Annotated in this window: 25 protein-coding genes (1 of these 25 only partly in view); 12 read left to right on the top strand and 13 right to left on the bottom strand. The window is 38.3% G+C overall.

Annotation, left to right across the window (positions count from 1 at the left end; translation table 11 throughout):
- The first annotated feature begins 376 nt into the window (after positions 1-376).
- Positions 377-1165: a hypothetical protein gene (locus tag GM920_RS21185; protein ID WP_182961244.1), complete on the top strand. Its 789-nt coding sequence runs from the start codon at positions 377-379 to the stop codon at positions 1163-1165.
- Between the two features lie 150 nt (positions 1166-1315).
- Here GM920_RS21185 and GM920_RS21180 read toward each other — a convergent pair whose 3' ends face one another.
- Positions 1316-2413 (bottom strand): linear amide C-N hydrolase, encoded by a 1098-nt coding sequence (locus GM920_RS21180; RefSeq protein ID WP_182961242.1) that lies wholly within the window; start codon positions 2411-2413, stop codon positions 1316-1318.
- A 394-nt stretch (positions 2414-2807) separates the two neighbouring features.
- Positions 2808-3329 carry a protease gene (locus GM920_RS21175; RefSeq protein WP_182961240.1) on the bottom strand — a complete coding sequence of 174 codons (522 nt, stop codon included), beginning with the start codon at positions 3327-3329 and terminating at the stop codon, positions 2808-2810.
- 178 nt (positions 3330-3507) lie between these two features.
- Here GM920_RS21175 and GM920_RS21170 point away from each other — a divergent pair, with 178 nt between their 5' ends.
- Both GM920_RS21170 and GM920_RS23770 read left to right on the top strand, forming a co-directional pair.
- A complete protein-coding gene (locus tag GM920_RS21170) occupies positions 3508-4131 on the top strand; it encodes a class I SAM-dependent methyltransferase (RefSeq protein WP_182961238.1) in 624 nt (207 codons plus the stop codon).
- A gap of 241 nt (positions 4132-4372) precedes the next feature.
- On the top strand, positions 4373-4861 hold the full coding sequence (locus GM920_RS23770) for a sterol desaturase family protein (RefSeq protein ID WP_262891085.1): 489 nt from the start codon (positions 4373-4375) through the stop codon (positions 4859-4861).
- 76 nt (positions 4862-4937) lie between these two features.
- Here the strand turns inward: GM920_RS23770 and GM920_RS21160 are convergent, their stop codons facing one another.
- Positions 4938-5837 carry a winged helix-turn-helix domain-containing protein gene (locus tag GM920_RS21160; protein ID WP_182961236.1) on the bottom strand — a complete coding sequence of 300 codons (900 nt, stop codon included), beginning with the start codon at positions 5835-5837 and terminating at the stop codon, positions 4938-4940.
- A 122-nt stretch (positions 5838-5959) separates the two neighbouring features.
- Between GM920_RS21160 and GM920_RS21155 the strand changes: the two genes are divergently transcribed.
- The gene (locus GM920_RS21155; RefSeq protein WP_182961234.1) at positions 5960-7006 is read left to right on the top strand and encodes a ligand-binding sensor domain-containing protein; all 1047 of its coding nucleotides are present in this window, start codon (positions 5960-5962) and stop codon (positions 7004-7006) included.
- Between the two features lie 78 nt (positions 7007-7084).
- Here the strand turns inward: GM920_RS21155 and GM920_RS21150 are convergent, their stop codons facing one another.
- From GM920_RS21150 to GM920_RS21140, 3 genes are read right to left on the bottom strand one after another with little or no spacing between them, the layout of a single operon-like run.
- A complete protein-coding gene (locus GM920_RS21150) occupies positions 7085-8695 on the bottom strand; it encodes a DUF6850 family outer membrane beta-barrel protein (protein ID WP_182961232.1) in 1611 nt (536 codons plus the stop codon).
- A 6-nt stretch (positions 8696-8701) separates the two neighbouring features.
- A complete protein-coding gene (locus tag GM920_RS21145; RefSeq protein ID WP_182961230.1) occupies positions 8702-10006 on the bottom strand; it encodes a DUF4876 domain-containing protein in 1305 nt (434 codons plus the stop codon).
- Between the two features lie 19 nt (positions 10007-10025).
- Positions 10026-13055, bottom strand: a complete 3030-nt coding sequence (locus GM920_RS21140) for a TonB-dependent receptor (RefSeq protein ID WP_202986159.1) — start codon at positions 13053-13055, stop codon at positions 10026-10028.
- A gap of 188 nt (positions 13056-13243) precedes the next feature.
- Here GM920_RS21140 and GM920_RS21135 point away from each other — a divergent pair, with 188 nt between their 5' ends.
- A complete protein-coding gene (locus GM920_RS21135; RefSeq protein WP_182961228.1) occupies positions 13244-13834 on the top strand; it encodes a TlpA family protein disulfide reductase in 591 nt (196 codons plus the stop codon).
- Positions 13835-13945: 111 nt separating this feature from the next.
- Entirely contained in the window at positions 13946-16108 is a 2163-nt protein-coding gene (locus tag GM920_RS21130) for a response regulator (RefSeq protein ID WP_182961226.1), read from the top strand.
- Positions 16109-16140: 32 nt separating this feature from the next.
- Here GM920_RS21130 and GM920_RS21125 read toward each other — a convergent pair whose 3' ends face one another.
- The gene (locus tag GM920_RS21125; RefSeq protein ID WP_182961224.1) at positions 16141-17178 is read right to left on the bottom strand and encodes a PDDEXK nuclease domain-containing protein; all 1038 of its coding nucleotides are present in this window, start codon (positions 17176-17178) and stop codon (positions 16141-16143) included.
- Positions 17179-17432: 254 nt separating this feature from the next.
- Positions 17433-21518 carry a hybrid sensor histidine kinase/response regulator transcription factor gene (locus GM920_RS21120; RefSeq protein ID WP_182961222.1) on the bottom strand — a complete coding sequence of 1362 codons (4086 nt, stop codon included), beginning with the start codon at positions 21516-21518 and terminating at the stop codon, positions 17433-17435.
- A 353-nt stretch (positions 21519-21871) separates the two neighbouring features.
- On the opposite strand from GM920_RS21120, the gene GM920_RS21115 reads away from it, so the two are divergent.
- The 5 genes from GM920_RS21115 (at position 21872) to GM920_RS21095 (ending at position 31511) form a co-directional block, all read left to right on the top strand.
- A complete protein-coding gene (locus tag GM920_RS21115; protein ID WP_182961220.1) occupies positions 21872-25189 on the top strand; it encodes a SusC/RagA family TonB-linked outer membrane protein in 3318 nt (1105 codons plus the stop codon).
- Positions 25190-25207: 18 nt separating this feature from the next.
- Positions 25208-26968: a RagB/SusD family nutrient uptake outer membrane protein gene (locus GM920_RS21110; protein WP_182961218.1), complete on the top strand. Its 1761-nt coding sequence runs from the start codon at positions 25208-25210 to the stop codon at positions 26966-26968.
- Positions 26969-27040: 72 nt separating this feature from the next.
- Entirely contained in the window at positions 27041-28993 is a 1953-nt protein-coding gene (locus GM920_RS21105; RefSeq protein WP_182961216.1) for a heparinase II/III domain-containing protein, read from the top strand.
- Between the two features lie 80 nt (positions 28994-29073).
- Entirely contained in the window at positions 29074-30264 is a 1191-nt protein-coding gene (locus GM920_RS21100; RefSeq protein WP_182961214.1) for a glycoside hydrolase family 88 protein, read from the top strand.
- 20 nt (positions 30265-30284) lie between these two features.
- Positions 30285-31511: a DUF2264 domain-containing protein gene (locus tag GM920_RS21095; RefSeq protein ID WP_182961212.1), complete on the top strand. Its 1227-nt coding sequence runs from the start codon at positions 30285-30287 to the stop codon at positions 31509-31511.
- A 104-nt stretch (positions 31512-31615) separates the two neighbouring features.
- Here the strand turns inward: GM920_RS21095 and GM920_RS21090 are convergent, their stop codons facing one another.
- Positions 31616-32320 (bottom strand): DUF5694 domain-containing protein, encoded by a 705-nt coding sequence (locus GM920_RS21090; protein ID WP_182961210.1) that lies wholly within the window; start codon positions 32318-32320, stop codon positions 31616-31618.
- Positions 32321-32652: 332 nt separating this feature from the next.
- Here GM920_RS21090 and GM920_RS21085 point away from each other — a divergent pair, with 332 nt between their 5' ends.
- A complete protein-coding gene (locus GM920_RS21085) occupies positions 32653-33375 on the top strand; it encodes a hypothetical protein (RefSeq protein ID WP_182961209.1) in 723 nt (240 codons plus the stop codon).
- 50 nt (positions 33376-33425) lie between these two features.
- Here the strand turns inward: GM920_RS21085 and GM920_RS21080 are convergent, their stop codons facing one another.
- The 4 genes from GM920_RS21080 to GM920_RS21065 all read right to left on the bottom strand — a co-directional run.
- Positions 33426-33620 (bottom strand): KOW motif-containing protein, encoded by a 195-nt coding sequence (locus GM920_RS21080; RefSeq protein WP_182961207.1) that lies wholly within the window; start codon positions 33618-33620, stop codon positions 33426-33428.
- A 224-nt stretch (positions 33621-33844) separates the two neighbouring features.
- Positions 33845-35806, bottom strand: coding sequence for an OmpA family protein (locus tag GM920_RS21075; protein WP_182961206.1), 1962 nt, complete (start codon positions 35804-35806; stop codon positions 33845-33847).
- Between the two features lie 29 nt (positions 35807-35835).
- Entirely contained in the window at positions 35836-36807 is a 972-nt protein-coding gene (locus tag GM920_RS21070; protein WP_182961204.1) for a PorP/SprF family type IX secretion system membrane protein, read from the bottom strand.
- A 71-nt stretch (positions 36808-36878) separates the two neighbouring features.
- Positions 36879-43296, bottom strand: partial view of a DUF7507 domain-containing protein gene (locus GM920_RS21065; RefSeq protein ID WP_182961202.1) — the 3' portion only. It continues 5333 nt past the right edge of the window; the window shows 6418 of its 11751 coding nt (coding positions 5334-11751); its start codon lies beyond the right edge, outside the window; its stop codon occupies positions 36879-36881.

Here is a 43296-nt window from a genome sequence, read left to right as displayed (position 1 = left end):
CTCCTTTGAATTCAAAATTCTCTAGTATAAAATCTGGCAGAAATAATTTCAGTAATGATGCAGTACTTGATGGCATAAATATTAAACTGGATAAAAATACAAAGCTATATTTTTATCACCTCCTCCACAAGTTTTGGGATTGATCCTAAATCATCTTGTAGATGAAAAAAATATTTGTAATACTTTCCTTCCTGTACTTTTCTAGCTCTGTACTGGTAAATGCCCAGGAAAAGCATGCACTTAATGCTGTTTTATTCTTTAGACATTTTTATCGGTACTATTAGTGGTTTAGGTATGGTTTTTGTCGGAGCGCTTAAAGATATTTAGTTATATTTCATTATCATTGGCAAGCAATGAATCACTTTAGTTAATCCTTATGAAAACAGTCCTCTTTTTATTTATTTTTTTTATTTTTTCGGGTCATGTTTATTCACAAACAATTAAGCTTGATCTTTCTGGAAGCGATAAAAACCATGTTTTTATCGTTCAAAAGGAAGGCTTGAATGTACGATTAGATTCAAAAGGTAGGCTGCAAAATAAAGATGTTTCTACTTTTAACAGCATTGGCGATAAACCCGTGAAATATGACGTGAACGGCCAATTGGATAATATTGACGGTTTAGTAATTGATTATGACATCAATGGCCGCGTTCGTCAAATCGGAGATAAACGAATAGACTATGATATTAATAATCGTGTTCGTCAAATAGGAGATGATCGAATTGATTATGACATCAATGGCCGTGTTCGTCAAATCGGAGATAAACGAATAGACTATGATATTAATAATCGTGTTCGCCAAATAGGAGATGATCGAATTGACTATGATATCAATGACCGTGTTCGTCAAATTGGGGACAAACGAATAGATTATGATATTAATAACCGAGTTCGCCAAATAGGAGATGATCGAGTTGACTATGATATCAATGACCGTGTTCGTCAAATTGGGGACAAACGAATAGATTATGATATTAATAACCGAGTTCGCCAAATAGGAGATGATCGAGTTGATTATGATATCAATGGCCGGATTCGCCAAATAGGAGATAAACGAATTGATTATGACATCAATGGTCAGATTCGAGAAGTAGGCGATTTAGGTGATAACCTCTTACTGCTTTACAAAACAATTCAAAGTTTTAATAATAAAAATGCTCATTAGTTTTAATATTTGAGCAACTTGTTTCTTTCTTTTGTTGTGCAGCTTAGGTGGTTTGGCTACAAGTCTGAATAGGAGGCCCACTGCTGAAAAAGCCGTTTTTCTGAAAAAGAAGAACGGCTTTTTTCGTTTTTAGGATTTTTTTTGTTTTATCTATAGCACCAGATCAGCCACATTTTTATGATCAGCCATGTTGATAATGGTAGGCCTTTGATTGATACTCATCTTTACGATTTTATTTTTATTCTCGTTAAAATCCCAGTTGGCAAGATCTACCATTCGGATGGTTCTGTCGTTTACGGTATGGAAATAAAACTTTTTGCTTTTCAAATCGCTGGCCACTGTCCATTGGGTATATTCCGGACCTTCTTGAGAGTCCCGTATAGTTCCATGAGGTATATCAAACGCATCAAGTATATGAAATGCCTGGAGTACGGCTTCTTCATGTTCAATCACTGGTATAACAAACTGCGAATAGAATACGGCACGAATAAAACGGGAAGGAGGTGTGTAATCGCCCGGTAGTCCGAGTAAGCCTGTCCCCTGTCCGAAAGCCGTTATCGGAGGCAATGTGGCTACTGAATCTGTCATGTTTTTCAGAGATAGTTCTGCTACATTATTGGGCGTTAGATTTACATAATTACTGAGATTAGTATAGTGCCACTGGTAATCCGGAGAATTGGTTAAAACACCAATCGGGTTATCATGCATATGTAATTCGCCATGCATATACTCAACCACCAGAACATTTCCTTCAGCATCGTGTATGTTGTAGTGTAGGGCAACAGCAGTTTGATTACGAGCGATTTCATTCTTTATTAATGGATTTTTTGCTGCAGTGTGAGCCCCTTTATTAACTTTAATTTCTAATAAGGCTTTTTTTACTTCGTCGACCGTTGTGCAGGTAGACAATAAGTACGTTGGTAAATCTGTAGAGCACATTGATTTGTCTGCTTCGTCCGGTCGTACATTCATATAGCCTGCATAATTAGTAAAGTAGAACCCACCAACAGACAGTCCTTCTGAATTGATACCATCGATAATCAGATCCATTCCCATGACATTGAGACCGGTGATGTCGTACTGGGAAGTCCAAAGGAGGCCACTTGTACTAGGGTCTGGTCCTGCCCCGACAAAGCTGGTTCCCTTGGGGATGACCAGTACTTCTGATCTTAAATTTGTTGCAAATTCCATAGTACGACCGTAGATCGGCGCACCGCTTTTTGTTTTAACCTGAATACCTGTACACATAAGGATGATTTTTTGTTTATAGGTTGTTTGAAAATACGCAGCAGTTTTTTCTTTAGAACAACCACGATATAACAATATAAATAATATTTTCGTGAAAGTTATTTGGTTGAGTATTTTTAGCAAAAATGATACAATGCGTTGATACACAGTGTAGTTGTTGTGTTTTTCTATAGTTTCATTAATATCCAGTTCAAACGGTTTTGGTTAGATAAAACAAGATAGTTTAGACGTTAACGTTGCTGTTCTAGATACATTGAGTTGCATTTACCTAATCCTGCAAAATGGATCAGGCATTACACACCATACAGAATGCTGAAGCGAGCTTTTTGGAAAGACAAAGAGGAATCCATGATATGCTTATCCGAAAGCCATAATAAGAAAAAATATATTTTTACTATTTCTCGTAAACGAATGAAATACTGTCTTTAACAATCAGTCCACTCATATTTTGGCCCACATAAGTAATGGTGTACTTACCAGGTTTGCTGAGGTCATATCCTTTTAAGAGATCTACTTTGGTAGAAACACTGTCTTTAGAATTTACAGTGATATAACTGCTAGCCGGTGGTGGCATCATTCGTTTGGCCATTGCACCTTTGTAGTTGATCTCTTCACCAGAAGCTAATTTTACATCCAGGTATTTGCTGATGAATGGCTCAAAAGGAGTGTGCCACTTACAAAAACGTTGTGCAGTGTCGCCATTGTTGTACACTGTGAATTTCAATTCCACCAATTCGCCAGCCTTAACGGTGTCTTTCAGCGACATCTTTGCAAATAAACCCTTTTCAGCTGTGCTGTCTTGGGCTATAGGAGCCGGGACTACCTCATTGCTGTTTTTTGCAGCATTGTTGTTCATCCCACAAGATGAAAGTGTCAAAATAGCGGCGGTAGATATTAAGATGCTTAGGTTTTTCATAATGTAAAAATATCCTTTTTACCTGGCTTCTACATTATCTTTAAGTTTAATCATTAAATGCTGTGTGTACACAAAGTCATTTCTATGTGGCTCCCTGGGAAAAGAAAATTATTAAGATAAATTTGTTTACTGGAACGGCACAAACCTACATGATTCCAGCAGCGATTAATTTTATGATATGAACGAAATCTGGTTACAAAAATGGGAAGAACGTTATAAACAGGACGAATTTGCCTACGGTATCAATCCAAATAATTATTTAAAATCTCAGTTGGAAAAATTGCAGTTAGGTGAAATCCTTTTTGCCGCTGAAGGAGAGGGGCGTAATGCTGTATTTGCCGCCAGTCAGGGTTGGAAGGTTTCTGCTTTTGACATCAGTACCGAGGGAAAAAGAAAAGCAATGTTGCTTGCCGAGGCAAATCAGGTAGAGATCGATTACCAGATCGGGTTTTTACCAGAGCTGGGGTATAATGATGAAAGCTTCGATGCCATTGCACTGATTTATGCCCATTTCCCTGCTGATATAAAATCTGACTATCACCACATCCTAAGCAGGCATTTGCGAAAGGGTGGCCATGTTATTTTTGAAGCTTTTAGTAAAAATCACCTAAACTATCTCGCGAAAAATAAGGACGTAGGAGGGCCAACTGATCCTGGTATGTTGTTTTCAATTGAAGAGATTAAAGAGGACTTCGCTGATTTTGAGATTCTTGAGTTAGCTGAAGTGGAGATTCAACTTAATGAGGGACTTTATCATAATGGTACAGGTTCTGTAATTAGGTTCTTAGGGCGAAAAAAATAGCATCAAATCTTCATAAATCACCTGCGTTTTGAGTTTTCTGTCATTTTTTGAAAATCTATCTTGGTTGGAATGGATTATTTTCAGTTTGATATCCAACGCATTTTTGTATTTGTTTTCGATTGGATTTTATCTTTTTATTGATAAAAAATGTTCGAAGAATAAGATTCAAACGACTGATCATCCTTTTCTAAAATCTGATTTGTATGTAAGTTTTCTAACTTTATTTCTCAATATCGTTGTGATGTTGATAGGTGTTCGTTTATGGAAAACAGGATGGATTACATTAAACGAATCTAAAACCATCCTGACCCTTCTTATTGAAATTGTAACCATTATCTTGGTGATGGACCTAATGATGTATGTTTTTCATTACTTAGCGCATCATCCTTTTATTTATAAAATTTTACACCGGAAACATCATGAACATAAGAGCACTAATTTCTTGAGCCTATTTGTGTTGCATCCCTTGGAAACCTTAGGTTTCGGATTGATGATGATCTTTGTTTTTATGTGGTATGATTTTTCTATTTTTTCCATTATGATTTACCTGCTCATTAATTTGATTTGGGGAACTATCGGTCATCTAAACCGAGAATTCTTCCCAAAATGGACGGAACAATTATTTTTAGGAACTACAAAATTTCATAACCAACATCATTTAAACGAACAAAGAAACTTTGGTTTTTATACTTCTATTTGGGACCGAATGTTTGGAACGTATAAAGCTTAATTATTTCAGTGAAACTTCTTAAATGGACTGAAAAACTTGATTTTACCAGTTCTATCTCAGATGGATGATTTTCTAATTATACCGATTGAGTCGTAATTTCAAGCTTATATCCTTTTCCCCTTATCACAACAATGTTGATATTCGGATCAAATTCCAGCTTTTTTCTAAGTTTTGATATGAACATATCCAGACTGCGCCCCACAATCACACCTTCATCTTCCCAGATCTCTTTTTGCAATCTGCTTCTTTCTATGGTCTCGTTGGGTGACTTTGCGAAAATGAGTAGCAAACGGGTTTCTGTTCCGGTCAGGTCTATGGTCTTTCCATTCATAATCAGCTTCCGATTCTTCGCATCGAACAATACTTTACCTAAAGTGAACATATCAGTATGCTGTTCCTCAGGTATAATTTTTCGAGGCTTAACTGATCTCAGAAAAATAAATCCAACAAATGCTAAAAACGGCAGACTGCCCAGCAGATATCCATTCTTTGCTGTATTTATTCCTGTCGCCTTGAATCTAATGTTGATCAAATAACATGCTTTGGGCTGCGCTCTTCCTATACAGGCTACAATATCATCTTTTTTATTTTTGGATATAGCGTATCCATAGGCGATACTAGAGTTGCCGCAGTTCAGAACGTTAACAACATAATCCTCTGCTAGTGGGGCATTGGCTAACAAACGCTGGGTAGTATTCACCAGGGAGTCCGTTTGAAAAGTAAGCTCATGCTCAAAGCTGATTTGATATTCATTTTCTGCGATCTTTTTTACCGGGAGCACTCTTGATCTCATGTCGCCTGACTGTAGGAGGAGTTCATGTCCGATTTTGCGGAGCAAAACTTCCCTTCTGGCGAAGTCAAAGTTGTCGCTGCCGGTCATACTGAAAGCCGCGCAGATCACAGAGATAAACGAAAGTAATATCAACCCAAATAGGTATTTGGACTTTCCAGATCGGAGGTTTCGACTATCAAACATGCTGTTTACTATTTATTTACAAAGGTTACATTTTTATTTACAATCCAAATCTCTCCAGCCGAAAAATATCAAAGTAGATTCGTTGAATCAAATAATTGTAAGGTAATAAAAAAGAAAAAATTATGAAATACGCACACGTATATGCTTTGTTCCTGATGTTTGTTTTTAGCACTTCCTGTGCTGGACAAGACAAAACAAGCCGCTCAAAAGAAAATGTTAAGTCTGAAACCAAAGACTCGGTCATGTCTTCCGGACCTAACCGAATCACTCGTAATCTCATACAAGATAAAAAGGGTAACATTTGGGTTGCTGCATTTGATGGTATATTTAAATACGATGGAAAATCGTTTACTAATATGACAAGTAAAGTAAGTTCGGCCCGTTTTTTTTCAGTTTTAGAAGATAGAAAGGGGAATTTTTGGTTCGCTTCTGTTGGCTCAGGTGTTTACTATTACGATGGGACATCCTTTCGTCATTTAACAACCAAAGATGGGCTTGCCAATGATCGGGTTACCAATATTTATGAAGATAAAACTGGTAATATTTGGTTCGGAACTGAAAGCGGAGCAAGTCTTTACGATGGGAAATCTTTTCGGAATTTTAAAATGACAGAAAGCCCTTCTGCTACTCAGACTGATTCTGTTCAGGTATCAGTCTACCAACAAGAGCTTCAAGAGGCTCATTGGATGCAAAATGATGTTAATTCTGTTATTGAAGACAAAACAGGGAAGTTTTGGTTTGGTACAAGGGGATATGCCCGCGTTTATGATGGAAAGACATTTACCAGGATAACCAATAAGGACGGAAAACCTTTTACGAATGTGCGTTCGATAATCAAAGATAAAAAAGGCAACATTTGGCTCGGTGGCAATGACGGCCTTTGGCGCTATGATGGCAATACATTTACCAATTTTACGCAAGATTTTATTGGTTATATCTACGAAGATAAAAAAGGAAACATTTGGACCAGTTCTAAAAGTGCTCATGTCAAGGATTGGGTACTTTCCCGCTATGATGAAAAGTCATTATCCAATGTAAAACCAACGGTAACCGAAATAGCAAATAAACCTTTGATTTTCGGGATTCTAGAAGATGGAAAAGAGAATGTTTTGTTTGGATCTATGAACGGCGTGTATCGCTATAATGGAAGTACCATTGCCAGGCTTTAACGGTAAAAAGGGATAGACCATGGGCCGGTAATCATACACCATCTTAATGATGGGGCATAGAACCGGTCCAATTGGACCTTAAAAATTACAACCTATACTGATATTGGTGGTGTTAAAATGCTTTCCGAGAAAGGTAACATCCCCCGAATATATATGAGAATAATCTAACTTTAAATAGGCTCCTAAATTATCTTTTAGGGCTTTTGTATATTTAAGCATCAGGTTCCCCTTGATGCGGGATGCAGTAAGAAACTCATATTCTTCCTGGAGGAACTGTGGCATCGTAGTTGGAGCGGGGTTGCCTTCAGCTGGAGTAGCCAGGGTTCCATCTTTGGCCATTGCTCCAGTTCCAGCTCCATAACCAATACCTAAACCGATATCAAAAGTGTTTTTTTGTTGATGGTATGACCTGGTAACCTGCCCGGAAAATTGATAGCTATTTATTTTCTGATCTCTGTAATATGGATAAAGACCCGTACTCTGATCTCTGCTCATATAATCCGCAGTAAAATTGACAGCCCATGTAGGATGGTTGTTTTTTACACCCATAAACAGGTCGTAGGTTAACCCTGCATTTAAGGTCTCAGCCGAAAATACTTTTCTGTCGCCATAATAAACAATCCTGTTAAGTTCTCCAATGGTAGTTTCCCTTCTGTAGATCGTCTCCCTATTCTCGAGGAAATTATAATCTGCTTTTAAACCGATCTGATGTTCAATTTCAGCAGCTTTAATGGATAGTCGCCCATTGTAGGCAAAATCAGAGCCATGATGCCTGGTTAAAAGTATGGATGAGGTACCCTCTTCTCCATAGAAACCGTTTCTATCGGCATAGCTGAACTCATTAAATAAGGTTACATTCTTATCGAAGCTAATATTTAGCTGTAATGAAGCACCCTGCCTGATATCTTTTAATGGATTTGTAGTGCCACCTGCGGTATAGCCATATTGATCGAATAGTTCTGTGCGACCGTAAAATGAACCAAAACTGATCAAAGAAAGATACTGTCTGTCTTTATTACCGGCAACTTTAAAGCTGAGGCTTTCGATGCGACGACTGTAGTTATAATTCGCTCCAATTTCTACTGCATCGCTGACCTGGTAAAGTGCACCAGCACTTAAATCCATAACCAACAATTTGTTGATATGACGTAGATCTCGTCTTTTAGCGTAATTACCTGCCTGGTAATCCAATTTAGCCCCAATACTTAGTTTTGAGCTTACCTGTGCACCTACAGCACCATTTAAGCGGTAAAGTTCAAGCTCTTTGGTTCCTTTATTGGCTGCATCAAGTTCTACAATATCGAAAGGAGTCTGGTAAGGATCTATAAAGGCAGATCCGCTCATGTTTTTACCCTTAAAATTTTTATAACCAAAACCTCCGGAAAATACGACATTCTTGTTTAAACGTGAATAGGAGTCGGCCTGTAAACCATATTCCTGGCTATCATCAGATTGAAAGTAGTTCCGGAAACCTCCGTCTTTTTTCTGAAAATTAAGCACAGCATTGGTCACATTTACTGTATTGTAATGCGTTAGTCCAGCAGCATTTTTAGAACTGAGCCATGCGTTGCTTTTGCGAATATAATCGATATCAGCATCGATACCCGCTGTCTCCTGCGCCAATAGCTGACCGCTGGTAAATACTCCAGCCAAAAGAACGTATATAAAATATTTTGATGTAGACTTCATTGGGCTTTAATAGTTACTTAAGGATGCTTTTAAACGTAAGTGGTTATCGTTACTGGAATTGTTTGAGTCTTTATAAATAATGCGTGCTCCATTTTTAATAGACGCTTCTGCATTGATATCAGATGGATCTGTACTTCCGCCTATATCAACCGTTCCTAAATTATAACCATACACGATTTTACCTGCATTTTCGGGGATAGCCAAGGTCGCTTCTTTATCTACATTCCTATAGATAGAGTACCCCATCTTATTCATGTGATAAACATAACCGCCATCTACCGTTGGTAAGAAACGTTTTTTGCTATTCTGATTATTTAATAGATAAGATTCGATACCATCTAGAACCCACTCTACCTTGATTTTCTTATTGGAACTAAGAACAGTATAGCCCGCATCAGAACCTAGTGCTGCCGGAGTAATTCCTTCCGGTTCAAAAATAAATACACCAGGACTCAATATTCCAGGTGTCCAGGCATTTCCTGTACTGTAACTCACCGCCTTTAAATAATGATTGGTAGGTATTAATGCAGAGGGAGATTTATAATAAGTTGTATTCTTATAAGTACTCGCCATATCGTACATCGCATAGTAGTTTGCATTTGCCAGATTGATTGATTTACTGTGCGTTTGTGTATTGTCTACAGCCTGGTACAAGGCCACTACTGCTTGTTCTCCGGGCTGAAGGGTTAAAGGCTGTGTGAAATACCAGAAACCACCTGAGGCAGGTATATAGCCTTCATTCTCATAAATTAATTTGCCATCTATACCGTAGAATGTATTGGTGGCATGGGCATTTGCAGGTCCAATCGCTGCAATACATAAATTATTTGTAGTGCTGGGGAAATCAGAGTTGTTATATATAATGATGTAACTGTCATAATTAAACGTACTTGAACCATTATCAAAAGGTGTTCCGCCAACAAAAACCTCTTTTATGACCAGTTGTGAAGACTTAGATTCCTGTAACTTCATCGTAATCACATCTCCATCCTTCCAATTATTAACAATAACCTGATTGGTATTTAAAGCATTGTAATTATAGACATTTGAACCGCTTTTACGGGTTTCTGATGATGCAATGTCATAAACATCCGAAGGAACGGTAAGGCTAACCTTACCCTGGGCATCAGTTTTACCTTCAAAAACACTTCCTTTCCCTGTAAATTTCACCTTAACGCCTTCAACGGCGGTAAGTGTACTACCTTGAGGATACTCCAGTTGTACGGTTACTTGATGTAAATCAAAGGACTTTTCCTTTTTACAGGAAATGCTAAGCACCACAATTGCTACGAGCAGGATGATCTTCTTCATTATTTTCTCGATCTATGAATTAAAATTTTAACCTCAATGTTGTACCATAATTAAACGCCGGGATATAAGAGCTGCCGAATAAAGAAGACTCAGCACCCGACCAGGTAGATCTCACCTTTGCCATATTGTTGAAAAAGTTATTGGCAAAAAATGATAGAGAGGCATATTTGCCTATTTCCTTGGTTACAGCAAGATTGGCAGAATAATAACTGGAAATTTTGTTCTCATTAAAATAGTAGTTCGTGTTACTCTTGACGACCATTTTGGCCAGTTCATTATACAGTGCCACATCATTGTCTTTCGCCCATGTAAATTTCTCTAGAAAGGGTATTTTATGATTCAAATCCCCAAAGTCTACATAATAGTCTGGATAGACGGCTACAAAACGATTGCCACCATAAATATCTTGCTGAGTAGCAGAAGGAAGATAACTCTCTTTACTATCAATAACATAGGCTCTTGTGCCCAGGTCGCTTTCAGATAGGTTCTTTGAAAATCTGTAAAACGATCCTTCTAACCTGGCGGAAACAACTAACCTGATCGCCGGGATGTGTGTCGTTACCGTAAAATTCATGTTCAGCGATTTATTGATCGAACCATTGGCCGCAGTTCCGCCGCCAATAAAGTAGCCAATGTATTTGTAAGGACGTCCATCGGCCATGTTCTGGGTTGAATTGGGCATATAAGCAGATATCGTTTTTTCCAGACCTTTATAGAAATAGTAGTTACCGTCTACGGTAATGGAAGTCTTTAAGGCTTCTATACGTTTAAAATCTATAATCCAGTTGATGTTTTTACGGGATACCGGCGAACCATTTTCATACTTGCCATTACCATTGAAACCATACATATCGGTATAACTCAGCTGCTCCACAGGAAGTACGCCTGTTTTATCAGTTACGGTCACGATACCACTATTTTTGTCTATGTTGTAAATTCTGTTTGCACTAGGAATTGCTGAGCCCTGAAGATCAGTCTGGCTGGTGAATTTGTAGAAGTAAGCCGAATAATCCTCATTGTACTGATATGGATTTCTTGTATAGTCATCAGATAATGAAATGTACACCCTGGTGCCCTTTAGATTAAAGTTAACTGCAATTTCTTTTTGCTCATTGCTTTGCCACTTTAGATCCGGATTAAAAATTCTATTTTTTTGCTGAGTGTAGTAAGCATAATAGGTTTCCCCATTGGCATTGGTACCTGGGGAAAATGCTAAAATATCCCGATAGCCTGGCGTAATGTAAAGTGCATCAAAACCGGGTAGCTTTACGGTTTTTCCCCAGGATGCCTTTATACTGAAATCACTGAACAATTGATTCTTTCCGGTCCAGAATGAATACTTTGCATTAAATCGGGGAGACCAGTTGCTGATGGAGCCATATTCGGATCCTTTAATATCGGTAATCTCAGAACGAATTCCGGCTACCATTTGCAGCGTGTTTTCTCCCAGGGGAACCGTCAGTGCATCTTCAGCAAAAAATGCATAATTGTTTACGAAAGATTCATCTTTATAAGGATAAGGCCTCCAGGTAGGGGCATAACGTAAATCGTCATAATAAAGGCCCTGGCCATTGTTCCCACTTACGCTATAGTCGGCACCCAGCATAAAGTTGTTGTGCGACAAACCTATTTTTTTAGCCAAATTTGCTTTTAAACGGCCATTGTAATTGATGAATTTATTATCGTTGAATTCACTTTCATACCAGATTCCCTTTGGTATCAATATAATTGCAGCATTTGGGTTGTTATCGTATAATTCCCCTACATGATACCCTTGTTCTTTTGTGCGGATAGAGGCCTGGGAAGCTGTGGTCGACTGTAAAGTTCTGACCTCAGTTAACTTATTGTTGTAATTTAAAGTTCCGCTTGCATCCAAACTGGTAATCCATGGTAACTTCAATAACCATTTTGCCGAAAAATTTGCCCTGAGCGCATTGTCATTTTGTTTGGTATAGGTGTCAGCGTTGAGATCAGGATCTGTTTTTGAATCATAGCCACCAAGATTACCTGTTACACCGAAATTGAGCGTAAGTGGACGGTTGTTATTTTTATTGAATGTATTGTTATAGTTCAATGAAAGGCTATTTCTATCATACGAAGTGTAAGGAGAAGCCAGATCTGATATAGATTTTGTATGCTCCACATTGAAATTTAAAACCCCGGCTTCTTTTCCCAGGCTCAATCCTTTACTCAAAGCAACCAGCTTGGAGTTTGGACGTGTTGACATTTCAATCAGGTAAGGCGAAACTCCTTTTCTGCTATTAATTTTGACCATTCCATTGGTCATATCTCCATACTCAACGGAAGGTAAACCAGTGATGACCTCTACTGATTCAATATTTGTGGTAGAGATGTTTTTTAGATCCGGGCCTTCTGGACCGACGTTTGGGCTTTTGGTCGGATCCTTAAAGGAGTTATTGGTGATGCGTACTCCATCAACCTCTATTCCAACACCAAAAGTAGCATTCCCTAATTCCGAACTCGTGCCATTGAGGCTAATCCGCTGCGGCGCGGTGGTCGCTAAATGTAGACTGGTATTCGTTTTTCTTCCCGGCAACAAACTAGCGATGTCGGTAACCTGGAGCATCTGCAAGTGATCGAGCGCCTTTCTGTCCATAGTATAGGAGGTGGCCAGATCAGTACCTTTTTTTGCATTTATTTCTACTAAATCCAGGGTTAAGTTGTCCTCATCCATTAATAGTTGCACATCAAGATTTTTATTTAGCAGGTATTGATACTCCATCTTTACAAAACCTAAATATTGGACAGCCAATTTCACCTCACCTGCAGGCACATTTTTAAGCACAAACTTGCCATTTGCGTCGGCCATAGTCCAGATGCCGCTTAAAGGGATAGAAACTGTAGCAAATTCTACTGGTTTTCGATCTTTTCGGTTCAAAACCTTTCCGCTAATGGTAAACTGGGCAAGGGCTGAAGTTGCTGATGTTAAAATAAAAGCAATGATTATAAATGCCTTTATGTTAAAGCAAGAAACTGAACTGTTTAAGTCGCTGTTTTTAAAAATAACTGAACGAAATAGTTGTAACACTTTTAATATTGATTAAGAATTCGCCGCAAATATATGTTTATTTAGACTGATTCATAATAAGAGTCGGCAATTGTTGCTTTATATTCTTTGTAGAATTTTTCGATATGTTTTAGATTTCCTTCTGTTTTTTATATTAAATGACGTTATTGGTGTTACAAACACAACTTACCATTATTTTGTATTTCAATATGAAAAAAGCGCTCGTGTTTTTTTGGCTAATATTGTTGTTTTCTGCCATTGGATATCTGTTTTGGTACAACGACATCATTTACCAATTGCCAACTCCAATTCCTAAAGACTATAAATCACCGGAGACAGGGCATTTGATCGTTAATGAAGCTTTAAACAATAACCATAGTAAACCTATTTTTCTCCATTTTTTTAATCCAGACTGCCCTTGTTCACGATTTAACATGAAGCATTTTAAATCACTGGTTAAAGAATATGGCGATCGTATTGATTTTAAAGTAGTGGTATTGAGTTCAAAATCTTTTACTCCAGAAACCATCCAAAATAAATTTGGTCTCCAAATCCCTATTCTATTTGATAAAGCTCTTGCCCTAGCTTGTGGTGTATATTCTACTCCTCAGGCAGTTTTATTAGATCAGGCGCAACATTTATATTATAGGGGTAACTATAACACCACTCGCTATTGTACAGATGAAAAAACCAGCTTCGCAAAAATAGCACTGAATGGTTTGTTGAAAAAAGAAACTGATCTGGTTTTCAGTGAGGCAGCACTAAAATCCTATGGTTGTACTTTGCCGGACTGTAAATAATAATTAATTTTTGAACTGATTTAAGCAATGATTTCGAATCCTCATATCACTAATTCTGATCACCAAAACCGCCTGATTTTCTTGGGTGTTAAGGAAAGAACAGATCATCTAATGAATTACTTTTTATGGGGTTACTTCATTGTAGGGCTTATCTTTGCGCAATTTTATGATACCTGGTTAATTGCATTTGGAGTAGGTGGTCTTTGCTTGCTGGCTTATTATTCCGTGAAGCATTTTTTACCATCATCCGATCTTTATCAATACGTTTTAAGTGCAGTGCTGGGTGTTTTTATGGCACAGTTTATTTACCAGATGCATGGATTATTCGAAATGCATTTCTTTGCCTTTATAGGCAGCACTTTGTTAATTTCCTATGAGAAATGGAAATTACAAATACCGATGCTAATTGTGGTGATGGTTCACCATGCGTTATTTGGCTATTTGCAAAATAGTGGGGTAACTGGAATCTATTTTACACAGTTGGATAATTTTGATTTGCAGACTTTTATAGTTCATATATTGCTGTCTGCCATGATTTTTTTTATCTGTGGGTTATGGGCCTACTTACTAAGGAAATCTAGTGAAAAGCAGGTAGCCCAGACCTTAGCCATGGCCGAACTACAAAAAGAAGCTCAACTCTCATCGATTCGGAAACAGAATGAAGCGATCTTGGAAAGCGCCAATGAGAAGCTTAAGCTATCTAATTTAGAATTGGAAAAAGCCAGAGCTGAGGCTGATCGGGCCAATCAGGCCAAAAGTATCTTTCTGGCTAACATGAGTCATGAGATCCGCAGTCCGATGAATGGGGTAATGGGGATGGCGATGCTATTAAAGGAAACTGACTTGAATAAAGAACAATATCTGTTTGCAGATGTAATTGCGAATTGCGGAGAATCATTGATTAATGTGATCAACGATATACTGGACTTTTCTAAAATAGAATCTGGCAACATGGAATTAGAGTCAGAAGATTTTAATTTGCGTAAATGCATTGAAGATGTCCTGGATATATTTGCAGTTAAATCTGCTGAACTTCATTTGGATTTACTGTATTATATAGAAGAAGATGTTCCTGCTCAAATTGTTGGTGATCAGCTACGACTAAGACAGGTATTGATAAATTTGGTTGGAAATTCTATGAAATTTACCGAGCAAGGTGAGGTTTTCGTAGCAGTTTCTGTAGGAAATGTTTTACAAAATGGACAGTTCGAATTGAAATTTGCAGTACGTGATACAGGTATTGGAATAGCGGCTGATAAATTGGATAATTTGTTTAATTCTTTTTCGCAGGTTGATTCTTCTACAACCCGTAAGTATGGTGGTACTGGCTTGGGACTGGCAATTTCAGGACAGCTGGTCAAACTGATGGGTGGCGAGATTAGTGTGGTGAGTCAGCTGGATCAGGGATCGACCTTCTCATTTATGATGCTTACGCAAATTGGAACGAAGTTACTGTTGCCATACGCCAACTCTAGCCTGACTGAACATGCTGGTAAAAAGGTAATGGTTGTTGATGATAATGAGACAAGCCTGACCATTTTAATTAAGCAGCTTAGCTATTGGAACTTACAACCTATATCCGCCAGTTCGGCTAAAGAGGCATTGTCTGTGCTGTCTATTGATCCGGCAATTGACTTAGTGATTACCGATATGCAAATGCCTGGAATGGATGGTGTAATGCTGGCCAAGTTGATGAAGCTACGCTATCCATTTATTCCGGTGCTTTTGATCAGTTCTATTGGGGAAGAATTTGAAGAGCGTCAACGTGGTCTGTTTTATTCGGTCATGACAAAGCCTATCCGCCAACATGTTCTGAGTAAACAACTCTCAAATGCATTGCAAATAAGAAGGTATTCAACAGTAGAAGAACAGGTATTTCACAACAAATTGTCTCCTGATTTCTCCACAAATTATCCTTGCGAATTGCTGGTAGCAGAAGATAAATTAACAAACCAATTGGTAATCGTTAATATTCTTAAGCGATTGGGTTATAAACCCGATGTGGTGAGAAATGGAGAAGAGGCCATTGAGGCAGTTCATAAAAAAGATTATGATATTATCTTAATGGACATGCAAATGCCGATAATGGACGGTTTAGAGGCAACTCAACTGATCAGAAAAAAGGAATTGAAACAGCCGGTTATTATTGCCTTAACAGCCAATGCACTAAAAGGGGATGAACAAGATTGTTTAGATGCTGGGATGGACGATTATATTAGTAAACCTATTCGCCTGGAAGATTTGATGGATAAACTTGAAAAATGGTGCAAATAGATAGATGGGGGCCAAACTTCTGGTTGTAACTGTTAATGATTCATTTCATTTCGGATGAATGATTCTAAGGTCTCCTTGCTAGGTAGCTGAACCAGATATTTGGAGACAAAGACTTCATTGGGTAAGCCAGTTGTGGTGTATTCAACTAAGGCATCATTCTTATCGGCACATAAAATAATACCTACAGGAGGATTATCCCCTGCACTCATTTCATGCTTGCGATAATAATTCAGGTAGAGGTTCATTTGACCAGCATCAGCATGGTCGTAGGGACCTAATTTTAAATCCAGAAGGATATGAGATTTTAAAATACGATGGTAAAATACCAGGTCTATGCGATAATGGACATTGTCAAAAGTAATGCGTTTTTGTCTCGCCTCAAAGCAAAATCCCCTGCCCATTTCTGTTAAGAAATTCTGGAGGTGCCCAATAATGGCCGATTCCAAATCGTGTTCTGTGTATTCAGGCTTTTCCTCTAATCCTAAAAACTCCAGCAGATATGGATTTTTGATCATATCTGCCATTTCAATCTTTTGATTGTTTTTGACCTTTGCAATGACAACGTCCTTATTGACTGATAAACCTGTTCGTTCGAATAATAAGGTATCAATGGCACGGGCAAGATCTCGTACTTTCCAGGCATTTTTAATAGCTTCCACTTCATAGAAATTTCGTTTTAAAGCGTCTTGTACTCGGATTAGTTCAATGAAATGTGAGAAATTAAGCTGGGTCAGTAATTCCTGAGGGTTAAGAGCGGATTTCGAATCTTCTTTACGAATCAATTGGTCAGACAGTGTCTGACCAATTTCAGGATAGACTTGATAAAACTGTCTGAACAACTTTAAGTTTGTCATTGACATTCCTTTGATATGGAGAAGTTTTCCTGCCAGATTCTTTAATACCGCATTTCCATAGGTAGCACGGTCTTCTCCATGTTGTTCAAATTCTACAATAAAATAACCGATTAACCAGTTGCGTAGGGTGTTATAATAATTGACCTGGCTAATAGCCTTACTGTTAAGCTTGGTATGAGTTTGTTTAATTTTGGTTATTAAATTTTCGAAATTCATATTTTTATTTTAGTGTAGTGAAATTACTGATTTTATTTGTTTTATGGTAATTTCCTGTTTTGATTCCTTTCAATTCTCTGTATTATAGTTTTATGTACTGTCTTGTATGTATAGGGGCAAAGCGATTTATTCCGGCATGTCCAGAGTAAACAAGTCTCAAATGCATGGTAAATAAGAAGGCATAGTAAACCTATTCGCCTGGAAGACTTGATGGATAAACTTGAAAAATGGTGCAAATAGATAGGGGGTGTAGGTCAGGATCCCTCTTTTTCAGTGGTTTCTAAATTCCCGTTGTGATTATGCCGATCTTGCTGCATAAACTCACTAGGACTCATTCCGAATTGCTTTTTAAATTCAAGACTGAAATATTTACGATCATTATAACCCACACTGTAAGCAATTTCAGATATGTTTCCAATTTTTTGCAATAGGAGCTGGGCTGCTTTTTTTAAGCGAATAGATTTTATAAAATCATTGACAGATAAGTCGGTGACCGCCCTGATTTTTTTATACAAAACCGACTGGCTCATTCCAATTTCGGACGCTAAAACCGGAACTCCAAAATCAGGGTCAGCCATGTTTTCTTCTATAACCTGTATTACCTTTGTCAAAAAATCCTGCTCAGTTTTGTTGATGACCAAATCTTTTGGCTCAAGCTTAATTACCTGTGCATATTTCTTTTTAAACGTCTCTCTCAGATTAAGTAAATTCTGGATATTCAATAATAAAATTTTAAGATTGAATGGTTTCATGATGTAAGCATCTGCTCCGCTTTCAAGACCATTAATCTGATGGATATATGCCGATCGGGCTGTTAATAGCACAACTGGAATATGGCTCGTTCTGATATCTGTTTTTAGTTTTCGACACAGTTCAAGGCCATCCATTTCTGGCATCATTACGTCGCTTAAAATTAGATCTGGAATCAGTTCTATTGCGATTTCCCATCCTTGTTGGCCATTTTCACATTCCTGTATATTGTAGAAATCTAAGAGAGAATTTTTGATGAAACCTCTAATTTCAGCATTATCCTCAATGATTAAAACCGTAAACTGTTTTCCTGCTTTCGGCTTAGCTGCAGGCTCAATGTTTTCAGGAATATATGTTGTGATTTGTTCCTGTTTGTAATTGGCGGCGTCATCGTAGTAAATATAATCCGGAATAAAATCTTCTGTTTTAAAATGTGCTTTTCCCTTTTTCAGGCTAACGATAAAGCATGCCCATCCCGGTCTAATATTGGACGCTAATTCGCTATCCACTTGAATGTAACCATGATGAAGTTCGCAAATGCTTTTTGAAAGTGATAAGCCTAAACCAGTTCCTATATTGGTACTTGTCTCAGCCTGGTAAAAGTCTTGAAAAAGATTCTCCTGTACTTCTTTTGGAATTCCTTTTCCGTCATCACGGATTTTAATATGTACCTGGTTTTTATCTTCAGTAATTCTAAAACCTATTTTTCCGTTTTCAGGACAAAATTTATAAGCGTTGGAGAGTAAGTTGAACATTACCTTTTCCATTTGAACCTTATCAAAATAGACTTCGATTTCATCTTGTTCAGATTCAAAGGTATAAGTGATGTTTTTTGCTAATATCACATTCTCGAATGCCAGAAAAATTTCTTGGCAAAACTTTACGATATTACCCGGACTCACTTTTAATTCCATTTTTCCACTTTCAGCCTTCCTGAAATCTAAAAGTTCTGTTACTAAGGTCATTAAACGATTTGCATTGTGCTTAATTGGTTGCAATTCAGTGTTTAACTGTGGGTCATCCTTTGTTTTATCTATTAATTTTTCAAGAGGACCAATAATTAATGTTAATGGTGTACGGATTTCATGAGAAATATTAGTGAAAAATTGAAGCTTGTGCTCGTTTATTTCCTTTTCTTTAGTCAAAACGGCTTTGATTAGTAAATACCTGACGATTACAAACAGCATTGCGGCAATAAAACATAAATATATCAAATACGCCCACCAGGTTTTGTAAAATGGCGGTAGTACTTTGATTTTCAGTTCTGTTGGATTTTTTGTCCACAACCCATCATTATTACTGCCCTTTACTAATAATGTATAACTTCCGGGAGATAAGTTGGTGTAGTTTGCAGTAGGTATACTTACATAGTTCCAGGTTTTTTCGAAGCCGACTAGTTTATAAGCATAGAGGTTTTTGTCCGATTTTATGAAATTGAGTACTGTAAAATCAATAGAGAAGACATTTTGATTGGATTTAAATGTAATCGATTTGGTTAGGCTGATGTTACTATCCAGCAGTTTTTCGTCCTGATCTATCTTAACAACATTATTAAATAGCTTTAAATCGGTAAATAGTGCTTTAGGGATGCTTTTATTTTCTTTGATCTCATTGGGAAAGAAGCTAATCATACCGCTTAAGCTACCGAAGAAAAATTCGCCTTTGCTATCTTTAAGTAACGATTTATAATTAAACTCATTCCCTGGTAAACCGTCTTTGATATTATATATATGATACAATTGTTTTATTGGATGGTATGCACACAATCCTTTATCAGTACTTATCCATAAATTGTTCTGGTCGTCTTCCAAAATGCCTACAATATTATTGCTTGGTAAACCGTTTGCTTCTTTGATCTGAAGATAGCTGTGCTTTTTGGTATCCAACTTGAACAAGCCATTGCGAAAGGTTCCCAGCCAGATAAAGCCGCTTTTATCTTCTCTTATACAGCTGACATCATTGTACGGTAATTTGGCAGGATCATCTGCTTTACGGGATGTAAAAGATTCAGCGCCGTTTTTTAATTGATATAATCCCGAATTTGTAGCCACCCAAATGTTGTATTTCGAATCTTCAAAAATGAAGAAAATGGCATCAGAAAGTCCGTTAATCCTTTTACGGATAAATTTGCCTGTCGACGTATTAAAGCTATTTAGCCCGTTATTTGTTCCAACCCAAAATCTACCCTTACTATCTTCAAAAATCGAAGTGATTTCATCATTACTAATAGAGGAGGTGTCATTTTTTTTACTGGTATATCTGGTAAATGTTTTTGTTGCTGGATCGAAAAGATTAAGCCCACCAAGGTGGGTGCCTATCCAGATCCTGTTTTGCTTATCTTTTATAATGGATTTGACAATGTTAGAACTCAGGCTTTTTGGGTTCTTAGGATTATATCTGTAATGTATGTAGGTGTTGTTTTTTCGATCGAAATAATTAAGTCCTTCTCCTTCAGTGCCTATCCATAGGTTGTGGTCGGTGTCTTCTGTGATTGAACTGACCACACTACTGCTTAATCCGGTGCTGGTTTTAGAACTGTTGTATATTTTGAAAGGAGTATAGTCAGGATAAACCATGTTAATACCACCATAATATGTCCCAATCCAAATGATACCTTGTTTATCCTGAAAAATATCATAAACCGAGTTTTGGCTCAAGCTGGCATTATTTCCGGGTTCATTCACGATGATCTTAAAAGTTTTAGCTCTGGGATCATAAACGGTTATCCCATGTAGCGTTCCAATCCATAACTTGCCTTTTAAATCCACAGTTATATTTCTGATGTTGTTGCTGCTGATGGTCGTTGCATTGGGGCTGTTAGCAGTATAGTTTGTGATGTTTCCGGTTTTAAGGTCGAATTTATTTAAACCGGTCTGTTTAGTACCAATCCACAGGTTGTTTTCACCGTCTTCTGCAAAACAGGTAATGTGGTTATCAATAGCTTTGTTAATTTGATCGCTAAAACTTTTAAAGTATTTAATTTTAGCATGACCTTGTTTAATGGTCATGCTCATCAAGCCCTTGCTTGTGCTCAGCCAGATTGTTCCCTTGCTGTCTTCTAAAATAGCATAGACCTGCTGTGACTGGTTTTTATCGTATAAGAAGCGCTTAAAATAATAATCGGTTTTTGAGGTTAAAAGATTAAGGCCGTTTGTGGTACCAACCCATAAACGGCCTTTTTTATCCTGGTAGATGCAGTTTATCCTCGAGTTACTTAAGCTTCTTTCGTCATTTTCTTTATGAAGAATATGGTCAAAATTATCTTTTGCCTCATTGTATTTATTTAAGCCATATGGTGTTCCAATCCATAAAGTCCCATCATGAGCAGAAAAAATTGTCGAAATATATTCTGAGTGGCTCAGGCTTTTCTCGTTGAGTTCTTTCTTGTAAATTTTAAAATTTCGGGAATCATATTTATTAAGCCCGAAACGGGTTCCGAACCACAGGAAGCCTTTTGAATCTTGTGCAATGGCCAAAACTGAACTTTGCGAAAGCCCGTCTTCTACATTAAGGTGTTTAAAATTGATATTGTCCTGAGCGCGACCAACAAAAAAGCAGAATAACAATAATAATGTTTGATGAAATTTCATGCCAGATGCTACAGTAATGGTCCCCTATTAGCGAATAAAAATACAACTATGTTTCTGTCCGCAAAATAAATCCCTCAAATAAAGTCTCAATTTTTAAAGCCCAAGTCCCAGATTCGTATGTGATTAAAAACAAGGAGAAGAGAATTTTACCCCTATTTAAAGAAGATTGTACCCCTTCCAAAACCTAACTATGATCCAATTTTGAGATAACCAACTATTGAAACTAACCGAACGATCTAGCCGCCACCTATTCTCTATAAACCAAACCAAATATAACTGCTGTTCCGGAAAAAGGTTCTGTTTTAAATTTTTGCGATTAAGAATTCAACCAATATTAATCAACTAAACAAAAAATGGGGAAACTTTACAAAAATCTCAAATTCGGCCTGGTAAAACCAAGCCATTATTATCGCGGAGTAAAAACATTCGCTTTAATTATGCTGATGTGCTTAACAGCATTCACTTCTTTTGCGCAATCAATTAAGGTTACCGGTACGGTAAAAGATTCAAAAGGCGAAGCAATGCCCGGCGTAAGCGTAAAAGTGAAAGACACCAAAACTGCTACCGTAACGACCGCTGACGGTAAATTTTCGTTAGCTGTTCCTTCGGAGCAAAGTGTCTTGGTGCTGAGCTTTATTGGTTATGACACAAAGGAAGTAACGGTAGGCGCTTCAAGAAATCTGAATGTAACGCTTCAAGAGCAGAATAACAATTTAAACGATGTTGTTGTGGTTGGCTATGGTGTTCAAAAGAAAGTGAATGTAATTGGTTCGGTATCAACAATTGACGCTAAGTCACTTGAAAATCGTCCCGTAACCAATATCTCATCTGCTTTAGCTGGTCTAAGCTCAGGTGTTTTTGTAAAGCAGGGCTCAGGTAAACCAGGTTCGGATGGGGCTACCATCCGAATTCGTGGTACGGGAACAATCAATAACAATAACGCGCTTGTGGTGGTGGATGGTATCGTGGGAAGCATGGACGCCGTTAATCCGAATGATGTAGAAAGTATCTCTATCCTAAAGGATGCTGCTGCATCCTCTATCTATGGATCTCTTGCTGCAAATGGGGTAATTTTAATTACCACTAAAAAAGGAACTAAAGGCAAAACAACGGTGACTTATAGTGGTCTTGCTTCAATTGCAAAGCCTGCTAATTTACCAACATTCGTTACCGACTACATTACACACATGAATTTGGTTAACGAAGGTTATCGTAATTTAGGGCAAACACCGGTTTATACTGATGCAACCATTGCACTTTGGGCAGCTGCAAACGCAAACCCAGGTGGTTTTACAGCACAAGGTATCCCTAATAACGTGGCTTTCCCAAATACGAATTGGGGTAAAACTATATTCGAAAATAATTTAGTTCAACAACACAATATCAGTTTAAATGGAGGTACTGAAAAAACACAATATTTACTATCAGGCCTATTTTTAAATAATCCGGGTGTAATGGCAAATACAGGTTCAGATAAATACAGTCTTCGTATTAACCTGCAATCAAAAATTACCGATTTTTTAACCGTTGGAACGCAGACTTTTGGTTCCTACCAAAACTATGGTTTGGCAAGCACAGACAATGCTTTTAACTTTTTACGTCAAACAACCCCAGGGGTTTACCCAATGTACGATGGGAAATTTGGATTCCCGGCAGCAGCAGAAGAATCTGCAACAGCAAATAATATTTCAGCTTATTTGTATGGTACCGGTGGGGAAGACAATGAAAGTCGCCTAAATACCACTGTTTTTGCAAAATTTGACATCTTAAAAGGATTGAGTTTTGAAACCCGTTTTAATTATCAAACCCGTCAGGAAGAGTTTAACAATCACTCCATTACGAATGAACGTTGGAATTTTGCTACCAATACTTTAAAAACAGCAGCCACCACACCTGATCAGTTGAGTACAAGCTACGGTTTTAACAAAAACAAGTCTTACACAATTGATAATGTGCTGAATTATAAAACTACAATCGCTAAAGATCATGATATAGCTGCTTTGGTAGGTTATAACCAGAATTATTATAAATATTACAATTTTGGTGCAAGTAAAAAAGGTTTAATTGATGAGACGATAACCACATTAAGTTCTGCTACAAATTTAGTCTCTGCCACGGGTAGTGCGTATGATTATGCGCTTCGTTCTTATTTCGGGCGTTTAAACTATGCCTACAAAAACAGATACCTGGTAGAGGGTGTATTTAGGTATGATGGTTCATCAAAGTTTTCTTCGGAAAATCGCTGGGGTTTCTTTCCTGCATTCTCCGCAGGTTGGAGGATCTCTGAAGAGTCATTTATGTCAGGTTTAAATGAGTATGTGGGTAACTTGAAACTTAGAGCATCTTGGGGTAAAACAGGTAATAACGTCATGAATACCGACCCTTCTTTAGGTAATTACGATTATCAAGCGTTATATGGTCCTACCAATTATTCATTTAATGGAGCTGCATCTACAGGTTTAATATCTACAAAGTTTGCCAATCGGAATTTAGTTTGGGAATCGACAACTACAACGAACATTGGTTTAGATGGAAATTTATTAAAAGGAGCTTTAACTTTTGAAATTGATTTGTATAAGAAATATACTGATGGAATTTTATTTCCACCAACCATTCCTTTAACAACAGGTACAGCTACGGCAGCAACTGAAAACATAGCTCAAATGTCAAATAAAGGAGTAGAAATTTCTTTAGGATACCATGGAAAAGCTGGTGATTTTAAATACGGTGTGTCAGGAAATTTTGCTTACAATTTTAACCGTATTAAGAAATTTAAAGGTCCACTTCAAGCAGGTTACACAACTGATGCTGCGGGTAATACCGTTTACACCTCAAACTTAGGAAATATTTCGAGCGGGGGAACCAATAGAGTACTTGATGGCCACGAATACAACGAGTATTACCTTCAAACTGTTTACAAAGGTTCGGGTAACTATTTTACCGATGGAAAAGTGAATGTAGGCGGCGGGCCAAAAGATGGTATGATCCGTACAACTGATGATATGGCTTGGTTAAATGCAATGATGGCTGCCGGTTATACTTTTCAGCCTACTGCAGGTGTAAGTAAAACTAAAATTTATTACGGCGATTTAATCTATGCAGATAACAATGGTGATGGGTTTTATGGAAACTCTTTTGATGGTCAGTTTATGAATAAATCATCAACACCAAGATATAATTACGGTGCAGGCATCAACTTATCTTACAAAAATATAGATATGTCTATGATATGGGCGGGTAGTGCAGGTATGTGGTACTACTGGAATGCAACAGGTTATAATAATTCAATTGTATCATTAGGTAATGCAGTGAGTACACTAATTGCTAATGACCATTATTACTATAATGATGCCAATCCGAGCGATCCTGCAAATAATATCACAGCTCATTATCCACGATTAAAAAATACCACTGATGCTCAGAATGCAGCTGTGGCAAGTGATTTCTATTTGTACAATGCATCTTATCTTAAACTGAAAAACTTGCAGATAGGTTATACTATCCCTGAAAAAATCTCTCAAAAGGCTTCGATCAGCAGAGCGAGGATTTATTTTTCAGGAGAAAACCTGTGGACCATAACCAAGTATCCAGGCTTGGATCCTGAAATCGGTGCAAATGTTGGATATCCGACTATGCGTCAGTATTCTGTAGGATTAAATGTTACTTTTTAAAGAATTAGAAGGAAAGAAATGAAAAAGATATTCACTATAATATTTACAATTGCTGTGCTTGCAGGTTGTAAGAAAGATTTGTTAAATACGGCCCCATATTCACAAGTTGCATCCGAAACGATGTGGACCAGTGATAACTTAACTGATCAGGGAATAACCGGTATTTATGCGTTATTAAGGTATGGAAATGCCTCAGGTGGGGCTTCCGGTTTAGAGCTTTATCAAATGGATTGCTTGGGATTAACTGGGCAGACTTCAGGTGCAGAGGCGATAATGACAGGTACAGTCACCTCCGGTAACGGGTATTTCAGTGCACACTGGCAAAACCTTTACGAAGGTATTCAGAGAGCAAATGATGCAATAAAAAATATTCCTATAAAATCACCTTCAACACCTGAAAAGAAAGGTAGGCTTGTTGCCGAAGCAAAGTTTTTAAGAGCATATTTTTATTTAAGACTTAATCAATTGTACAAAGGTGTTCCTATTTACCTGGAGCCTTTTACGGCTGCTGAAGCAACAAAAGGACGCTCAACAGAAGCTGAAGTTTGGGCACAGGTTATAGCTGATCTTACGGCTGTAATTGCTGAGCCAAACTTACCTAACAAATATACCAGCGGTGATGGACTATACGGTCATGTTACAAAGGGTGCTGCTTATGCTTTGCGAGGTAAAGCTTATTTGTATACTGAGAAATGGGATTTGGCTGCTGCAGATTTTTCTAAAGTTAAAGATGCAGGTTATGGCCTGTTTGCAAACTATTCTAATTTGTTTAAAACAGCCAATGAGCAATCTAATGAGATGATTTTCTCTATCCAAAATATTGGTGTTTCAGGTTTTGGTTCCACAACTCAATTTTATTGCGGTACACGTTCATCTTTTGGTTCTTGCTGGAACACGTATCATGTATCACCTAATTTGGTCGATTTGTATGAAAATGCGGATGGATCTAAATTTAATTGGGATGCTATAATACCAGGCTATGCCAGTTTATCAGTGGCGGAAAGAGAAGTTTATTTTCTTAGAAATAATTTAACAACGGCAGAAATCGCAGCGGCAACAACCAGAGGTGCAAAAATGAGTTTGTATTTGCCAACAGGCAATGAAGCAAGAATTCTTCAGGCTTACGCCAATCGTGATCCTAGATTAGCGGCAAACGTAATTACACCATATTCCACTTATGTAGGTGTATTTAGTGGCGCAAATGCAGTAGTTACTTCAAGATGGCCTTACCGTTCAGAAGCAGCAACAAACGGAGATTTACGCACGGATACACAAAGTCTGTTCTATTATTTATACAGGAAATATGTTTATGAAGGAACAACGGAAACACCGGGAAGAGATTTTGGCCCGACAGATTTTGTCTTAATCAGATATGCAGATGTATTGTTAATGTGGGCTGAAGCACTCAATGAACAAGGGATGACTACAGAGGCTATTTCAAAAGTAAACGAAGTAAGAGCCCGTGCAGGTGCTGCCTTGCTTCAAAATTCAAATGCCATTTTACCAACATTTGTATCAAACCAGTTAGATTTAAGAGAACGCATCCGCAATGAAAGAAGGGTTGAATTCCCGAACGAGGGTATCAATTTCTTCGATGAAATGAGATGGAAAAGCTGGAAAGAAAAAGTTTTTTATCCTGGTAACGGAGTAAAACAAACTTGGGGTAAAGTGGTTTATGCTTACTCATTTAAAGGTGATTATCTTTACAATTGGGCAATTCCTGCTGTGGAGATAGAAAGAAATCCTAACCTGAAACAGAATGCAGGCTGGGTAAATTAAAAAAAAACAATTGGTTGGGATAAGGCTGCCACTGTGGTGGTGGTGGCCTATTTTTTTATAGCTTTAATGTGGATGAAAAAAAATATATTGGTTTCCCGTTTCTTTTATTTTTTAGTCTTTATGCTCTCTTTATTTCTGAATGTAAGCGCGCAAAAGCAAACAGATAGGAATTGGTTGATCCAATCTTATCATCAGGCTTATCCCGGCGGGAATGCTTTTCCGGATTTGGTAAGCTTGCAAAATGAACAAAGTCTGAATTCACTGAAAGCTATTCAGGAGCTGCCTGATAGTATTAAACAAAATATTTTAAAGCAGGCAGATAAGGCATTTACTTACAATTGGCCTTCGCTAACGGCTTCTTTATATCTCGATTATAAATTAACCGGAACCAGGGTGAATTATGAAAACCTGCTATCAGAACGCCGAAAAATGCTGTCACGTCTGGTTGCTGCTGAGCTTATAGAAAACAAAGGGAAGTATATCCCTCAAATTGTAAACGGAGTCTGGCTTATTCTTGAAGAGAGCACTTGGGTTGCACCTGCACACATCGTTGTGCAAAAGGAAGGAGCCGATTTACCAAACATTGAAAACCCTTATATTGATTTAAGTGCTTCCCGTACGGCACTTACATTAGCAACTATTTACAATATGCTTGCTCCAAAATTGGCAAACTATTCAAAGGTGGTTAATGGTAGAATCTTGTATGAACTTAATCGCAGAATTTTTGATCCTTATCTTAAGTACGATAATTTCTGGTGGATGGGCTTTAAAGGGAATTCAGTTAATAACTGGAACACTTATGTGAACGCAAACAGTATGCAGGCGGCTTTGTTAGTGCTTAAACCGGGTGAAAAACTGGATGCATTTACAGCAAAGTTGTTAAGAAGTACAGATAATTTTATAAATCAATACCCTGAGGATGGTGGATGCGATGAGGGACCTTCTTATTGGGATATGGCAGGTGGTAGGTTGATCCGGTTAATGTTGATCTTAAATCAGTCCTCAAAAGGAAAGTTAGATTGGAGTGATAAGACCTTGTTGCACAAAATTGGTACTTATACCTATAATATGCAAATCGCCGGGGATTACGTGGTTAATTTTGCCGATGCTTCCGCAAAATATAGTCAAAACCCTGAAAGCGTTTATCAATATGGGCTGATGTTTAAAGACGATAAGTTAAAAAACTATGCGTCTTTTCTTTTTAGCAAGAAAAATAAAAAAGTATCTGCTGATGATATCAGTGATTTTCTGGCCATGTCAAATGTTTATAGAGATCTGGAAATAACACCTTCAAAAGCACCTTATCCTGCATACGTTGCATTGCCTGATTTGCAGGTTTTTAATGCGCGACAAAAAGCCGGTAGCAATCAAGGTTTATTTTTTGCCGCAAAGGGTGGAAATAATGCCGAAAGCCATAACCATAATGACATCGGAAACTTCATCGTCTATAGCAATGGCCAACCTGTTTTAATTGACGCTGGTGTTGGTGTTTATACCAGTAAAACATTTAGCAATAAACGCTATGAACTTTGGAATGTTCAATCACAATGGCACAACTGTCCAACGATAAATGGGGTAGGGCAACAAGATGGTAAACAGTTTGCCGCAACAGACTTCAAATTCAGTAATACAGCGCAGTCGGCCAGTGTTTCTATGGATATAGCAGGGGCTTACCCTGCAGCTGCATCAGTAGAGAAATGGATTAGAACGATAACCCTGAATAGGTCAAAGAATGAAATTAGTCTTACTGATAAATCTAAGCTCAGCGCATATAAAGCGCCAGCAGAACTTAATTTTTTAACGCCCTTAACGGTAGAAATTAAAAAAGGAGTATTACTATTTAAATCGGGCTTGATGATGAGTTTTGATCAATCAAAATTTGAAGTGAAAATTGATGAGCAACTTATTGACGATAGCAGATTGGCAGCGGTCTGGGGCCCTAAGCTTTATCGCATTCGTTTGATCAGCAAACTCAAAGAAAAAGTGTCAGATTATAAAATAACAATAGCGCAGTCAAAAATTTGATCAGTATTAAATATTGCCTTTAGTATACAAGGTTGATTATAGGAGGATTTATAGATAACACATAGAAGACGGAATAACAGATGATTATAAAAAGATTTAAAACGATTATTACTTTAATAGCCCTTAGCAGTTCATTCTGTATGGGACAAGCGCCCAAAAAGCCGATGGCTCAATTGATAAACGATGAATTTAAATTTGCCGTTGATCAGTATAAAGTGCTTGCTAATAATATTCCCGCAGGACTGACTCCTCAAAGCTATGCTAATGGGAAATCAATAAACCACGACATAAAATGGTGGTGCAGTGGTTTTTATTCGGGTAGTTTATGGTATTTGTATGAGCAGACAAAAGATGCATCAATTAAGAAGGAAGCGGAGGAAGCTTTAAAGGTAATTGAGCCAAACCAAACCTATACAGGTAATCATGATTTAGGTTTTATGATGTATTGCAGTTTTGGTAATGCCTATCGTTTAACCGGTAAGCCGGAGTATAAAGCAGTTGTACAGCGTTCCGCAGAATCTTTGGCAAGCCGTTATCGCCCGAGTATTAAATCTATCCAGTCCTGGGACAAGAATAGGTATTGGCAATGTCCTGTGATCATTGATAACATGATGAACCTGGAAATGATGAACTGGGTAAGTGATCATGGTGGTAGCCCTAAATACAAGGAGATTGCAATATCACATTCAAATACGACCTTGAAAAATCATTTTCGTGATGATTTTAGTTCCTTTCATGTGATTGATTATAACCTTGAAACCGGAGCAATTATAAAGAAAGCAACCTGGCAGGGTGCAGCCAATTGTTCTGCCTGGTCTAGAGGGCAAGGTTGGGCATTATATGGTTTTACCATGATGTACCGCTTTACAAAAGATGCAACTTATCTTAAACAAGCAAAAGGAATTGCGCATTTCATATTGAATCACCCGAATTTACCTGCCGATAAAATTCCATTCTGGGACTTTGATGCACAAGGAATTCCTTTTACAAAACGTGATGCCTCTGCAGGTGCATTGATTGCATCAGCTTTACTTGAACTGGGACAATTTACATCTGGTCAGGAAAAGGAAGAATTCAAATCAGCAGCAGAAACGATGATCTATTCACTGGCAAGCCCTGCCTATCGTGCAAAATTAGGTGAAAACGGTGGTTTCTTACTCATGCACAGTACTGGCGCTTACCCGCTAAACAGTGAAATTGATGTGCCTCTGGTTTATGCTGATTATTATTATCTCGAAGCTTTGCTGAGATATAAAAAGTGGTATTTATAATTAACGCTTAGTTTATCTGTATGAAATACAAATCTCTTTTTGCATTACTGCTGTTTTTTCAGTTTGCAACAGCACAAAATAAAATCAAATCCAACACAGGTTTAGAAGACCGTGAAGTATGGGTTAAAAGCTTGTATAAAATTTCTTATCCGGTAATTCATAATTTGGCTAAGGAGACCTTAAAAAAGAATATGCCTTTAGCGCATAATCCTGATTATGGATTGAATTTAACCAAAGTGACTTATTTAGAAGCTTTGGGAAGGACCATTGCAGGTGTTGCACCTTGGCTGGCTTTGCCTGATGATGATACCAAAGAAGGAAAAATGCGTAAACAAATGCGTTTGGAATTATTAAAGGGCTTGGCCAATTCTGTGAATCCGGCAAGTCCTGATTATATCAGTTATCGGGAAGAAAGTCAGCCGATTGTGGATGCTGCCTATGTTGCCCAAGCTTTTTTACGCGCACCAAAAGCACTGTGGGAGCCATTGGATGACCTGACTAAAAAACGGTTTATTGAAGAGTTTAAATCGCTCAGAACCAGAACAGGTGCCTATAACAACTGGTTGCTTTTTGCCGGTTTAACGGAAGGTTTCTTGTTAAGTATCGGAGAACAATACGATCCGGCAAGGGTTCAGTTTGCGATTAACAAAATGAAAGAATGGTATGTTGGTGACAGCTGGTATAGTGATGGTGAAAAATTTAGTATGGATTACTATAATTCGTATGTAATTCATACGATGTTGGTTGATTTACTGAAAATACTGGTGGATAAGAAAAGAGCCCCAGAGTCGGATTATGATTTGGCTGTAAAACGAATGGTTAGGCAGTCTGAATTTTTGGAACGTATGATTTCTCCGGAAGGAACTTACCCCGCTTTTGGTCGTTCAATAACCTATCGTACTGCTGCTTTTCAGGTTTTGGCGCAAACGGCATTGATGGAGAAATTGCCTGAATTTATAAAACCGGCACAGGTTCGTTGTGCTTTAACCAAGGTGATCCAAAATATGTATGACGGGAATCAGAATTTTGATGGTAAAGGTTGGCTTGTGTTGGGTTTTAATGGTCATCAGCCTATGGTTGCTGATTCTTATACGTCAACGGGAAGTTTGTATATGGCAACCTTGGGTTTCCTAACATTGGGCTTACCGGCAGACCATCAGTTTTGGACGGATCCTTTTACACCATGGACTAGTTTAAAAGCCTGGACGGGGGAACCACTAAAAAAGGATTATAAAGTAGAGTATTAGGGGAGAGGTTTATTTTTTCACAGCCCTATTTATGAAAAAATCCGCTGCATTTATGCAGCGGATTTTTTTTGCGTAATCCTGCTTTAATTTGACCACTTTAGATTTTATAAAATGGTTTTAAGTTCAATTATATTAAATCTTTCATCATTTTTTATAAAGTCCTTCATGATGGCCGCATGTCCAGTACCCACCAAAATAACAATGTTTTTAGTGGTTGGAGCCAATTGATTTTGCATGTTGGCATACATGATCAAATTTCTTTTGTACCAATCTGCAACCAAATTTGCGCCAAAATAGCCTTCGTTGAACCCTAGACCATTAATAAAGGAAATATACATGCCTTTGTTCTGATTTAATTCTGCGTCAGTGTTCAGGGCCTTAAAAACATCTCTTAAATCTTTTTTTGCCAGAATCTCATTAGCGTTTTTGCCTGAAATGGCAAGTCTCTCTTCAAAAAACTGCTTGTTTTTTGGATTCGATTTTATCATTTTTTGTAATAGATCGAATCGCATTTCAATTAAACTATCAATCGGATAAATCTCCTTGTTGCCTGATTTTTTTCCTAACCGAAAAGCAAGTTGGTAAGTTTCACCTTCTGTATAAAATCTTTTATAGCGAGGGTTTTTTATGGTGTCTGTATAGGATGAGTACTTTCCATTAAGATAGAGCTGGTACTGCTCATCAAGCTGCTTTTTTTTATTGTAATTACTTTCTACAAAAATCTGGTCAGGTTTATATTTTTTTACGATTAAATCTGTTATTTGCTCTAAGCCAAGTTGATTTTCTTTGGTGAGTATGTTTCTCTCCATGTTTTTGACGGCGTCTTTTCCAGGGTTATTAAAGTGATAAGTCCCAATTAATATGACATTTACTTTGTCTTGAGAAAAGGAATTCAGGAAGAAAAGCAGAAAAACTGGTAAAATAAGTAGTTTGTGAAAGGAAAATTTTAACATATAAATTTTAATTATTACATCTATCTAAGCAATAGATATTAAGTTTGTTGTTGTTTGATTACAAATTTATTAAAACTAAATGTTCACTCCAATGGTAAAACATAAAAAATCTCCACATGGCGCTGAAATTTATTGTTAATTTTCTTAGCTATAGCTAGAGATCATAAACAAGGTTAAACCTAATTTTAATGAACCCAACTTTAATGAAACAATTAATAAAAGAAAACAGATTTGAAGAACTTAAACAGAAATTGAATAAATCAAATAGTGAGTTTAAAATCCACCATTTGATTTATAGGATTTTAAATGATGAAAAAATAGAAGAAGAAGATTCTGGTTTTGAAGCAAATAAATACCAGGAGGAATTTTTAGAAGGATTAGATCTATATAAAGTATTTACCAATTCTGCCATTAATAATGAGCAACTCAAAGTATATACTGCCGTTCTTGTTCATTTGGTTTTTAAAATGGGTGGATTTATACGATTAATGGCCAATACCGCAATGAATAAGGGCGTTTATTTGTCCGATCTTGGAGATGTTTATCAGGTTAATCCAGAAATAAGAAATGAGTTGCAGCTCTTTATAGAATTACTTAAAAACAAAAATGAGATAGCAGCGATAGCCAACGTTGCTGCAGTAAAAGCTCAAATTAGTAACTCAATCGGGAACTTACTTAAAAGACACGAAATAGGAGAAGATATGCTTCAATTTGGACAGAGTTATGAGGCTGTCGGTCAAACAGAAATGGCATCCAAAATTTATTCTGGAATAATGAATGATTTTGAATGTGCATCCCTTAAACGATCAAGTGGTTTATTCCCCGAAATCTCATACGTTGATACGCGCTCACAGGAAGAAATTATGGTGTTTGAAAAAGCCAAAATTCGTTTTGAAAATCTTACAGAATAATTAGATTAAAACTGCTCGCATAGATAATGACGGGAAAACTGGTGAATTTTTCAGGCTTGATCAATTACCACATTTTTTCCAAGGGTTTTGAATTTTACGGAGTTTTCCTGCTCAACGGTAATCGTAATGTGGCCAGTTTTGCTGGTGCGTAGGTCTCTCACGATACCTGATTTACCTTTGTGTGTTCCTCCTATAACCTTACATTGATCACCATTTTTCAAATCTACTATGGGATTGTTATTCATTACATTTTAAAACAGTTAATTGTCCTTAAAAATAGATGCAGCCAATAAGATCAGCTCCTGATCTAAGGTATTAAAATTATTTCAACAACTGAAGGTGGATTCCGGGAGGAAATACATGAATTTAATGAATATTTAAATGGGTAAGTAATGTTGGGTCCAAAAAAAAAGGATACCATACTATTAAAAGTAGGTATCCTTTTTTATTTAAACAAAACTTAATACAGTTAGAACTTTACAATTTTAAATTCTGTTCTTCGGTTTTCCTGATGCTCTTCAACGCTACATTCCACACCATTTGAACAACGGTTCACCAACTGAGTTTCACCGTAACCACGGGCAGTAAGCCTGTTTTGATCAATGCCACGAGAGATGATATATTGGATAGCCGATTCCGCTCTTTTCTGAGATAAATTCAGATTGTAAGTATCTTTACCACGACTATCGGTATGTGATCCTAATTCTATCCAAATGCTGGGATTGTCTTTTAGCACCTTCACCAGTTTATCCAATTCTATTGCGGCATCAGGTCTGATATTCCATTTGTCGAAATCATAATAAATATTGTCAATACGTATTGCTTTATTAAGTTCTATCTTTTCAAGATAAAGCTGCTTCTCAATGACTGTAGAACTGGTTAGTCCAAGGGTATTCAACTCTTTAATGTCGGCAAGAAATCCGGTTTTAACACCTACCAGGGTGTAGGAAGATTCCGGGCTCAAATCAAATTTGAAGCGCCCTGTGGCATCTGTTTCTACTTTTAAAATACCACCATCGATTTTGCTTAAAGCAACTAGTGAATTGGCTATTGGTAATTGCGTTTTCTTATCCAGAACCTGACCAATCAATTTCAGCTGAATAACAGGCCTTGCCTTCAAGCTGTAAATATCATCCTGACCTAAGCCTTCGAATCTGTTCGAAGAAAGAAAAACAAGGCTTCCCTGGTCATTCAGACTAAAGCCAAAATCATCTTGAGGAGAGTTAAGTGGATATTTTAAATTTTCAATCTGATCTGCTGAAGACCCTTTCAAACGTGCTTTATAAATATCTAGTCCACCCATACCAACGCGTCCATCACTGGAAAAGAAAAATTCACCGTTTAAGCCAAGCACCGGACTTCTTTCATTACCAGCGGTATTTACCGTAGTCATATTTAAGGGAGTCGTCCAGCTGCCATCTTCAGTTTTTGTACTGCTGTAAATGTCACTGCCACCTAATCCTCCAGGCATATTGGAACTGAAATAAAGCGTTTTCCCATCTGGCGAAATAAATGGATCGGCAACTGAATAGGAACTGGCATTATTGTAAGTAAATGGAATTGGTTTAGACCAGTTTCCTGATGCATTTCTGCTGCTACTATAGATTTCTACATGAATGGTAGCCGGTTTTCCCTTTGATCTTTTTAAGCGTTTCGGTAACTGTGTTAGGGCAAAAAAGGCCGTGTTTTCATCCGCGCTGAAACTGATTGATCCTTGGTGATAATTAGTGCCTGTAGGGATATTGAATAAACTTAACTCATCTGTACCTTTTGCTGTGCTGTACAATTTAAGGTAGCCATTGCCCGTCCAGCCATATACTTTTTTGTCCGGCCATACGGTGCCGTCAAATTTTAAAAATGGCTTTCTCGTATTTTGCTGAGCAACAAAGTTGGACCTGTCAGAACTGAAAACTACATTCCCTTGATAGGAGATGGCAGCCCAGTCCGACTGCGCGCTGTTCCATGTTTTTTGATTAATGATCTCTAATTGCTTTGGATCTTTCATCCAGATCAATGCGGAGTCGCAAGACAACAACAAAATGTTTTGTTGCTGTGCTGGAACCTGTTTGTGCTTCCCGAAATAGTTTAAATACTGTGCCTTTGCTTCGCTATACTTTGCATTATTTTGAAGTGTTTTGGCATAGTCCAATAAGTTTTCGGTGTTACTTTCTGGCATCTTTACCAAAATCGCATACCAGCTTTCGGCCTGTTTATAATCATTGATCAGACGGTAGGAGATGGCCAGACGTTCTGCAGAATGAATTTCTGCCTTCTTTTTATAAGCCTGTTCGTATAACAATATCGCCTTTTTGTAGTTGAATAATTCGAATTGCTGATCCGCCTCTTTCATTTTATTTTGGCCGAATGTGCTGCCACTAACAGTCATGAATCCAAGAGCGGAAATGAATATTTTATATAAATTCTTTTTCATATTTATCATTAAATAATTGTGGTCCTGAATTAAAAGAAACGTGGAGTAGCCATTCTGACTTTAGGTTTCAGGAAATAAATGCCGATAGAGAACTCATGACTCCCGCTGCTATAACCTTGCAAAGCGCCAACCGAAAAATCATACGCATAACCTATTCTAAGTTTTTCTGTGGCAAAAAATTCCACTGCTGCAACGGCTGAATTCTGAGGACTCAAATTTTTCTGAATGTGGTCTTTATTATAAAGCTTAACTCCAGTACGGTAGGATCCTCCCAACCATAATCTTTCGCTTAATAAAACAAAAGCATTCAGGTCTAAACTTGTCGGACCTGCAGCATCATCCTTCAATAGAATGGATGGTTTAATCTTTATCTCAGAAGACAGTGGGATTAAAGTTCCTGCAGTCAGGTAAAAGTGTGGCTTTGGCTGTGGTACAAAAGCACGGTCTTTAACATTGAAATATTGAGAAATCAAGTTGTCAACAGAAAAGCCAGCAAAGAAATTATTCGTAGAATAGTAAACTCCGGCTCTAGCATCTGGTAACACTACGCTTTCCATTCCGGTAGGTTGATCTGGTTCCGGATCATTAGGGTTTAATTTTGCACCATCTATCCCGAGTTGCATCACCCCAAAACCCAGGCCAAAAGCCAGGCGTGAGGATCCATCTTCATTTAAACGGATTCGGTACGCATAATTTCCATAGGCACTTAAATTGGTTTGGGCGCCAAGCTGATCACTGGATACTTGTAAGGCGAGCCCAACATTTCCTTCATTGGCAATCGCATCCAGGGCTAGTGACATACTTTTCGGTGCGCCCTTAATCCCTGTCCACTGACTACGGTAAAAGGAATGCAGGTTCAGATTTTCTTTATATCCGGCATAGGCGGGATTGATATAGATTCCGTTAAATAGATACTGGCTATATTGAGCGTCTTGTTGTGCCGATGCCGGTTTATAGACGAGTAATAATCCAAGGATTAATGTGATGAGTAATCTCTTCATGTCTTTTTTTTGATAAAAAGGGAAAACCAATGTCGGCTTAAGTAGACCTGGTTTTCCTTATTTTTTTAAGCCTATTTTTTAAAATTATGAACTAGGGTGACGTATCCTTTGAATACTTTCCATTCCTTGGAACCGGTTTTTCTGGCTTTTAACAGGTAATAATAAGTGCCCTCATTTAATCCTTCTCCAGTCCAGTTGTTCTGATAGTTGGTGGTTCTGAATACCTCATTACCCCATCTGTTCACGATCACCAGTTCATTGTCTGGGAACTGATCCAAGCCTCGGATTTCAAAAGCATCATTCCTGCCATCACCATTTGGAGTAAATAGGTTTGGAATGAAAAGATCCGCACCACCTATATCTAATCCTCCCGAAGAGGCTTTGTTATTATCTGGATTCGGATCTGGCTGATCAGCGGTTACGGTAGCAGTGTTGACCAATGTTCCGGTAGCAACCACTTTTGCTTTGAAGCTAAGCGTCATCTGCTCATTTAAAGATAGCTCTCCAATGATCCAATTCAGCGTTTTATTAGTGTTGACGAAATTGCTGCTTCCTTTGCCCATCACCAGTTCAAATGGAGCGTCAAGCGTACCTGGTAGAACATCACTTACTTTCACACCTGTAGCCTTATTTTGGCCATGATTGGTTACTGTGATTTTATAGACAACATAATCACCGGTTTTAACCGAACCGGTAGTCAGCAGTTCTTTCTTAATACTTATATCCGCGGATGGGTCTATCGCAATCGTCTTTTCTGGTACCAGTGTCTGGCCATTCGGACTCAAAATGTGTGCTATGTTTTTAATGTTAGATAAGTCATTTACATCAGCAACAACATTCGCATCAAAGCTTAAACTAAGCACTGCATCAGGAGCGAGGTCAATTGACCAGTCTACCGAATTACTAGTCTCATTAAAAACTCCGCCATGATCAACCGTAGCATTTATATATTTCAAACCAGTAGGGATTGCATCACTGATTTTAATACCTGTTAAAGTACTGCCTCCACTATTTTTAACTTCAATTGTATAGGTTAATGTTTCATTGGCCTGTGCAACGCCATCCTTGTTTCCTTTTGCATCGCTCACCGTTTTGATACTTTCCAGTTTGCCCTCAACAGGTAAGCTGGTTTCTACTACAATAGGAGCGGTAGGAAGTGCTGGATCCACAATGTTAGCGATGTTGCCAATTTTTACCAGTCCAAGAGGTAGTGCTGTCGCTGCTGTAACTTTTAAGCTTAATATCAGGCTACTGTTGGCCGGGATGGTTAGGTTATTCCAGCTGACGATATCTCCGTTTTCAATACCACCATGGCTTGCGCTTCCAACAACATAATTGGTGTTTAAAGGAATAGGGTCAGTTACGCGGACATCTGTTCGGTCAACCTGACCGTTATTGCTGATGTGGATTTGGTAAGTCAAGGTTTCTCCAGCCTCAATAATTCCATTTCCATTAGCATCAGTAACCGTTTTAGTCCCTGTGATTTTTGGTAGGTTAACCAGCGTAGGTGTATTGTTATTTGCATTGGTTCCTGAAACGTCATTCACTTTAAATCCATTGGGACTAGTACCAGTCACAATCGCAGTATTGCTAACCTGGCCTGTTACTTTCTCAATGGAGGAGATGACGTAGCTAGCGGTTGCAGTACCAGTCTGACCAGGTGCCAGGGTAGCCGGTTGTACCAAGATGTTCTCCGTAATTTTGGTATCACTGATCCCGATGTTACTTAAAGTAACGATACCCGTATTTTTAACGGTAAAGTTATAGGTAATGGTATTTCCATCGCCACTCAGAATAGCCGTTTTAATCAAGGTAATGCTTCCCGGAGAAACGATCTGAGCTATCGTTGAATCATCCGGGCTAGGAGTGGATGGATCATCTGTTTTTTTGTTCAATGGCGTACCATTCGGATCTTGAGCAGTTAGACTTGCCTGGTTGATTACTTTTCCAGCATCAACATCTGCTTGGGTTAAGGTATGAACCGCTGTAGCCAATGCAGTTTGTCCAGGACTAAGGCTCGCAATTGGAGATCCATTGGTAATTACCGCATTGTTATCCGAGAGTACAATGTTTGTTATTGTAGTGTTCCCTGTATTGGTCACTTTAAGTTCATAAGAAACAGTTTGTCCAGCGATATAACCAATTGGTCCAGTTACGACTTTAGTGTAAATCAAATCGTTTTTCTGAAGTATTGAAATATCTTTAGTGCTACTTACCGTTCCCGCAGAATCCCCGTTAGGTTTACTTCCTGTTACCGTTGCCGTATTCCTCAGTTTCCCCTTAACAGCAGTATTTCCATTGTTGTCCAGGTCTGTCTGAGTTACCGTATAACTGCCGGTATAGATCCATGTTTCATTTACATCCAGTTTGTTATTATTATTGTTGTCACCATCCATCAATGACAGGTCCGCCAACATTGGATCATTCACAACTACATCTGAAATGGAACTTGTTCCGGTGTTTGCTACAGCAATCAAATAGGGGATCAGCTGTCCAGCTTTGTTCACCACGGTGGTGCTACTAGATTTTTTAATGGTCATCTGACTACCTGAAATATTAATGTCTACTCTGGCTTCTACATTGGGTGTATTGATCAATGTACCATCTGGCTTTCTGCCGGTTGCACTTGCGATGTTTACCAATTTGCCTGTAACGATGCCATTGCCATTTTCATCAATGTCAGCTTGAGTAACGGTATAGGTGCCAGTATATTCCCAGCTTTCATCTTTATCCAGTTTACCATCATTGTTGAGGTCACCCTTTAGGAATCTAAGATTCACCATCGGGTCATTTACCACCAGACTATTGATGGCACTGCTGCCTGTGTTTTCAGCAACAATCGTGTAAATCACACGATCTCCTGCTTTAGCAACCTGAGGAACATCGCTGGTTTTTGTTAATTTAAAGCTGGCATTAGGCAGGATTGGAATCACATTTGTAGTCGTCACAATACCGGAACTATTGCCATCCGGTTTGATACCTGTTGCAGTAACCACATTAATAAGGTTTCCGTTTGCAGTAGCCGTTCCATTTATAAGCTGGTTTCCATTTCTATCAATATCGGCCTGAGTAACCGTATATGCTCCTTTGTAAATCCAAACTTCGGATACATCCAGAATTCCCGGATTCACTTCGTCACCTGAAGAAAGCGTCAACACTAATAAAGGATCTTCCACTTTTACACCGCTAATGGCTTCCGTACCCGTATTGGTTAAAGTAATCGTATAATTAACGACTTCAGCAGCTTCAGTAATCGCAGCCTTATCCGAGGTTTTAACCAGGCTAAATAAACTGGTTGTCGTTAGTGGAATGATTTTAGTACTGCTAGCTTCGGCAAGCGCTGTTCCTTGAGGATGTGTACCATTCAAGGTAGCGGTATTGCTCAATACACCTTTAGTAGCTGTATTTCCGTTATTGTCAATGTCCGATTGCTTTACTATATATTTAAAAGTATAATTCCAGGTTTCCAATAAATCTAATCTTCCATTGGCATTTCCATCACCACTGTTAAGTGGGACTGGAGTTAGGCCGAACATGGCATCTTTAACCACAACATTCTGGATGGCTACATCGCCTGTGTTTTTAACAGTGATGTAATAAGTGACCTCTTCGCCCGCCACCTTAATGGTGGTCGTCGTACTGCTTTTTTCTATCGTATAAGCAGCTTTAGATTTGATAGGGATACTGACCTCATTACTTGTTACAGGGCTAAGCGGACCATTGACTGAAGTTCCATCTACAGTCGCTGTGTTTAGCAGATGTCCTGAATTGATGTGGTTGTCGATGTCAGCTTGGCTAATGGTGTAACTGCCCGTGTAAGTCCAGGTTTCGTTGACATCCAGTTTTTGGTTGGCATTGAAATCACCACTACTTAATATCGGTGGGTTTGCAATCAGTAATGGATCATTGACCTTTACATCAGTAATCGCTACTGTTCCTGTATTTGTTACGGTGATGGTATAAGGTACCACTTCTCCCGCCTTAGTAATTACGGAAGTTGTGCTGGCCTTTACCACAGACATCTGAGCTTTTGATTTCAGCGCCACCGTATTTGTAGCAGATACATCAGCAAGTAAGGTGCCATCAGGTTTTCTGCCATTTGCAGTTACCGTGTTCACCATTTTTCCGGGAATGATCTGGTTACCATTGTTGTCGATATCAGCCTGGCTAATCAGATAACTTCCAGAATAAATCCAGGTTTCTGCAACGTCAAGTTTACCATCGGTGTTGGTATCACCGTTTTGGTAAATCAAGTTTACCATCGGGTCATTAACTATTAGTGATTGAATCGCTACCACACCTGTATTTTCAGCAGTAACGGTATAGATAATTTTATCACCCACTTTAGTGACCTCAGTAACATCACTTGTTTTTGTTAATAGGAATGAAGCTGCGGGTCTGATTGGGATTTCCAGAATATCGGTAACCGATCCGGCACTTGAACCATCAGGTTTTTTACCGGTTACATTCACGGAATTGCTCAAGTATCCATCTGGACAAAGGTTGCCCTGATTGTCAATATTGGCCTGAGAAACGATATACGTTCCGGTGTAAATCCAGGTTTCATTCTGGTCCAGTACATTCGGTAGACCACCATCACCGGTAGGGAGCCCTAGAGTTAGCATTGGATCTTTAATAACCACATTACTAATGGCAGTGGAACCCGTGTTTTTAACCGTAATGGTATAGGTTACCTTTTGACCTGCTGCGGTAATCTCCGTCAGGTCGGCTGTTTTAATTACAGTGAATGCCGTAGTTGTATTTAATGGGATGAGCACTGTACTACTTATCGGATCAATTGCTGCTCCATTTGGTTTATTCCCGCTTAGGGTAGCCGTGTTGCTCAGAACGCCGATTGGTGTTGGGTCGTTTCCGTTCCTGTCGATGTCGTTTTGCGATACCGTATAGGTACCAGTGTAAGTCCAGGTTTCCCCTTTGTCCAATACATTGGTCACACCAGTATCGTCAATAGGACCAGTTAATACAGGAAACATAGGGTCATAAACCTGGACATTGTTAATGGCTGCATCGCCAATGTTTTTCACCTTAATGGTGTAATTTACCAGATCATTTGCCGCTTTAATCGCGGTTTTATCAGCTGTTTTTTCTATAGTATAGGCAACGAATGGCTGAATTGGAATCAGTACATCATTTGTTGTTTTGCTATCTGGAGTTCCATTTGGATATACTCCTGAAACGGTAGCATTATTCAACAGGTTCCCAGACTTGAGTACTGGCTTACCGTTGTTGTCCAAATCAAACTGAGTAACGGTATAGCTGCCCGTATAAGTCCAGGTTTCATTGACATCCAGTTTAAGATTTGCAGGAGCAATGTCGCCGCTATATAAGCTTAGGTTAGCAATCATTGGATCGGTCACCAGAATATTGCTCAGGGCAACATTTCCTGTATTCGCTACCGTAATGCTGAAAGGAACAATTTGTCCGGCTTTAGTGATCAGGGTAGTGGTACTTGATTTTTTTACTGTAAATGAACCTGCCGCTACAATTGGGATATTTTTCTCCGCAGTTGGAGGAACTGGATACACCGCTGTGCCATCAGGTTTTTGCCCGGTTACGGAAACGGTGTTGCGTAGCTGACCAACAGCCACTGGTACCAGGTTGCCATTGTTGTCCAACTCAGGTTGTGTTACGATATGACTCCCGATAAAGATCCAGGTTTCGCCCAGGTCTAGTTTGTTGTTACTATTCCCGTCGCCAGAAAACAAACGGATATTGGTTAACATCGGATCATTCACAGTTACATTGCTGATCGAGGTGTTTCCCGTGTTTTTTACTTCAATCTCATAAGGAACTACCTGGCCAGCTTTGCTGATGGCGGCAGTTGTACTTGATTTTACAATGGTATAAGCTGCAACTGCATCAATGTTTACTGAGGTACTTCCGGTAAGCGGCCCTTTTTGTTGATCAGAAGTTAGCGTAGCTGTATTTACAATCCGACCGCTGTTGAATGCAGGTTTACCATTGTTGTCAATATCGCTCTGCAGTACAGTATAGGTTCCGCTGTAAGTCCAGGTTTCTCCAGTGTTCAGGATATTGTCCTGATTGCCGACAGTATATGAAGGATTGGTTAATGGAAGAGGACTTAAAAATGGATCTTTTACCACTACATTGGTTTGATTGGCATTGCCAGTGTTTTTGATCACAATGGTATAAGGGATTAGATCCCCAGCTTTAGTTACCGCTGTTATTCTGCTGGTGGTTTTATCAATGGTGATACCTTCACAAACAGGAACGGTCACCGTTAATGTAAATGATTTTCCAACACAGGCCCCCGGAACTTTTGAAGTAGGAGAGATGGTATAAATCACTTCCTGAACTGTGCTGGTGTTATTTTTTAAAGTCTGGTTAATGACATCACCGCTAGCAGCAACCTGACCAGTTACGTTCGCATTTGCAGCTACTGTCCAGGTAAAGGAGGCTGGGATAGGATACGTTTTGTCGATATTGTCCTGTAATCTATAGTTGAAT

Source organism: Pedobacter gandavensis, from assembly GCF_014172405.1.
GTDB lineage: Bacteria > Bacteroidota > Bacteroidia > Sphingobacteriales > Sphingobacteriaceae > Pedobacter > Pedobacter gandavensis.
Note: the sequence above shows the minus strand (reverse complement) of the source record. Positions and strands in the feature narration are given on the sequence as shown.

What these genes read in the sequence shown, in the direction of transcription:
- GM920_RS21185 (WP_182961244.1), top strand. Translation starts at nt 377, where the DNA reads ATGAAAACAGTCCTCTTTTTATTTATTTTTTTTATTTTTTCGGGTCAT.
- GM920_RS21180 (WP_182961242.1), bottom strand. Translation starts at nt 2,413, where the DNA reads ATGTGTACAGGTATTCAGGTTAAAACAAAAAGCGGTGCGCCGATCTAC.
- GM920_RS21175 (WP_182961240.1), bottom strand. Translation starts at nt 3,329, where the DNA reads ATGAAAAACCTAAGCATCTTAATATCTACCGCCGCTATTTTGACACTT.
- GM920_RS21170 (WP_182961238.1), top strand. Translation starts at nt 3,508, where the DNA reads ATGAACGAAATCTGGTTACAAAAATGGGAAGAACGTTATAAACAGGAC.
- GM920_RS23770 (WP_262891085.1), top strand. Translation starts at nt 4,373, where the DNA reads ATGTTGATAGGTGTTCGTTTATGGAAAACAGGATGGATTACATTAAAC.
- GM920_RS21160 (WP_182961236.1), bottom strand. Translation starts at nt 5,837, where the DNA reads ATGTTTGATAGTCGAAACCTCCGATCTGGAAAGTCCAAATACCTATTT.
- GM920_RS21155 (WP_182961234.1), top strand. Translation starts at nt 5,960, where the DNA reads ATGAAATACGCACACGTATATGCTTTGTTCCTGATGTTTGTTTTTAGC.
- GM920_RS21150 (WP_182961232.1), bottom strand. Translation starts at nt 8,695, where the DNA reads ATGAAGTCTACATCAAAATATTTTATATACGTTCTTTTGGCTGGAGTA.
- GM920_RS21145 (WP_182961230.1), bottom strand. Translation starts at nt 10,006, where the DNA reads ATGAAGAAGATCATCCTGCTCGTAGCAATTGTGGTGCTTAGCATTTCC.
- GM920_RS21135 (WP_182961228.1), top strand. Translation starts at nt 13,244, where the DNA reads ATGAAAAAAGCGCTCGTGTTTTTTTGGCTAATATTGTTGTTTTCTGCC.
- GM920_RS21130 (WP_182961226.1), top strand. Translation starts at nt 13,946, where the DNA reads ATGAATTACTTTTTATGGGGTTACTTCATTGTAGGGCTTATCTTTGCG.
- GM920_RS21125 (WP_182961224.1), bottom strand. Translation starts at nt 17,178, where the DNA reads ATGAATTTCGAAAATTTAATAACCAAAATTAAACAAACTCATACCAAG.
- GM920_RS21120 (WP_182961222.1), bottom strand. Translation starts at nt 21,518, where the DNA reads ATGAAATTTCATCAAACATTATTATTGTTATTCTGCTTTTTTGTTGGT.
- GM920_RS21115 (WP_182961220.1), top strand. Translation starts at nt 21,872, where the DNA reads ATGGGGAAACTTTACAAAAATCTCAAATTCGGCCTGGTAAAACCAAGC.
- GM920_RS21110 (WP_182961218.1), top strand. Translation starts at nt 25,208, where the DNA reads ATGAAAAAGATATTCACTATAATATTTACAATTGCTGTGCTTGCAGGT.
- GM920_RS21105 (WP_182961216.1), top strand. Translation starts at nt 27,041, where the DNA reads ATGAAAAAAAATATATTGGTTTCCCGTTTCTTTTATTTTTTAGTCTTT.
- GM920_RS21100 (WP_182961214.1), top strand. Translation starts at nt 29,074, where the DNA reads ATGATTATAAAAAGATTTAAAACGATTATTACTTTAATAGCCCTTAGC.
- GM920_RS21095 (WP_182961212.1), top strand. Translation starts at nt 30,285, where the DNA reads ATGAAATACAAATCTCTTTTTGCATTACTGCTGTTTTTTCAGTTTGCA.
- GM920_RS21090 (WP_182961210.1), bottom strand. Translation starts at nt 32,320, where the DNA reads ATGGAGAGAAACATACTCACCAAAGAAAATCAACTTGGCTTAGAGCAA.
- GM920_RS21085 (WP_182961209.1), top strand. Translation starts at nt 32,653, where the DNA reads ATGAACCCAACTTTAATGAAACAATTAATAAAAGAAAACAGATTTGAA.
- GM920_RS21080 (WP_182961207.1), bottom strand. Translation starts at nt 33,620, where the DNA reads ATGAATAACAATCCCATAGTAGATTTGAAAAATGGTGATCAATGTAAG.
- GM920_RS21075 (WP_182961206.1), bottom strand. Translation starts at nt 35,806, where the DNA reads ATGAAAAAGAATTTATATAAAATATTCATTTCCGCTCTTGGATTCATG.
- GM920_RS21070 (WP_182961204.1), bottom strand. Translation starts at nt 36,807, where the DNA reads ATGAAGAGATTACTCATCACATTAATCCTTGGATTATTACTCGTCTAT.